Origin of the sequence: Paenibacillus sp. FSL E2-0177 (assembly GCF_037992975.1) — a bacterium.
Taxonomy (GTDB): domain Bacteria; phylum Bacillota; class Bacilli; order Paenibacillales; family Paenibacillaceae; genus Paenibacillus_AQ; species Paenibacillus_AQ odorifer.
In genome coordinates this window covers 3,460,292-3,517,962 of the sequence record NZ_CP150307.1, presented here as the reverse complement: position 1 = coordinate 3,517,962, position 57,671 = coordinate 3,460,292, and the positions used below count along the sequence as shown (strand labels likewise).

Sequence of the window (57,671 nt, the reverse complement as noted above, 5' to 3'; positions counted from 1 at the left end):
CGACAAGTTCGTGACCGTGGACGAAGAAATCCGCTTGGTGCAGAGTTTTGTGACAGTTGAGCAAATGAGGTTTCCGGATAAGTTCGAGATTGAATACGAGATTGAGGAATCGCTGCGCAAGGTTCGCATTCTGAAGCTGATTCTTCAGCCTATTGCAGAGAATGCGATCAAACACGGCATCAGCGAGAAACGCGGGATGGGCCGAATCTGGATTAAAGGCGAATTAGTGGCAGATGAGATTCGCTTCACAGTGACTGATGACGGGGTGGGATTTTCCAACGGTGCGACGCTTAGCCAAGCCAAGGAAGATGTGTTGTTTCAGAGCGGGTATGGACTAAGAAATGTGGACGAACGAATTAAACTGGAATATGGTCCTCAATATGGTTTAAGTATCTCCAGCACACCGGGGCAAGGCACCACAGTTACGATCAACTTGAAGAAGGAACTGCCCAATTAGCGAATTTAGTTTATAAATGCGGACATAACAAAGAAATCGATCCTTTTTGAGTGGGTAGGCGGGACTTCTACTTTGCTTAAAAAGACGATTTCTTGTTTTATTCTGAGTAGTGGCAAATTAAAGATACTTTCGAGAATTATAGGTGCTTTAGTTGTATTTAATACAGCTAAAGCACCCTTTTTTTGCAGCGAGCAGAAGTTTAAGTGTATTTGGTACATCTATACGTTCCAATTCTGTTGGCAGCAACTAACTTTCCGAATAATAAGTGTACTGAATACAACTATATCTTACTTCATCCGTTTATTGCCCACGCTAGATGTATGAAATACACTTCGGTTAGCGATTTTCATGATTCAGACTCCATCTTATCTTAGTCTTTCATTGTTGAATTAATCTTCAGGTACAACTGCTTCAGTGGATTACCTATACTGCCGCTAAGCACTGAGATCAGCAGCCAGAACACTATGAACACTACGATGTTCAGGGCGAGCATTAAATACTTAAACGTTCGCAGCTCTGCATTCATGCCATCTGCTGAGATATAGGTGACAATCCGCTCTGCCGATTCCGGTAGTGGATAGAGCAAAATCAGGCCGTCAGCCGTTTCCCGCTCCAGCAGATCTGCATCACCTCTGCCTGTACTATTTTGATCGATACCCTGTGTCACTGGCTCAGCCAAGGTAGCTTTTTCCGAAGTAACTAGTGCTGCTTTGATCTCCTGCAGTCGCTCCTTCGGGACATCGGCAGCACTCAATAGCTTCCCGTTTCCGGTCAGTAGGTAAACTTCATTTTCCCCGTAGATTGTATTCTCGCCAGATAGGTAGAAGCTGTAAAGCTTGTCAATCTCCACTTCGAGCGAGAGCAGACCGAGGACGTCTCCCATCGAACCCTTAATTTTTACTTCAAGCAACAGACGGTCGCGCAGATCCGAAGGTGCATTCATTAGATGCTCCCGGTTCAGCACCGTCCAGCGCAAAGCCTGCTCTCGGTTATTTAGAAATTGTTCCATCCCTGGTTCTTTTTTGATCTCTGCAAAGGGCAGCAACCCGGAAACATTGCTCGAGGAGTAAGTTCCCCCTGCTTCTCCCCAAATGTAAATGCCGAGAATGTCACTACTGGAAGAACGTATGCCCTCAAGTATCGGAGAGATTGCCCCGTCATATGTTGGTTTTTTCAGCGCATTCTGCACCACCTGGTTGTTGGATATAAGCTTCGAGGTCTCCTCCAGCCAGTTCATGAACAGAAGTGTGTTCTTATGCTGCTGGCCAGTGTACTGAACGGATAGCTGCCGCAGCATGTCAAGGCTTCTATGCTCCATAGTACGGTACAGAATGAAGCTCGAAGCGACAATATAGACAGTAATGAACAACACCAGGACTAGGCGGATATTGCGGCCGAACGATCTGAACATATGACTTCCCCATCCCCCTCCGGTGTATGAATCATGAAAACAAAATCAACTGAAATCAGACTAACAGCTAAGGTGACTAATGTCGATCTCCTTGTAAAAGGAACCCTCATCTGTCTCATGCACTTCATGATTAGGCAGAATTATTGTAATTGCCGATCCGGCTTGCCAAAAAGCTTTCATGTGGAAGATCTCCTGTCCTGTTACTGAACGGATCTCCCATTTGATGTTTATTGGGCCGATACTTGTACTTACGGTTCCGCTGGCCTGCCGCAGTTCTCCATAGTGGGGCTTTATAGTTATTCCCTCTATTCCTTGTTGGACACCCAATATCCCTCTGGTGAACTCAGTGATCGGCAGTGCGCTCCATGCGTGGCAGTCACTTCTGGTGCCGGTTGAATCTATTTCTGGAAGTGTAGTGAGATTAAGCTCCAACTGCTTCAACCACCGTGTCCATAGTCCGAACGAGCGGTCATACATTCCGCATTTCTCTAGCGCGCGGAATAGATAGTAGCTCATCGGCAACGAAAGCTTAGCCAGTGATGTGTCTGTTAACGTTGACTCCAGCAGTGCCGCCCCTTCTACAACATCCACTGTGCCCGCCAAAACCGCCCAGACCTGCGTGTGCTGGCTATGCTGCGTTCCCGCAGTTGCCTCCGGACTGTCGCGGAACAGCAGACTGTTCGTTAGCCGGCAGCAATCCATTACCGCAGCGTTGACCGCCGCTTTGCGTTGACGCAGTTCACCAGCAATCTGTGTCCAACCGCTGGCTGCAAGCAATTCAGCCGCTTGCTCCAGCGCGGCCGCATACATCAGGCTCAGTACGGTTGCGGGTGCATCATCCGTACAATCCGGTGCGCCGAGCGGCCATTCCTCCACCCAATCGAAGTAATTCCAATATTGGCGGGGCGTTCTGTCCACCAGACCCTCCGGAGTCAGATGTTGATCGAACCAGTCCAGCACAGATAACAGCGCTAACCGGTACTGATTCACCAAGGCCATATCCCCGAAGGATCTGTAGTGGTCATGAATCATTCCGATCCAATATAGGGAGAAGGAAGGAATGACCTGCGGCAGCACTGAGGGATAGCGACTTTGCAGCATCCCGTTTGGTAGCTGAGAGGCCTTATAATCTTCCATAGCTCTCCGCGCTAACCGGTCGTCCCCTGATAATAGGTACGTAAACTCCATCATCAGTTTGGTATCCATGGTATACTGCAGCTGTTCATAATACGGAGTATCCTCGTAGGTCTCATGCATGCAGCGCTGAAGTGTTCGTATACTGAGCTCCCATAGTTGGTTATATTGTTCATCGGAGCAGTGAAAGTTTCCTTCCGGCTGCAGTGGATATCCGGTCTCCCTATAGCTAAAGCTGGAAATCGTTAGAGGCTCGACACCAGCCTGCACTTCCAGCCGTACATAGCGGAAGGTACGGAACCAGAACGGTTCGTAGATTTCCATCCGCGCAGAGATGCCGTAACCTGCCGGGTGATAGCTGTCGTAACCGCCTCTTAATACATGTTCCTTCGTATTATCGCGGACAGCTTTGCGGCGAATCTCATCATCCCCCGTTTCTTCTTCATAACACTCAGCGCATAGTAGGGTAATCCGGCTACCTTTGCCTCCAAGAAGTCTAAGCTGCAAATACCCTGTGGTTAGCTCGCCAGCATCCAACTCCAACCAAAAATGTTGCCCTGCTTCTATTGTTATTCCAGCGGAAGGCAGTACTGCGTTGGGTGAAGCGCCGCCATCTCCATTTCGCAGCTCCAGACTATGCCCTTCCTCAAAAAAGGCATGCCCTTCCCCGCTGCTGCTGCGCATCAGCTTCAGAAAAAATTGCTCCCGCTCATACAACAGCGGAATCGGACGCCGGGCCAGCTGCCAAGGGGTTAATTGGCCATATTCATCCCGCACCGGTTGCACAATTCCGGTAGCAAGCCAGGCACTGTCATCATATTCGGGCAGTGTCCAATCCAGCAGCGCTTCGACACCCTCCACCTCTTCCAGTCCACCCATCCAGCGTATGATCGGAAACTGCTGGAGCTTATAGCTGCGATCCTTAATACTTTTCCATGAGCTATCCGTATTTAGCTCCTGTACTAGCTGCCCGCCTTGTGTAACTGCCGCTTCCACAAGCAGCCCGCCTTTTTGCGAGCGCCAGACGGACAAAGGTCCGTCTTCACCCAGTTCAAAGGGCGTAGTCCCTGCATAATGAACGACCATAACAGCAAGCACATTTAAACCTGGTTGTAGAACATTGTCCAGACTGAATTCTTCATAATACTGTATATGACCATGTCCTTTACAAGGACCGGCCCATAAACGCTGCCCATTGACGAACAGCCTGTAGCGGCTGTCTGCGGTAATGGCCACATCCAGGGTGCAGGTCTTTCCGATACCAGCTGGCAGTTCGAACACTCTGCGAAAGTACGCACGCTCGTGCTGCTGTTCCCTATCCGCTGATCCTTGCTCCTCCTGCGGCCAGATCCAGCGTGCTCCCCAGTGTCCCCATTCTTTTGCTGCCATGTTATGCATATCTCCTTTATCTCATTTAAGTAGTTAAGGCAATCTACGCAGAAACGGCATCGCCGCCCTTCAGAAGGACGACGTCGCCGTTGGTCTGCGTTTTATTTAACCTTATCGAGATAATCACGTTGGAATTCTTCGGCAGCCCTATCCAAGATCTGTTGCGGATCTGCGTTCTTGTCCGTCAGTACGGTTTGCAGTACGATATCCAGCTTTTGGTACAATTCCTGTGCGTTGACTGGTTCTTCCGCCCGCATGCCTTTGCTGCCATTGTCCATATAATCACGGAACAAATCCAGATTGACGTTGTTGTATTTGTCGAGAATCTTTTGTTCTTCTCCAATCCGTTTCTCATCAGTCCAAATCCGCAGCCCGTAAGGCCCTACGATCAGCCCTTGATCGCTCAGTGTCTTCTTCTCAATATCCCAACCGGTCAGTGCCTCTTCAGAGGACTCTGGTGTAAATCCGTAGGTTATTAGCCATTTGAATCCGGCATCAATCTGCTCAGGTGTTACATTAGGCGAGAACATATATAGGCCGCCACCGAGCAGGGTTACAGGTTTCCCGATTGGTCCTACTGGAAGCGCGGACATTGCCACATTGTCCTTGGACATCTTAGTCTGTTGCTGGATGACCGGTGACCAGTCATTCGTGCCGAAGCTCATAGCGACCTGATCGGTTCCGAACAAGCGGAACATATCGTTCGTAACATCGACCAGATTGTTGTCGGGCAGTACATCATATTTCCATTTTAAGTCCTTCACATATTGCAGGGCCGCTGCTGCTTCCGGCGAATTGAACACCGCCTGCCATTTCCCGTCTACCTGTTTTTCAAATTCTGCTCCGTATGCCCAGGCAATGTTCATGAACATCCAACCGCCTTGACCACTTTTTGTAGGCAAGAACATTCCGGCTTTACCGGTCTTTTGTTTAATAATCTGCGCAGTTTCTGCTAGCTCTTCATATGTTTTAGGAAATTTAGGAATCCCCTTGTCGTCCAGCAGTCCAGCCTCCTTGAAAAGATTCATATTGTAGAGCATACCGATGACGTATCCGTCCTTCGGAATCCCATAATACTTGTCGTCCTTGGTAACCATTTTCAGCAGATCTGGATTGATCGCCTTGTCGTAGCCATATTTTTTCATCGTATCCGTTATGTCAGCCGCGTAATTTGCCTTGATGATTTTGCTTGTTTCTGTAAAAAAGGTTTCGTATACCGTCGGAAGCTGGCCGCTGGCCGCTTTTGGCAGGAATGAGCTGACGTCATACCCCCATTCATCTTTGTCCACAATAATTTCCGGATAATTGGCTTTCATCTTCGCCATGACCTGCTCATACTGGGCGATTTTGGCTTCCTCATTCGGCTTTGGCCAGTTACTGACCTTGATCGTCACCTGTTGATTGCCCGCTGTCTCCGTCTTTCCTCCGGCATTCTTCTCATTGGAGCCGCCTCCGCAGCCAGCCAGTCCGGCAGAAAAAAGCAGCGTAAGTGCCAGTGTAGCTGTCAGGTTCTTGGTGTGTCCTTTTTTCAATGTAATTCCCCCTAGTCTTATTGTTAAAGCATTCTTCGCAACATGTAAAGCGCTTTCTTTTTGAATCTGAAATCATCTTAACATGCACCTTCTGCAGCACCCTACGGGGCAAAACTGTGAAATGGTTTGTGATCGGGTGATGTTACCCTTTAATACTGCCGCCGAAGGATTGCCCGTTCATAATGTACTTTTGGAAAAAAATAAACAGGATAATCGGCGGCAGAATCGCAAAAGTCAACGCAATAAACTGTATGTCCTGCGGCAATGTCGCCTTCAGATTGTAAATAGCCACAATGACCGACCAGGTCGATTTATCCTTCAGCACCATAAAGGGCCAGAAGAAGTCCTGCCAGACACTGTTCATCGTAAGGATTGTAATTGTAGCCATAACTGGTCCGCTGAGCGGGAGAATGACTCGAATAAAAATACCGATGGTGCTCGCTCCGTCAATTTTGGCTGCTTCCAGCAGCGCTTGTGGGATGGTATCGAAAAAGTTTTTGAAGATCAGAATTACCACCGGATTCACAGCAGCCATAAACCACATCGGCCAGTAAGTATTGGTCAGGTTCAAGTGCAACAGCGGAAAATCAATCAGATTCTTAAACAGCGGCACCATGCCCACTGTATTCGGCACCATCATGGTCCACACGATCAGGGCAAACAGCAGGGCACTGCCCCGCGGCTTTAGCTTGGAGAAGAAATATCCGGCCAGTCCGTTAAAAGTAAGGCAGAACAGTACAGAACCTGCGGCCAGATAAGCCGTATTCAGATAATAACTGAGGAAGTTAAACTCCTGCCAGGTCTCCCATAGCTTGCCAACATTGAACGAGCGGGGGATCAGGGTGGGCGGGATTGCATAAAACTCTTTGATGTCCTTCAGACTTGAGACCATAATCCAGACCGGAGGCAAAATACAGACAGCGGCCAGCACAATCATCAGAATGAACATGCACCAATACAGCAGGCGCACCCAAGGTGATCTGTATTCTATATTGCCGATAATGCCATATGCTTCTTTAGTTTTCATAGCTTCTACTCCCTGTTCAATTTCTTATCCAGCCGGAAATAAATAATGGTAAGCACCATCAGGACTAGAAAAGTAATAACCCCGAGCGCCATTGAATGGCCTGCTTCAAAACTCCGGAACGCATAATAATAGCTTTGCAGCATCAAGGTCATTGAGGCATTGTTCGGTCCACCCTCAGTCATTACCAGGGGTTCATTGAAGATCTGGAATACACCGCTGATCTGCAAAATCATCATCAGTCCGATCATGCTAGAGATTTGCGGAATGGTGATACTTTTGAATCTCCGCCATACATTCGCACCGTCAATCGAGGCTGCTTCGTACAGATCATGATTAATACTCTGTAGACTTGCCAGATAAAGCAGCACTGTTCCCCCGAAATTTCGCCAGGTAATCGTGAAGATAATCAGCATTATCGTCATTTGCGGATCCTGAAGCCATTGCTGCACCGGAAATCCCATGGCACTCAGCATAATATTCAGCACGCCACCCTTTCCGGGTTCAAACAAAAACATCCATAACATCGAAGCGGCAATGCCGGGAACCATACTCGGAAAAAAGACCGAAAAGCGAAAAAATGACTTCCCATGTCTCAATTCATTAATCACGACAGCGACAATAATGGGTACGGCAAAACCGATCAGTAGTGACCAGAACACATACACAAAAGAGTTGGTCAATGTCTGTTGAAACGCCGAGTTCTGTATAACATCCTTGTAATTCTGCATTCCGGCGAAGCTTACGGCATTATAACCCTCAGTATTGAAAAAAGAGAGCACAATGCCCTTCACGAGCGGCTGCCAGGAAAAAAAGAAAAAGGCAAACAGTGTGGGTACAATTAATATCCAGGATGACCAATCTTTGAATAAACGCCGTACAGGATAACCTTTCTTTTTCTCTGTCATTAAAGGATTTAGTTCACTGGTTTTTCCAATCATGCTCCTGTCCTTCCTTCCTCCCGGAATCAAGCTTTAATCCGGTCAGGCGTTGTATAGTTGTTATACCTAAATGATAGCGCTTCCTACTGAGCGCCGAAATCCGGTAACCCTGCGAAAGCGTTTGTAAAGCTACTTATTTGTTGGCAAAAAAAAGCAGTGCACGCACCGGAATGGCCGCACACCGCTTATGTTCATGTTATGGTGAATCGTTTAGGCCTCACTTAACCCTGCGCTGATGCAGAGGACGGCCGCTTCCGCCCGAAACGCTTCGCTCGCCGGATTGGGCTGCTCCTCCAAAATACGAAGCACCGACTGAGGCTCTACGCCGGGCTGTGGCACACGGGAGGGAGAAACTACGCTCCACTTCTGCTCACCCTTGAGCCTGTATGACAGCTCATAAAGATATAAGCCCGCATGTTGTCCGTCAGTGAGCTGGCTTACGCCATCCTGCCACGAGCAGAGTTCAAGCGGATGCTGTTTGTCCGGCAATACACCGGACGCCAGTGTGATGCGCTCATTTCGAACTACCTGCTGCTTCTGTTCCCAAGCCTGCTGATCTAGGATTCCTAGATCCAGGCGGTATTCCATTCCCGGCTCTCCATAAAGAGTCCAAGCCACAGGGCTACCCACCGCTACGAACTTAGGTGCTTCCAGAAAAACGGGTTGATGAGTTGGGACAAAACGTTCGGTCTGCTCCCACTCTCCCGCAGCCGGACTGCGTCTGCGATAATGCACCGTGCCCGTGAATTCGAGCTCCTGTTCCTGTAGCAGAGCTGTTAGACATAGAGTAGCTTGCTCGTAAAGATCCGTGCAGTTGTTATGGCCGAAGCGGTATCCGATCTCATGGCGAAGCGGTATCCCGCGACTCCGGAGCAAAGCCGCGAAGGAAAAGCTGAAGCGGCTGAGGGTAAAGGCATCATGCGTGCCATGGTTAATCAGCAGCTTTGTGCCACTCGCTTTAAGACCCTCCAGAAAAAATTCGGATTCCAGTCCGGTCGTTTCCTTTAGACTTGCAGAGTCAATAGTTCCCGTCAGAGTCTGTAGCAGAGTCTCGATTCCCGTGCTGCCGTTCTGTGGATGCTGCCAATCTTTCTTCCAGATTTCCCGGTAACCGGTGTCTACTTCCGCCACATGCCAGATCAGTGGGCAAGCTCCTTCGGCAAACTCACGGGTGAGCCCGTTCAGAATCAACGGCGGTGCATAACACAGTGTGTAGCGCACCCGATAGGGTAAGCAAAGCGGATTGCCTCCAGCCAGCAGCGCAGTTAAGCCGCCGCGCGAACCACCTACAGCCACTACCTGCTCTGCATCACCGCCATAACTTTCTTGACCTCTGGTAATTGCCGCCCCAATGCCAGCATAGATGGAGCCTTGCAAGGAACGGCTGCCGATATATCCTCCTCCGTTCCACAGAATGCCGACAACGCCTTTGCCGGTGCTGGCCAGAGTCTTGCCGATGATTTCCAGAAATGAGGGACCTACCGTGCTGAAGGTATTCTCATTGGCATCATAATAACCATTGAACAACAGTGGATATCCCTTAACATTTGCCGCACTCCAGAAGGGCGGCAGAATATAGGAAGCAAGGCTATGCTGGTCATTCTCTATAACTAGCAGACTGCCGCTGATGAGCTGAAATACAGGCGCATTGCTTAAAAGTGCAGCATTGTCTGTGGATGCATTGCGGAAAACCACCGGAAATCCGAAGGTCTTAAGGATGCGGTCGCTCAGGGAAACTGCAACTAGATCATCTACAGCATAGAGACTGTAGCGGTCACCGATATAATGCTCGAATTGCGGAGTTTTAAGATTCTTATTCCCCTCGTTGCCTCCGAAAAGCTGATGATCTTCCGTATTGTATACATAAGGGCTATCTGGGTCGCTATTGTAGAGCCGCGCATGCTCGGAAACAACCTTTTCCCCGGCTTCGTCCATCCGCAATGTCCCTATGCCATCTGTTCCGCCATAACGGAAGCCTCCTTTTCCCTCAGCAACGCTATTATCCCAGTGAGACACTACAGGAAGCATATTGGTCAGCAAAGGACTGACTAATACAAATACCCCCTCCCCTTTCTCGGAGATCTCTTCTGCTGCTTCAGCTTCAACAGTGTCTTCATGGAGGGTTGACCAATTCGCTTTCTGATAAGCTACTTCGCCGCCTCGCAAGCAAGCAAGCAGCAGTGGAGCGTTGTGCAGCCTTAAGTAATCAGCCACTGCTCTGCTAACAGGTATAGCGACAGGTGTAGATCCCTCGGCTTGAATAAACCGACTTAGCGGAACATATGCCTCCGGTACAAAACACAATGTTTTACTCACGATTTTTTTCTCCTCCAACCTGTATCATTCTGCTCTGTGCTGTTAGGAACGACATGAATCTAATTTCTGGCAAGCCATCTGTGATCCTATAATTTTCCCCAGACAGGAATCCTCCTGAGAGTTTAGGAGTGCAAGTAACCGTTACTGTTTTGGTCTCACCCGGAAAGAGGGTATGGAACTGCTCATCCGCTTCCATCCAGTAGCGGTCTCCCCTTTCCTCTGCATGTACATGCAGCAAAACTTCACTACCGGTATTTCGGACTGTAAAACGGGCCTGCTGGCTCTTCTCCTGAGGACCCGTCGGCTGCCATAAACTCTCCTGACGCACCTCAAGATTGCCTCCTATAAGTGCAAGCGCGGGAGCATATGGATGCTTTTTATTGGTAGAGAATACATATAAATTCTGCTGTGGTGCTTCATCGCCGTCCTGGTAGGACAATCTGACGAAATATAAAGCATCGTCATGCTCTGGCACGTTGAAATTCAGCACCCCAGCGCCGACAGCCTGATCTTTGTTTCCCTCTGCCTCAAATGATTGCTGATAGATGCACCGTCCGACTGCATCGAAGACTTCCGCGTCGACTTCTACCCTGTGTCCATTTCCTCCATGCACGTATACATCTCCCTGAAATCCGGTGCTTGGTGTAAGCAGTAGACTGCGGTAGTCCAGCGAAACATGTAGCGGACGGAAGGCAGATTTCACCCAATGGTAGGCCATCTTCGTTTCACCGTAATAATCGACAAGGTTAGTGCAGGACACATTCGGCCACGGCTCGTTGAATTGCCAGACAATGCTGCCGCTGTTTCGGAACTTACGGCGGCGGTTAGCCTCCAGCACGAACCGGATTCCTTCCGCCTGTATCCACTGGCTGCAGGCAGAGAACTGCTCCAAATCTGTCATGCTGCCGAACATTTCTTCTTCACGGCTCAGCGTATCCCACCACTCCCCGTGATGTCTCCATATCGCGTTGTTCTCCATAGAAACCGGTCGCCGGTTGGTCTCACTCAGAAATTTCTCCAGACTTTTGAGAGAACTCAGACCGTCCACCCCAAATTCGCTGTGCAGCAGATTATCGTTGCTGCCATATAACTCGTAGTGATAAGGGTTTCCCATATACTTCCAGTAACCGTGCACATCATGCCCCTGACCTTTTGCATCCGTAATATATTCTACCGGGCCGGAAGCTGAGGTCGGTAGGAAGAGTCGCTGCGGATCATACTGTTCTACCAGTTCTTTCAACATCGCCAGATTGGAATCGCTGCTGTCGGAAGGCTTATTTGGCTCACTCATTAATTCATTGCCGCCGCTCCATACCGTTAGCGATACATGATTGCGTTTGTCACAGAGCGCTGTGCAGGCAGTCTTGTGAAGCAGCTCCAAAAACTCCGGCTGCTTCGAAGGGATATTGTCAATACCTGAACTGGACTGAATGAACTCCTGCCAGACCATAATGCCGTTTACATCACATAAGTCGTAAAAAGCCTTTTTCTCAATGATTCCACCGCCCCATACCCGAACGAGATTAATATGAGCTGCTTTCATCAGACGAATCATCAGTTGATATTGTTCAACCGTTACATTACCGTAGAGATGGTCCAGAGGGGTCATATTTACCCCTTTCATATAGATCTTGCTTCCGTTAATCACCACTGTATATGGTAGGGCGTTGTCTGGACTATCTACATTGTGGATATAATCGAGCTTGCGAATGCCCGTTTGAAAGCTCTGGGTATCCAATTCCATTCCAGCTTCATCCAGTAGCTTTAGTTCAAGATTGTACAGTGGCTGCTTTCCATAACCGTTTGGGTACCATAGCTCAGGTTCGGGTATTTCCAGCTCCGCGTTCAGAAGCTCTCCAGCTCGAACTGGTCGCGATTGAACCAGCAGCAGATTCCCCTCCGGATCAGTACAGGTGATGCTCGCTGTCAGTGTCCCATCATCTTCAGAGCCAGCCATTCGCTTGATTCCTGCTTGAATGGTGATTCGACCAGACGAGATCTGATTTCTATCGTTCTCGCCAAACTCCGCATCTGTAGTGATCGACACATCATCCCAAGAGCACTGTTGATGTACCCTCAATACCACATCATCCCAGATTCCGACATTGACCAACCGGGTAGAGAAATCCCATTTATAATTAAAACGGCTCTTCTGCGTGAAGGTAGCCGAGGTTTTGCCGATTTGCCCCATTTCATCTGGCGCCTGCTTCAACAGCACTGAAATTTCAAGGCTTTCCCGCCCGGAGAGCAGGTCTGTAACATCAAATACAGCCGGCTCGAACATACCTTTATGTTCACCCAGCAGTAAATGATCAGCGTATACCGAGGCTTCATAGTCCAGTCCCTGAAAGACCAGTTCAACTCTGGCTGCTCTCAGCTCAGGCTGTTTCAAGGTCGTACGGTAAACCCACCAGCGGTTCTCCACCCATTCACAACTCAGGCTATTTAACTCTTGATAAGGGTTGGTAATCCAGCCCTGTCTGAAGAGATCATAGTGAACTCCACCCGGCACAGTGGCAGGCATCCAGTCCGTAACCCCCATCAATTCCTGTCCCAGCTCCATACTGGTGCCCTTTAGCGGAACCCAGGGCCAATACCCTTTGACTTCCCACTTCAAATCGTTCAATAGAATTTCATTCATGTCTTCTCCCGTTCCCCCAAACCCTGCTAAATTTGGCGCTGTTCCTGACGATGAGCGGCTCTGGCGCCATTCGTTAATGCGCTTACAACTTTAGGTGTGTAGCTTCATTACCAATGATAGCACCGGGTTAATGTTTTCAAAGGTCTCCAACCCTGTGAAATCGTTTGTAAAACTGCTCAGTTGCTGATAAACACAAACAACCCCTCTAGGCTGGAGTGAGGGTTATCAGCAATCATCTATAGAGGTGACTTTTTAAGGCTTGTTTTGTTTCGGAGCCTCTGACTCCCGTGCTTTACCAATACGTGTAATACGTCGAACGCGAAAAAAGGAGTTCCCTTCAGCCGCGAAAGGCTGCTTGGTGAACTCCTTTACTTTTTGTTCGATAGAAGTTTTAAGAACTATTGCAACAATGTAGCACCACCTATCGGACATAGATGACGCTAAAAGCAGTATTATTGTACTTTTGGTGGGCTAACGGTCCCCATAGCCACTATCTGTATGAAATACAACTCATATGGACCTCTTTTTAAGCAATAGCGTCACTGGAGTCCGAAATGTTGTTCAAAAGGCTGAAAATTAGCAAATAGTGTCATCTGGGTCCGAAACCCTCAGAGACTCAGATAACGATACACTGTTAAAGCTGGCGGCTACCAATAAACTAAAAGCAGCAAAAAACTAAGAGCAGCGAATCTCTCTTTATTATGAGAAACGCTGCTCTAGAGTTTTTACGATGAAACCTTCTGTCTTACTCAATGAAGAAAGTAGTTTTTAGTATAGCGCCCTTGGACTGTTCATTCATATGAAATGCGATAAGGAGCCTTAGTAATCGCCTGCCTCTGCCTATTGGATCAGCTCTAGTAGCTCCGCAACATTGGCCTTGTACTGTGGTTTGAAATCGTCTGATTTCATATAACCCGCAAGGCTGGATAAGAACTGTCTGCCTTCCGGCGTATCGCTAACCTTAACAGCATCCAATGCGCATATCAGCAGGTTGCCTGCTCTTACACTGCATTCCACTAGGAAACTCAGCTTATGATTGCGTTCAAAATTATCGATAGTCTGCACTACGGGATTCCAGTTGCGGTCAGCTGCATCCATGATGAGCGATTTCGAATTCTCAACAATACTCCACCAAGGATAAGTAGAATATTCCTCGCTCGGGAACTCACGCAGCGCCGGGTGGTTGTTATCAATCAACAGCCCCATAGTACCAATGGGTACTGGCCGGTTCATGCTCTCTGAGATCGAGCGGAACATTGGATAACACCAGAAATCTGTGCAGTAATAACCTTCAACAGCATTTTTGAGAGATTCCGGTTTCGGCATAAGCAGTACATTCTCACCTTGCTCCAGCAATGCAAGTGCATCATCAGATAGCTTGTCGAAGACATGGACACCCTCCAGCATGTTGCCACTCTTCACTGGATAAATCCACAGGTCATAGCTCTTACGGATATCTGTTCCCTGTATGGAGAGGGACAATACGATAGTACTCATCCGGTCAACTACAGGTAGTTTTATTGCCAGATCGCAGATATCGATATAATTCGTTCCTGCAGGTATGTCCACCTCGGTTGAACCTGAGGCGAGTATACCGTAATCCTCGGTAAGCTCCCAATGCAGTTCAAATGTACTCGGCATACCACTGCGGAAACAGCTCAGTTCGACATGGGCATCGAACGTTTCACCAGAGACATAGTTATACTTGGGAAATCTCGCCAACAGAACGGCATCATTACAAAAAGTTCTCCAGTCCTCAGCACTTATCATTCCTTTGGAATCCATAAAGGCGTTGAGGACACCCACCAGCGCCGTTCCCTGGCCACTGAAATCCTGCAAATCAAGCAGTTGGAAGCCCGCAAGCCGCCGGGAGCGGAATGCCGCCTCGAGTTCCTCTTTGTAGCAAGCTACTGCCAGTTGCCCCGAGGATTCAAAATATTTGGCGGCCAAATGACCCAGCCCTTTACTTTCCAGTCGTTCACGGAAAATTTTGAAATTCTCAGCTTTGAGCGGACCGTTGTATTTATCGATTTCCTCATAATTAGGATAGGTAGCATACTGTCCAATCTCATGCGAGATTACCGGAATGTGCGGTATCCATTCTGCGGAAGCGTCTCCAGCCTTCACCGTCTTGGCTTCCGTACCATACTGGATCTGGATCTCGCCGCCAGCGGCAGCTTCCATCCCCTCTTCGTTGAAGAAATCCTGAGGGACAATCTGATCGTCATAGTCTTTCATCGTGCCTGGCAGATCAATCTGGACATGACCTAATGGAGCATCACACATCGCATAGGAGCCTCTGAACAGCCGATCTCTGGAGAAGCGCACGCCGCTGAAGAAATCGTCATGTTCAAGAATTTCTGGCACCCATTGGTGGTTATTGGACCCCTGTGTATAGAGAATCCGGTTATCAAATGCTTTATAGTCCTTTAGGAAGGAATCAATCTTGGCTTTGCTGCCCCACAGCTCGTTGCCAAGCGACATCATCACGAAGGAGGGGTGATTGCCAAAAGCCTGAAGAATGGCATAGCCTTCGCTGATCAGATAGTCCTGCTCTGCCTGATTATGGCCCTCGTCGGTTTCTTCCGTGATTGTTCCCCAGAAGGGAAGCTCTGGTTGCATGTAGATACCGAGCATATCCGCTGCGGTGAAAGCAGCTTCCGGCGGACAGCAGGTATGAAAGCGATAATGATTGATGCCGTAAGACTTGGAGATGCCCAGGATTCTTACCCATTCCTCGACGTCAGTCGGGGCATAACCGGTAAGCGGGAAGATCAGGCCGTCATGTTTGCCGCGGAGGAAGGTTTTTTCTCCGTTGATTGTAAACTTATCGCCCTCTGCCCGGAATTCCTTCAATCCAAAAACGAGCTCCTGTCGGTCCGTTATATATCCATCGCTGTCTTTCAAAACAAGGTTTATGTTATAAAGATTGGGAGCGCCTTCACTCCAGAGCAGCGCGTCTTGACCTAGCTCATAGTTGACGGAAAAACTACCCGGTGAGACTGGGTACTCCCGCTCGTCCACAGCATGTGTATTGTCGCTGTTGAAGCTCTGAGCAGACACTGTAAGTATAGATTCATTCCTGCTGTCCAAGGTTGCCGTGATTCGGACTGAGCGGGCTGAGAGATCCGGATCGAGCCGGATGCCGCTGAGCCGTGACTCACCATAGAACTGAAGCTCCATACGTCCGGTAATCCCGTTCCAGTTGGTTTGGGTATCCTGCGACGTTAAATGTCCACCTTTGGTTGGGTAACCAGTATTGTCCACGCGGATGGTGAGCGTATGATTCCCAGGTTGAAGCTGCGGCAACTCATATATATGTGGGGTATTTAGACTGTTACGGCTGCCTATTTCCTGATTGTCCAGCCATAGAGTCGTCAGTCTCGTACGTTCCAAAAATAGGAAGCAGACTTTGCCGGCTAGTTCTTCCGGAATGACGACCTCTTTTGAATACCAGACTTGCCCTTCAAACAAATACTCATCCGTTAATGCGCTTACTAAAACATCCTCGTTCTTCGGACCTTTGCGTGCGTAGGACGTTGTTCCGGGCAGTGTGATAACATCTGTAAAAGGCAATGCCAGTCCTTGTTTTCCCTCATCCAATTGCAACTTCCATTCGCCTTCCAGGCTGATCTTTGTCTGCAAAATATCACTCCTAATAATGATAATCTCTGAACTCCTGAGGTGTAGTGCCGGTTGTTTTCTTAAAAAGGAAGGCAAAATAAGCCGCGGTCTGAAAGCCCACCTGCTCGGCAACCTCGTAAACCTTAATATTGGGGTCACGAAGCAGTTCCTTGGCTTTGTTCATACGCGCTTCCTGCACGAAGTCGGAAATCGTCCGGCCCATTTCTTTCTTGAAGAGAACACTTAAATAGCTGTGATTCAAGTGGAACTGCTCAGCAAGCTGCTTAACAGTCATGTTCTCATGCAGATGCTCCTCCAGTTGGCGGGCGACCCGCTGGATAAGGTTATGCTGCTGAGCGACCTGCTCTCTTTGATTAAGCTTAGCATATTGCGCCAAATATTCCAGTACGACCTTCCTGACTTCATCTACGCCTGTACAGTCGATCAGCCGCTGCCACATGAGGATGTTCATCTCTGTTTCCTTCTCATGTACACGCTTCAGTTTTCTGGCTAGCTCGCTAAGCAAACCCATTCCGAAAGCCTGCACATAGGAAAAGGATACAGGCTCTCGTGCAAGTAACACTTCGAAAGCATGATTGAAATAAGCGGAAGCTTTATCGCTCTCTCCTCTGTCCAGTAGCTTAACGATTTCCGGAATGTATTCTTCACGCAACCTGAAATCATGATATTCATTCATCAAGTTCCGGTCGAAATAGAGGATTTGTCCGTAGCCGGCCAGCCTGGCACCGCTCATCATATGCCTTACTTCCTTATACAGCAACGGTATTTCCGTCCAGAACAAACACTCTCTGCTGATTCCGACCGAGACGGAGGCTTTATACTGCTCTCTTAGGATATCTTGGATAAACGCAAGCTGCTTCTCAAGTCTTGCCCGCACCAATGGCGTTGCGTTCAGCACAATGACGGCCAGTTCATCCGCTCCTGTCTTCCCTATATAGGTACCGGAGAAACCAGATAGACCAGTCTTAACGCAGTTCAATAGCCCTTCGCTAAGCAGGATCCGATCCTTGGCATCATGCGGATTATCTAGGAACCTGCGGTCATATCCGAACAGGAATAATGTTGCCTGCCATTCCCCATTAGGCAGATCCAGCAGGCGCCGCCAGGATTCGAGCAGCTCTTCACTGTGGATCCAGCCTTCAACCATATCTTTGACGAAACGTTCCTGCAGCACCTCATAGCTCTCTGTAACTTTCTCCCTAAGTACAGTGGTTTCCTGTTCAATCTGTTTTTTCTTCTCAACTACTTCTCTGAACACAGCCAGTTTCATTTCGAGTTCTTCCGTCTTGATGGGCTTCAGAACGTAAGCTTTAGCTCCCAGATGTATAGCCTCCTGCACAAATTCAAACTCGTCATATCCACTGATCATCACAGTCTGTAAAGACTGGAGTGTCGGATAATCCGCTCTGCATCTGGCGAGCAGTTCGATCCCTGTCATACCGGGCATCGAGACGTCAGCGATCATCACATCCACAGGAGTTTCTCCTAGAATCGTTAGTGCTTCTTCACCAGATAATGCAGTTAACGGTTCCTCATACCCCAGAGCTTTCCAGCCAATATGACGAAGAAGCCCTTGAATCTGCATAGGCTCGTCGTCGACAATTAATGCCCGCATTAAGCTCCATCCCCCTTTTTTATCTCAGGACTTTCCTTGCAAACAGGGATATCAATGGTTACACAAGTCCATTCGTCTTCTACACTTTCAATCTCAAAGCGGCCCTCTGTGCCAAAATACAATGCAAGACGTTCACGGATATTGTTCATCCCGAATCCGTTTTGCGTACCCGTGTAGCTGCCGGCACGGATCTGTTCCAGCTTCTCACTGCCAATCCCTTTTCCATTATCAAAAATCTGAAACTGCACCGTATTCTCCACTCGTTTGATCGTAATTTGTATAAAAGCATGAGTTCTAGTTGTGATGCCCCCGTGCAGATAACAGTTCTCGACCGTTGGCTGTAGGATCAGCTTAATGCTGTACAGGTCAAGAACGTCCGGCTCTACCAGCCACTCTACGGATACCTGACCGGGATAACGCAGCTGCTGAATTTCGATATACGCTTTCAGATGCTCAATTTCGTCACGGATCAGCGTCACATTAACCCGGTTATTGAGTGCCAGCCGATAGAATGTCGTCAGCGCATCTATGGTTCGGATTTGCAATTCGTCCTGCTGATCTAATGCCCGCCAACGGATCAGGCTTAACGAATTATAAATAAAATGAGGGTTAATCTGTGCCTGCAACGCCCTGAATGATTGCTCCCGCTCTTTGAGCATGGCCTCTGTATGTTCTTCGACCAGTTTTCTCAAACGGCCAGACATGGAATTGAACAATACCTCAAGCTCCCCCAGCTCATCGTTGTCACGGTTTCTCACTGTAACTTCGAAATAGCCCTGTGAGATATCTGTCATCCTGGTGCCCAGCTTGCGGATCCGCCAAATCACATTTTTAAGTACAATCATGATTAGAAAGATGGACAGCAGCAGGAAAAAAGCAATACCTGCTCCGATATAGTACATAATCCGCGTAGACTGCTCCTCCAGTCGGTCAAGATGCACAAGTGCGGCAACCGTCCAGCCAGACTTAATCTCCTGAGTGATCAGCATCATCCCGCTTTTTGTCGCTGAGGTTTCCAACGAGTTGTTCCAGTACTGACCTAAGGAGGATGAGGATAACCGGCTGCCAATTTCAGAGGGCTCCGAGGATGCAATAATGCGTTCGTTGTCGTCAACGATATACAATTCTCCGGCCCCTTCAAAAGGATGTTCGAACGATTCCATGAAGACACCGTTATAGTTCAGTAACAGGTACACAATCCCGTAAACATCTCCATACGCGTTCAGAATTTTATGGGATACCACTAGCTTAGTCCTGTCGTCAGCTGCATTAGTCCATACCAGATTGTCTGTTGTGCGAAGCATTTTCGTATACCAATCCCGCTCTCGAATTCCCGAAAGGCTCCGTTCTTCCGGCTTCCACAGAAGCCCTCCATCTTGCACTAGTGTATCGTTGGTATGATAGATTCGGAAATTCTCAATCCCTGGCAAGTATTTACTGGTGAGCAGGAAGGAACGGTCCACATAATTGACCGTACCCAATTGTTCATCGATATCCGCATAGTCCCTGGCTAATCTAGAGATCAGCTCACCATCCGTAGCCGTTCGGGTAGCCAGCAGATCATAGCTTTGCTTCCTGAATTCAATACTCTGCGCACTTTGCCGAACGGCTTCCCTGATCGTAAGCATATAATTGGCCCGCACCGTATGAAGCATCATGTACCCTGCACCTGCAGCCAGCAGTACGGTGGGGAGAAATACAATGAGTCCGTAGAATAATACAATTTTACTCCTCAGGTTCATGGAACGGGTCATACGGATGATCCATTTCTCTATTTGTTGTTTAATCATAGATTCCCCCCATGAAGTGCAAAGGGAGCCCCCTCCAAGTGAGAGGTGCTCCATTAATTTTTTATCGTTTACGATCCGCGACTGAAAGAGCATCACGGTTGTCTATTGCAAGGCTGTTACTTCCTCCTTGTACGTATCCAGCCACTCCTGCTTGACTTCACTCCAGTGCCCACGCTTCTCTAGTGCTGCTTGGAAATCGCTCCAATTCTTTTCGAATTGCCCCTCGTCTTTGGCCATTAAAAGCTTGGCTCGATATTCCTTGCGGATATTTTCGATCTCCGGTGAATATTTCTCCCATGCGCCGCCCTGTTTCATCTGGAATAGATCATAAGGCTCTGCCACGCGGATCGTTCCCATTTTGCCGATAGCTTCAGTGAACTTAATGGTCTTAGCAGCTCCGGCTTTTCCTGCATCCTCTGTGTTCCACCATGGGTACCATTCATTGCTGTAAGAGGCAGTCATGTAAAGCTCAGGGGTGACTTTAGCTTTTTGTGCGGTGTCTCCGGAATTGCGGCTCGTCTTGTAGGTTTCGTCTGTGAATTTCCATTTGCCCAACGGTTGATCAATCCAATCCCAGTATAATCCCGCCGGTCCTTCATTAATGACCTGCTGCTGCTCGGGTTTTGGCTGCAAGGTATAATCGAAGAATTTCAGAATAGCTTCCAGATTTTTAGTTTTTTCACTAACATAGACATCATAGCCTGGATTCGGATTGGTAACCTGGTTAATTCCGACTTTCTCTACACCATCCACTTTAGGAAAAGGGATCGCTTCGTAAAACCACCCTGGCTCTGTTGGGCCGTCCAATGTCTCCCAGGCTGAGGCAGGAATGTTCCAGAAGCTGCCGACATTGAAGGCAATACGACCCGATTTGTTCTTTTCTGTATACTGTTCTCTTTTGCTGGTGACGACCTCTGGATCGATCAACTTCTCCTGGTACATCTTGTTCATCCATTGATAAGCTGCTTTATAATTGGGATCGTCGTAAGCGAATACAAAATCATCGCCGCGTTTGTCAACGCCATTACCTGCTGTAGTCACCCCGAATGCTGTCAAAATCGCGTTTTCATCGCTCCAGCCCAGATTATCACTAGTGTCCATCAGGAATGATAGAGGAATAAGCGATTTGCCGGAAGCATCCTTCTCTTCTGCAGCTTTCCGAAGGAAGATCTCAACTCCTTCTAACGTTGCTAAGTCCTCTTTGGTCATACCTGTTTTCTCCAGCACATCACTTCTGACAATCCAGGCTTGAGATGCCCAGCCTGGCCACGGATCTTCCGGGTTTTGGTCAAACCAGGTAGGAATGGACCAGATATGGCCCTCATTATCCTTCATAAGTTCCAGATACTGCTTTGGAATAGACGCCAGTCCTGGATATTTGTCAGGCATGTCGAAATACTGCTCTAGCGGCATAAGCTGTTTCGACCGGTTCATCGCGCTTTTGACCGTTTCGTTTCGGCTGAAGATAGCTGCATCTTCAAAGCCGCCTGTGTTTATCTTCAAATTAAGTGCAGTCATTGCGTCGCCTTGAGTGGTTTCCAGCTTCACATTTACTCCAGGCTCCTGTTCACGCCAATATTTCTGGACCAAACTATCATTATTGATGGTTGCCGTCCATCCAAGCCAGAGATTAAAAGAAGTCGAGCCACTGGCGGGCTGGTTACTTGACGTTTCATTGTCGCTTCCAGGCTTGTTCGCAGTATTCCCACCTGATCCGGAGCATCCGGCAATAGACATCAGTAAGGTTGCTGCAGCCAAAGCGGCTAGACCCGTTTTTTTGAATATCATTGATTTTTCCCCCTGTTCTATTATTGAAAATCAACCTTTTACTGACCCTACAAGAACTCCTTTCACAAAATATTTCTGCAGGAACGGATACACGCACAGGATGGGGATTGCACTCACCATAACGACTGCCATCTTAATCGACATCAGCGTAATGTTCTGCATTTGTGAGCTTCTCGCCAAAGCCTCCTGATTGGTATTCGAGCCAAGGACAGCGGATAAATCCTGTGCAGCGAGCAATTGCTGCAGGAAGGTCTGCACCGGAATCAGGTTCTGCTTCGTGACGAAGAAAGCACCGGCGAACCAGTCATTCCAGTGTCCCACTGCGGTAAACAATCCAAGTGCGGCAAGCATAGGTTGAGAGAGTGGAATAATAATCTGAATCAGAGTACGAACAGGACCGGCTCCATCTAGTTCAGCGGATTCTACCAGAGCTTCAGGGATTCCCTGTATAAACTTCAGCATGACAAACATGTTCCAGACCGAGAACAGCCCGGGGAAAATATACACCCAGAACGTGTTGATAAGCCCGAGATTATTAAGCTGAATATAGAAAGGAACCAGTCCTCCACTGAATAACATGGTTAAAAGAACATAGCCTAGTATCGTGCTTCTTAATGGAAGACCGCGGTAGGACAAGCCAAAGGCCACCAGAAGTGTGACGATAAGTCCTGCGAATGTGCCAATGACTGTCCTAGCGATTGTAATTAGATAAGACTGGCGGATAATCTCATTTCCTAATACAATCTCATAATTAATTAATGTGAAATTCTTGGGCCATAGATACACGCCACCTTTGGCCGCACTTGCACCGTCATTCAGTGAGATGGCCAGCATGTACAGGAATGGATATAGTACAGACAAGCACAGACCGGCCAGTACTATGACGATGACGTATTGAGCTATTTTTTCACCTCTGCTGAGCTTCATATACCATCACCATAATCCTTCACCATTTATTTTTCTGGATAACTGATTAGTCGAAACAACCAATATCAAACTGATCACTGAGGATAACAATCCCACTGCGGTCGCCATCCCAAAATATCCCTGCTGCAATCCGTTGCGGATGATATACGTATCCAGTACATCCGCGACCCCTTGATTAGCAGAATTCATCAGCGGATAAATCTGATCCATCCCTACTGAAATCAGGCTTGGGATACTCAGAATTAGCACAATCGATATTGTCGGTAGAGTACCCGGGAAGGTGATATGCCGAATCTGGGCTAGCTTTCCTGCACCCTCTACTTTGGCGGATTCATACAATTGCGGATCAATCGTTGTGATCGCAGCCAAATAGAGAATCGTGTTCCAGCCGGTCTCTTTCCACAAGCCGCTTAATATAACCATGGGCCGGAACCACTCCGTGGAACCTAGAAAAAATACAGGATCACCGCCTGCTTTCTCGATGAACTGATTGACCAGCCCACCATCCAATGTCAGAAAAGACTGCAGGATGTAAGCGACTACAATCCATGAGAAAAAATGTGGCAAATAGCTGACCGATTGCACGAATCGCTTAAATACAGGCCGGGTTACCTCGTTAATCACCAGTGCCAGTAGAATCGGTGCCGGGAATCCGAAGATGAACTTAAGCACAGATATATATAACGTATTTTTGACGACAGTTAAAAACTGGGGATCTTGCAGGAAAGAAAAGTTGTCTAATCCCACCCATGTGCTGTTCCAGATCGAGGTGCCAATCTGAAAGTCGCGGAAGGCGACCTGAATCCCTGCCATCGGAATATAGCTGAACAGAAATAGCAACAGCACTCCCGGAAGAATCATTAAATATTGCCATCGGTACTTGTAGAACTTAGCGTACAATTTACATCCCTCCTTGATATTTCTATCATAAGGTGCAGCGGGAACCCTGCCTATATAACAGTGATTGGTTATCTATTGCTCTGATTGGTTCTTTAAAGCGCTTACGTTGTTAGACAAGCTCCGCGCGCACGCAAATAAACGCAGCCTTAAACGGCTGCGTTACATTTTTTATGACGAAAGCTAATTATTCGATTCAAATTATTATTGTTAATGTACGGCTTTTTGCCCTACCGGTTGTGAAGCCTTGGAATAGCGGTTCTCTGGCAATGGAATACCGAGATTTCCACGCAGGGTGCTACTTTCGTATTCAGTGCGGAACAGGCCCCGCTCTTGCAGAATCGGCACTACCCGATCGACGAATTCCTCCAGTCCATTAGGAACAGCAGCTGCGATCATAAATCCGTCTGCTCCTCCACCCTCAAACCAGGTTTGAATCTGATCAGCCACTTGCTCAGGTGTGCCAATAAAGCTGCTGCGCGGGGTAGCGGATTGTAAGGCGACCTGTCTTAGTGTTAAGCCTCTCTCCTTCGCGTCCTTTTTGATTTTATCCGTGCCGCTCTGAAAACTATTGCGCCCCAACTCACCAAGCTCAGGGAACGGTTCATCCAGCGGATATTGCGAGAAATCATGATGCTCGAAGAATCTGCCCAAATAGTTCAGTGCATTCTCAATCGTCACGAGACCAGCAACCTCCTGATATTTGCGCTCTGCTTCCTCTGATGTGTCGCCAATGATTGGTGCAATACCAGGAAAGATCAGCACCTCATTCGGATCCCGGCCAAATGAAGCTACCCTTGTCTTAACATCGCTATAGAATGCCTGGGCATCTTCTAGCGTTTCGTGGCCAGTGAAGATAGCATCCGCTTCCTTTGAGGCGTAATTTTTACCAACTTCTGAGGAACCTGCCTGAAACACGACTGGCTGCCCCTGCTTCGAACGAGCAATATTGAGCGGTCCTTTCACGGAGAAGAACTCTCCTTGATGGTCCAGGGTATGCATTTTTTGCGGATCAAAGAATACACCTGTTTCTTTGTCTCGAACAAACGCATCATCCTCCCAGGAATCCCATAATCCGCGTGTCACCTGCAAATATTCGGTAGCAATACGGTAACGCTTGCCATGGTCAGGATGCTCTGTTTTGCTATAATTCGAGGCAGAGCCTTCCAGCGGTGAAGTCACCACATTCCAGCCGGCCCGGCCACCGCTGATTACATCCAGTGAGCCGAATTGACGCGCGACGGTAAACGGTTCACTGTAGGAGGTGGACAGGGTACCAACCAGACCGATGTTGGTGCTGACGGCGGCGAGTGCGCTAAGAATGGTCAGCGGTTCAAACCGGTTAAGGAAATGCGGAATGGACTTTTCATTAATGTACAAACCGTCTGCGATGAAGATCAGATCCAGCTTGCCTTCTTCTGCCTTCTGTACCCACGCTTTGTATAATTCAAAGTTTACACTTGCATCCGGCTTAGCATCAGGATGGCGCCACATCGACGTGCTGCCTCCTACTCCATGCAGCAGTGCGCCTAGCTTCAGTTGTTTTGGTTTGGTCATGTTCATTCCTCCTAAAAGTTTTGTGAGCATACGATTCCCAGGTTTTACTTCATGCAAAACTAACTATGAAAGTATTCATTGCACGAACGATGCATTAACTGCGCCCTGCTTGATTCGCTCAATCTGACCAAGATGTCTCTCTACATGTGCGGTGAAGCTATGGACGATATCGGAAATTTTAACGTTTTCCCCCTTGACGTTAACCCCGCTTTTCTCCCAATCCTCTGCGCTGAGCCGTTCAAACAATAGACTGTTATAATAAAGCAGGCTGCGGAACAACTCCAGACTATCGGAAGCACTACCACTATTGGCGTACTGGCCGCTGACCCAAGCGTCCTGATTGAAGACTGGCAGCTGCGCAGTTGTAGCAGCGAGAATATCACGTATACGGAACGAAACCACAATGCTGTGATCAGCTAGATGGGCTAAAACCTCAGTAATACTCCAACTCGTTGGTGCTGCCTTCCATTTCAGCTGTTCCTCTGATAACCCTGCGGTTGCATGCACCAGTTGGTTGTGCGTACTTAAAAAATTGCTAATTTGAACTTTGCTCATTAAATCCCCTCCAAAATAAGGCCTGCTTGCGAATGATCAGGTGTAAAACGTGATAACGCAAAAGGTTGAATGTTGTGGTTGGTAGCTCCACTTGTCGCCAAATCAGCAAGTATTTCACCTACAACACTAGAAAATTTAAAACCATGCCCTGAGAACCCTCCGGCTACCAGCACATTGGAGTGGAGCGGATGGCGGTCAATAATGAAATCTTCATCAGGTGTATGCTCATATTTGCATACAGAGCCTTTAAGTAATCGGCCAGCTGCACCCGGCATGTAAGTCTCCAGTACTCTTCGGAGGTCTTGCTCATCGCTGGTTTCACTGCCAAAGGGAGCAAGTAGTGTGCCTGGTTTCCATTCCAGCCCCGTATCGTGCCGGCCGATCTTCAGACCGGCTCCAGCAATGCTGGGAAAGCCATAATAGCCACCTTCCTCAACTCCTAGCGTGAAGCCAGGGAAGTTACCGGCTGCAAAAGCAGGTGAACTCTCAAACCAGCCCACAACTTTGCGGATCGCCTTGATTGGCAAATGCACAAAAGGCGCTAACGCACCAAACCAGGCTCCGGCACTAAGGATAGCTGACGCTCCGTGATAATCGCCGTTTGTTGTATGAACCGTTACACTGCTTTCGCGGGCGGTGATGTTTACTACCGAAGTGTTCGTCAACAGTTCCGCACCCTGTCCAAGGGCAAGCTGGCGGTAGGCGGTGATACAGCGCTCGCTGTACAAATACCCGGCATCCGGTTCATACATTGCTGCGAATGTTTCCGGAATGTTCAATCCCGGCCAGCGCCGCCGGATCTCTCCGGCATCCAGTTGCTGGACCGGCACCTTCCGTATCTTTGCTTCCGCGAGACGACCGCTAAAGGAATACACTGCACTATCTGCGAGATTCAATACACCCGAGCGGACAAGCAGTTCTATTCCGCTCAACTGCTCAGCTTCTTTCCATAAACGATCTGCCCGCAGAGCCAAATCAATGTAGGCGGGATCACCACTGTAAGCATGCCGGATCAGCCGCGTTTCCCCGTGATGGCTTCCCTGTGTATGTGGAGGATCAAAGGCATCAATTAGCAGCGTCTTCACTCCGCGCCTCGCAAGATAGTAACCGGCACTCATGCCCATCGAGCCTGCGCCGACGATAATTACATCGTAACTGTTATGTTCAGCTATAATTCTGCACCTCCATCGGGACTGTACTGCACTAGGGATCGTACAGCTACATCCGCAAGGAAACGTGCTGCCACAGGGAGTGCGCGTTCATCCAGATTGAAGGCCGGATGATGCCATTCCTGGCTTCCTTCAGTACCTACAAAAACGAACAGTCCGGGTACCACGCGCTGATAGAAGGCGAAATCCTCTCCAGCCAGAGAAAGCTCTGGCTGAATCGCTCGGTAGCCAAGAGCATCGACCGATTCACCTCCAAGCGCTGCTAGGGAGGGATCGTTGATAACCGGAGGTGGCCCTTCTATCCAGCGAACGGTAGCTTCTGCTCCAAGAGCCGCTGCTACACCGACCGCCACTTCCTGAAACCGGTCCAGCACTTTGCTGCGCACCGTTTCATCAAAGGTGCGGATCGTCCCTTCAAGCACCGCTTTTTCGGGGATAATGTTCCATGAATTGCCGCTGTGAATCTGCGTCACACTGACCACCGCACTCTGCAGCGGGCTGACATTGCGACTTACAATGGACTGGAATGCCGTCACAATATGCGAAGCCGCTACAATCGGGTCTATGCCAGCTTCCGGAACGGCAGCATGAGAACTGCCACCCTGCACTTCTATCACAAACCCGTCAGCTGCTGCCATTAAAGGACCACCCTTAATACCGATGGTTCCGACTGGCAGGTCTGGCTTGTTATGCAGCCCGATCACTGCCCGGACGTCTTCTAGTGCCCCGCTAGCAATGATTCGTTGTGCACCCTGCGCCTTCTCCTCGGCTGGTTGGAATAACAGGCGCACCGTTCCCTGTAATTGCTGCTCTCGCTGTTTCAATTGATAGGCGGCACCAATCAAGGCAGCCGTATGGAAATCATGCCCGCAGGCATGCATTTTGCCGGGATATAATGAAGCAAAGGATACTCCGCTTTCCTCCTGGATTGGTAAGGCATCAATATCTGCGCGCAGTGCGATGACCGAACCGGGCTTTTTGCCGCCAATCTCTGCGATCACGCCGGTAGACAGACCGTATTCTACGATCCTGACTCCTGCCCGCTCCAGCAGGGAAATAATATATTCTGTTGTGCCATATTCTTCATTGGACAGTTCCGGGTGCCGGTGCAGATGACGGCGTATCCCGATTAATTCTTCTTCAAGCGCTTCCGCACTCAACTCTTTAGCTTTACTTGTCATTTACAGTCACCCTCCTTTACACGATTTCCTGTGTGATACCGAGCCCGCCCGCTTTATGCCTCTGCAGCCACTTCAGCGATTGCTTCGCTCAGTAGCTCAAAGGATCGGAGCCGTTTGTCAAAGGGATGTACATTCGTCGTTATGATGAACTCCTCGACACCGGATGCCTCTGAAAGTTCCAACAACTGTTCACGGACAGATGATTTTGTTCCCTTGGTAATCTCCGGTTCCAGCTCTTCAATCGTGTAGGCTTCATTGCTCTGGCGGGCAAATTCCTCCGCCTGTTCCAAGGTCCCTACTGTCAGCTTCTTCCCGCTCGCCAGTTGAATCCGGATCAGCTTATGCGCACCTGCCAGTTCTTTCGCTCCCTCCTCAGTCTCAGCCACCACTAACGCTAAAGCGATAATCGCTTGCGGTTGTCTGCCCTGTGAAGAAGCGAAACCGCTGCGGTAAGCACGAATGGCATCCAGCGCTACCGCCTTATCGCTGTTAATAAACAGGGAGAATACGTACGGTAACCCCAGTTCAGCGGCAATTTCCGCGCTGCTTACACTCGCGCCAAGGACATACAACTCAGGAGGAATACCAGGAAGGGGACCTGCCTTCAACCCTGCCAGCGGATGGTTTTCTTCGAGGCGGTTATGTACATACTTTTCAAGCTCGATGATTTTGTCCGTCAGGTCTGGGGTTTCAGCTTTTCCCTGCTGTAGTGCCTGTGTGCTACGTGGGAGTCCACCGGGAGCACGTCCCACACCGAGATCCACTCGTCCAGGAGCCAGTGTAGACAGCACATTGAAGTTCTCCGCTACCTTATATGGGCTGTAATGCTGGAGCATGATGCCACCGGAGCCAATGCGGATTCGCTCTGTTTTAGCCAGAAGATGTGAGATAAGTACTTCCGGGGAAGAACCGGCTACCTGCTCGGAGTCATGATGCTCCGAAACCCAGAACCGGTGGAATCCAAGCTCTTCGGACAGTTGTGCCAGCTTGATCGTATGCTGGAATGCTTCCTCCGGCGTTTCTCCCGGATAGATCGGACTTTGATCAAGTACGCTGATTGTAATAGCCATTGTTTTGCCTCCTATATAGAATAGTTAAATTCAGGTGTAATCCGCTTCAGGAACTGCTTCGTTCTTTCTTCGCGCGGATGGTTAAACAGCTCTGCCGGAGTCCCTTCTTCAACAATGACGCCTCCGTCCATAAAAACCACATGATTCGCCACATCGCGAGCAAAGCCCATTTCATGAGTCACCACGATCATTGTGATGCCTTCCTTGGCAATTTTACGGATGACGGCCAGCACCTCACCCACTAACTCTGGGTCCAACGCCGATGTGGGTTCGTCGAACAATATAACCTCCGGCTCGAGCGCCAAGGCACGGGCAATGCCAACCCGCTGCTGCTGGCCTCCGGACAGCTGACTTGGATAGGCGTCCAGCTTGCTGCCAAGACCAACCTTTTCAAGTAAGGCGATACTCCGATTTTTCGCTTCGTCCTTCGGAAGCTTTTTGACAATCAGCAGTCCCTCCATCACGTTCTCCAGTGCGGTTTTATGGCGGAATAAATTGTACTGCTGGAACACCATTGCCGTTTTTTGCCGGAGCAGATGAATCTCCTTTTTGCGGGGATGTTTGCAGTTCACTTTGAAATCGCCGATGGCGATCTCTCCGCTGCTTGGCTTCTCCAGATAATTCACACAGCGTAAAAGTGTCGTTTTGCCTGAGCCGCTGGGACCGAGAATGACGACAACTTCACCCTTCGTCACCGTTAAATCTATATTGTTGAGCACCTGATTCCGACCAAATGACTTCGAAATTTGCGCAAGCTTGATCATGCTACTCCACCTCGATTGTACAGATTAATTCTTTTTTCAATCAGCGACGTCACGCGTTCGATTAGGAACGTAAGTCCCCAGAAAATCAGCGCTGCCGCCAGATAAGCCTCAAAAAACTTCCAGTTCGTTGAAGCTACAATTTGCGCCTTAGCATTGATATCCACCACCGAAACGGTAAAAGCAAGGGTAGATCCATGCAGCATACCGATTACCGAATTTGACAGATTAGGCAGACTCGCCGCCAGCGCCTGAGGAAAAACAATCCGCCGCAGTGCCTGGGGTGTGGTCATTCCGATAGAATGGGCCGCTTCCAGCTGACCGCGATCCACAGCAAGCAGACCGGAACGGACGACCTCGGACATATAGGCTCCCGCTGTAATCGAGAATGAAATATAGGCAAAACCGATCATCGGAATGGCTACCGACCTGAAGCTCCAGCCGAACTGCACTGCCAGACCATCGATTAACACGGGAAGCCCAAAATAGATAAGCAAAAGATGCGTCAGCATCGGTGTCCCGCGGATGAACGTAACATAACCGACAGCCAGCGGATACAGCAGTGGAATTCTGTATATCCGGATCAACGCTACAGCCACACCAATCACAAATCCAATGAGTACTGAGACAGCAGTAATAGATAAGGTCACAGGAATTGCACTTAAAATTTGCACCAGAGCAGTCCAGATAAAAGATGGATCCAGCTTCATAATCCGCTACCTCCTTTACCCGGTCCAAGTTCAGCAATGATGCGGCGGTAGGACCAGCTTTTGTTGATTTTGAACGATTTTTTCTCCGGTGTATTCCGTTTCTCATGCCGCAGCAGCCGGCGTTCTGCTATAAGCAGCAGTTTCTCAATTGTAAAGCTGATGACCAGATAGATTAGCGCAAGCGCGATATACGTTTCAATAAAATGCTGAGTTAAGCTGCCTAGCGTCTGTGCTTTACCTGACATTTCCATCACCCCAAGAGTAAAGGCCAATGACGTATCTTTCAGTAGAGCAATCACCAGATTGGAGAATACCGGAACTGCGATTCCGAGCGCCTGCGGCAGCACGATTCGCGTAAAGGCTTGAAACCCCGTCATCCCTGTAGCATAAGCAGCCTCTACCTGCCCCTTATCCACCGCCATTACAGAAGCCCGGATCATTTCGGACATGTATGCTCCCGTATGCAGCCCGTAAGTAAGAATCACAAAAACAAGCACCGGAGTCCGGGTCATATCGACATGAACCAGCTTCATAATTTCGGGCAGACCATAATAAAACAAGAAGAGCTGGATAAGAATCGGAGTTCCCCGAAAAAAAGAAATATAGATTTCGGAGATGGTTTTTAACACAGGCACTTTATAAAGTCTTGGCAGAGCTACGAGAAAGCCGACAAGAATTCCTGTCAGTAGAGAACAGGCGACAATCAGAAGCGTGGTGCTTAAAGTCCCTAGTAACTTAGGCAAAAACGAAAATACAAAGCTGATATCAAACTGTGCGCCCATATATTCCCCCCCTTCCCGTGCTCACCGGCTCAATCATTTCACCGAATCCGCTGTAACATCCGCACCCAACCATTCCGTACTAAGCTTGCCTAGTGTGCCGTCTGTCTTCAGCTCTTTAATCGCACTGTCAATCGCATCTGACAGCTTTTGTGAATCGGCATCATCCTTACGGAAAACATAGAGAATATCCGCGGATGACAGCTCGTCACCCGTAGCTTTTAGCTGACTCTGCGGATCAATGATCGGCAGGACAAAATCTGCAGCCAGCGTAGCGTCCACACGCCCAGTACTAATCTGTGCGACGGTATCATTCGCTGCACCATTCTGATACACGATATCAATCGCATTGTCATTCTCTTTATTGTAGTTCTCGAGTATTTGTGCTTGTGCACTCGTTGCACCTACAAGTACCTTTTTCCCTTTGAGATCATCAAGCGATTGGATTGAATTATTATCCTTTGCCACTACAATGCGGTTTCTCCAGTGGGCATAGGCTTCTTTGTTAAAAGAGTACTTCAGCTCCCGTTCCGGATTTTTCTCCATGACATGGGCGACCAAATCGATTTTTTTGGTTTCCAGGCTCAGCAGCAGATTGCTGAAATCCATGGTTTGAAATTCGAATTCATATTCTGGCAGCTGCTTATCGATTTCTTTGAGCAGTTCCACATCAAATCCGGTGAGTTTGCCGTTCTCATCTATGAAGCAGACTTTCGGAAAAGCAGTACCCGTGCCCACAATGATCTTAGTTACCTTTGCCGAATCCTTTGCCGGTGCCGCAGCTTCTGCTGCATTTCCATTCTGATTGCTGCTAGCGCTGTTACTGTTGTTTCCGCAGCCGGCAATCGCCAGTGTCAATACCGATGCAAATACTAGTGAAATGGACTTTTTCATTGTTTTATCCCCTTTGAATGAACTGTGGTTTGTCTGTAAGTGTTTTTTTCATCAGATACATAATGCCGTCACCGTTCTGCTGATCCAGTTCTAAAAACCGTTCGTACCCCCGGCGTTCATACATTTGAACCAACCACGGATGTTTCTTCGCCGTTGCCAGCGTGACTGCAGCCGAACGTAACTGTCCAGCAATAATGTTCTCTTCAACCCAATCCAAAAGTTTTCCACCATAACCTTTGTTACTGTAATCTGGATGAGCAGCAAACCATTTGATAAAAGGCAGTGGGCTAATCTTCTTAATCTCTTCTTCCTTTGAAAGGGTTATGGTTGCAACTATCGTTCCGTCAACTTCAAGCACATAACACTCATTCGTAGCTATATTGTCTTCAATAAGCGCCAAGTCGGCTGTGGCCGCCGGCCAATGCAGCCCGAGTTCACGAATCAGCTGATAGGCACGATATGTAACATCTAGCAATTGCTCCGCATCCTTCAGTTCTGCTAGCCTGAATACCTCACTCATCACATGCCCTCCAGCCTTTCGGAAATTAATTTAATAATCCCTATCGAAATAGTCGTGATTATATGCAATTAACTTTATCACTGCATGTGTCCACGCGCTAATAGAGTTTTTTAATACATCTATACAATTAGTCGATCTCCCACTTTACCAATCCCCAGTTCAAGCAAGGTTTCGATGAATTCTGCGTTCTCTCCATTCAGTGAAATCAGGCTGGTTCGCAAGGAGATGCCTTCCGTCTCCGCAATATCCACCCGGATCAGCGACCCCGTCGCCACTTCCTCTTGCACACTGAGGGCGGGAAGGAAACAGATGCCTGCTTTTTTCAATACCAGCTTTTTGGCTGTCTCCAGGTTATCTACCTGATATTCAATCTTCGGTGGCTGTTCCATACTCTCAAATACACGATGCAGCCGCATCCAATCCAAAGATCCGCATTCAAAAAAAACCAACGTCTCCTGGCGGATATCCTCCAGTGAAGCCCGCTGTGCTTTAGCAAAGCGGTGTCCCTCATGTACATACAGTGAGATGGGGTCCTCGCAGAATGGAAAGGTTTGAATTGCCGGATTTACGACCTTACGGATAAAAGCCAAATCAAGCTCTTTCGATTTTAACTTTTCAGTCAATACTTCCGTAGAAGCTGTCATAAGCTTGATTGTGATATGAGGATATCTGCGCTTTAAATGAAGCATCAGATGGGGCATTAAATAATTGGAAACCGAGACCGTACTGCCGATTCTCAGTTCATTTGGAATGTGCCCCTTAGCCTGAACCTGATATTTACCGTTCTGATAAATCTGAAGAATCTGCTGCGCATAGGGTAGAAACTGTTTACCTTTATCCGTCAGGTTAATCTGCTTCCCCAACCGATCAAACACTTTGCAATCCAGTTCCCTTTCTAGCGATTGGATCCGGGCCGTTACTGTCGGCTGTGAGATATATAGGACTTCGGCCGCTTTATTGAAGCTTCCATAATGATTGATGTAGACAAAGGCCTCAATATTTTCAATGTTCATCCCTAATCCCCCTATGCTTTTATTAATTTTACTATTCCGATGAAAAAACAATGAATTATAGCGATGCTTTCCTATAGATTTTGTTTATATCTTAGTCATCGCCCTATTTTTTGTCAACAATTAATTCCGTGTAAATCAATCGGATTTTGAATCAAACGTTATGTTTATTTCATATAGAACTTTTCTATTCCTATATCAGAATTATAAAACACCTCTTATTCCACTGGGAATTATCATATATAATAATTTCATTCGAATGAACATTACATTTGTCTGAAAGGGGATAGCGAAAACATGTCACAAAAGATCATTATCCGTGAAGCTGAGAATAAAGATCGTAATGCTATCGCCGAAGTGCTGTTAGATGCATACCACCAATATTCGGAGATCATGCCTGAGCCGTTGTGGCTGGAGTATCGGAAATCGCTTCTTGATTCCGTTCATGGTGATACCCCGCTCGTACGGATCATCGCTGAAATCGACAAGAAAATCGTTGGTAGCGCACTCTTGTTCAGCTCCTCGGAAACGGCTTACGGGAAACCGGAGCTCGGGATTCACTCCCCGATCCTACGTCTGCTAGCCGTATCTCCATCCGCTCGTGGTCTTGGCGTTGCAACCCTTCTGATTCGCGATGCTGCACGGAGATCACTACAGTTGGGTGCCACCACCTTGAACCTGCACACCTCGGAAATGATGTCTTCAGCCATCAAACTGTACCAGCGCTTAGGCTTTAATCGTGCATATGAGACCGATCTTATGAACGGTGACACTCTAGTACAAGGCTTCCGGCTAGACCTGCTGTCCTCCGTCCGTTCTACAGCGGGACAAATATAGAATTCGAGAATTCTTAAATATTTGTCTTTTAAATATAAAAAGAAGCCTCGGAAAGCTTCCCCAATGATCTTGTGTGATCGTTACGGTGAACTCCCGAGGCTTATTTATTTTTCTTTTTTATAAGTGATTTCTTTAAAACTCACAGTGATTTCCCCCGTATTATCGGCATCGCCCATTCGAAGATCTGTAGTAACGATAGCACGGGAAGGGATGGACGAAAAGCTTGCCCCCTTCTGCTTCTTTTTTACATCATAGAGATAATAAGAAACATCCTTAACATTAAGCCCTACATTATCCTTGTGTATAAGTTCTACAGTATAGGATTTTATCACGGCTACATTAGCGTCCATCCACCCCACAACTTCAATAGCTGTATCTTCATGGTTGCCTTCAGTCTTAATGGAGCCGATGGAATGACCATCCTGATTATAAAAATTAATTTTTTGTGCAGCTATTTTCAGATAATCGATATCGATGTCAAGAATTCGGTTTTCGTTGATCTCTGCTGAATCCATCCAGGCAATCGTGCCCGCGGGGTTCCACTTTATTTTCTCAGAAGGTACATATTGCTCTTGTGGTAACGGAACAGTACGAAGAGAAACTCCTTTATTATCGTAAAAGGTTAATTCGCCGCTCTCATCATCATGTACAAATCTTTTAAAAGTTGGTGAGAGGAACAGGGATGGCGCCCCGGTCGTCGAATGTGGGATTACGCGATATTTCAGAAGATGGACATCGTCCTTTCCCGTTTTCAGATCAAAGATCCATACATTGCCGAGATAACTCTGCATAAACAATTTTTGCTCATCAGCTTTCCATTGAAATTTATAAATGTAATCATAATCATCAGAAAGCGGCCAGAAGTTTTCCCGAAGTCGTTCAATCTTTCCTGTAAGAACATTATATGAGGACAAATGATATTGCCCAGCTTTTTTCGTCACATCCGATTCCAGAAATAATAGATGATCCTCATCCAGCGGGATTAGCATATTATAGTTGCTCATAAAAGCATTATTCCATAGATTATTGGAATCGTTGAGCTCGTCACTCCATTTCACCTTTACCTCATCCGTAGCAGGATCATGGGCTAATAAAGCGTTGACAGCATTATGGTCGCCATAGAAAAGATGAATGGTATGATAAGAGATCCCTTGCAGTTCAACTACTGCTCCACCGTTTAACAGATAGTTATTTTCGGATAGGCCAACCGGTTTGGCCACCAGATCTCCAATAGAGTTCCGTTCTGTATTAAACTCCAAACCATTAAATTTTGCTTCCGAGAACAGAATCTTCTTTAACTCGGCAGTTGATTCCTTAGTAAGTGTGTAGCCTGTATCCGTTTTGTTCACATTCATTAACATGCCTTGCTCGCTTGTCTCGTTAATCCATAAATGAAAGGCATATTTATTATTATCTGAAATTAGAACGATATCGTAGTTAGGCGTTGCGGTATTTAAATTCCCTGGTATTTGTTCAGCAGTACGGATGGCTCGGACGAAAGTATCTATGGTTTCATGATCTGTGTATTCATCCTTTATGTTAGCATTCACTGAACCATGTGCTAGAGCGTTTGCTAATGTGATTCGCTTGATGGTCTCATCTAATTTTAGATTATCTGATTCTACTTGTTGTTCAGTTGATTGAAATAAGGTAAGCAAAGCAGCCTTATCCGTTTCAGATAACTTGTAATGCCCATTTACTCCTGATTTGGTGAAAAGACCATTATTATTGCCCATAATCCAGAATGAGAATTTTTCGTTTTCTTTACTCTTCAATTCAACAGTAACCTCATAATCAGGTGCTGCAATATCAAGCTTCGCGTTGTCATACTCAGCAGTATGTATAGCTTTATTGAAACGTTCTATTAGCTTTTGGTCCGTTATGGTTATTAATCCGCCGCTATCATTATGGATTGTAATGGAGTCCACAGAACTCAGATCGATTAGCTTTTTATTCGCTTTATCTTTACTCCCTGTATTGGCACATCCAACAAAGATTATTGAAATAACTGCTAAAAGGGCTAGTAGATTTAACTTTTTCATATAGGCTCCCCCTTCTTATTCTCTCTTCTTTGACGCCGGATAGAGGATAAAGTTGCAAAAAATGAGATTTTACACCTATTTAAAAAGATCTAATTAAGCCAAATCTAGCCTGTAACCATTGGATCTGATTCTTGGCCTGAACAAAAGTACAGTGTTTGTAGCGATAAAAAAAGCCACCGCACAGGCCTGTTCTCCTGTAAGGCAGCTTCTTCTTTATCTCATTATATCTTTTACAGCACCCGTCAGTACACCAATAACTTCTTGCTCGGAGGCCAGCGGAGAGTCTCCTTCTACTGTGTGGGCTAGCATTCCGGCCGCGGCCGCAAAGGCTACAGTATGCTGAGGATCAAAACCTTCCAGCTCACCATGAATTATACCACTGGCATAAGCATCTCCAGCCCCGACTCTATCAAGCACCGGAAAGCTTAAGGTCTCGGAATATGCGAAGCGACCGGATTTGAAGATATAACCGCGCAATGAATGGCGGTTATCATCATGGATGGACCGATGCGTTCCTGCTACCGTACTTAGACTGTAGCGTGAAGCTACTGTGGGAATCAGCTCCTGAAGTTGTTCTTCTCTTGAAGTTCCTTCGGGCTTCATACCAAGGATTAGCATTGCGTCTTTTTCATTCATCAGCACGATGTCGGCCAAATGCAGCATGTCTTCGTAATGGGAGCGCGCCAGCTCATAGCCTCTCTCCCCCCAGAGCGATGGGCGGTAATTGCAGTCAAAAACGACTAGACCACCGTGTTGCTTAACCGTTTTTGCATAAGTTTTCATCGCTTTTCGCACATCATCGTTCATTGCCAGTGTTATCCCGCAGAAATGAACAGCATCCGCGAGGTCTGCCAGCTCTGCGAATGGATAAGTACCCGGAGGAGCAGTATTGAAGCTGCTCTCCGGGCGACCGGAATAAGTCACTCGGGAGGGGCGAGCCCCGAATCCGTTTTCAAGAAAGTACATCCCTATACTTGAGCCCCCGCGTTGGATATGCTCCGGCTGGATGCCCAGTCGCCGAAGATAGGCTGTTGCTGCGTCACCAATAGGATTCGCAGGCAGTCTGGACACCAAAGTCCCCCGATGTCCGTATCGGGACAATGCGGACAGTACATTGACTCCGGTGCCGGAGAACGAATACTTCAGCAGGTTACCCTGAGATAACAGTTCAAAGCCCGGTACCTGTAGCCGCATCATTATTTCACCAAAAGCGGCGATATGTTTAGGCATATTGATCTGCCAGCTTTTTCATCGTCCGATACAGCTGTTGTATGTCCGCCACTCTCGTTCTTCCGCTCTGCGGATCGATGATCGATGTATAGACATGGGGAATCACCTGCGGCACTCCCGCTTCCAATATAATAGACAAGATCTCTTCAAAGTTGTCCAGATCGATACCGCCGGTCGGCTCCAGCGCAAAACCCTCTTCCGCACAGGCTTTGGCCACAGCGATTAGCTCCGCTTTACGGCTCAGCCCCTGCATCGGAAAATACTTTAAAGCATTTCCGCCCATATCCCGAACCAATGCAATCGCCGCATTTACGGGAATTACAGCGGGTACAGATTGTGCCGCACTGGCCGGGCCGGTGGAGATATTCACAAAACCAGGTTGTCCCGTTGGTGCGATCATGCTGTTAATCCAACTATCTTTCGCTCCAAGGTTAGCACGGGTCGCACCAACTGCTGGGAATACCTGATTAATGTGGCTGCCAGCATAGGATTTGACAATCTCTGCAACAACAGCAGCTTGCCGATTATCACCCGCACCTAGTCCTATTGATACCGCACCGTCAATTTCCCGCCCATATGCCTCCATCGCCTGCACGGCTTCTTCTACCGTTGCATAGTCTTTGGACAATACACCGACCAGTACATAACCTTCGGCAGCAGCAAACACCTCTTTGGCATTTTCTATATCCTTAGCCAATACGTTTAAGGCCACCCGACCTTTATAGAACCGCTTGTTAATTTCAGACATTGCTTGCCCCTCCTGTCAATTCCCTTATCCTCGCTGTAATCATTTCTATGTCATCACCCATTAGCGGACGCGGGTCAATATCAAAATAACCTTGCCTTACCCCATAGTCTCTAGTGTAAATAGCCACTTCACCTTGTTGAAGCTGCTGGGACAGCTCAAGTGCTGTTATTGCGCACTGATTCGGGTCCACATGGATGCGTCCACGGTAAATCGCCCGGCCTGCTTCATCCTGCACGATAGTTACCCGAATTCCGGGAAGCCCATCGAGCGGCATCAGCAATTGGAGCGTAGCTTTTTCCTTTTCGCTTGTATCCTGTTTGTGAGCATATTCATCCAACGCTTGCATCAGGCCGAAGGATGTTTCCTTACCAACCTTCATGCTGCGTCCAATGCCGTGAAGCTGCACTTTTAGCCATTCAATATAAAGACGTTTTCCCGCCACAAGTCCGGATGTTGGACCTTCTATGGCTTTGGAGCCACTATAAATGACCAGATCGGATATTTGCACGTATTTCTGCAGATCCTCTTCCGCTGCAGCATCTACAATAAGCGGGACGTTATGAGTTTGAGCCACAGCCCAAGCTTCCTCTACAGAGATCATATTCTTCTGAACGGCATGATGAGATTTGACATACAAGATAGCCGCAGTCTGATCCGAGATCGCAGCAGCCAAATGCTCCGCCCGTCCTTCATTGGCATAACCTGCTTCCACCACTTTACCGCCGCCGAGATAAACCATGGTTTCCACTGGTGCACCGTATTGTACGTTATGACCTTTTAACATCACAATTTCATTTCTAAAAATGCTATCCTGATGGAGCCGTAGACTTGTACGAATATTACCGCGGGTTACCAGCGCCGCCACGGATAAAGCAATTCCACTGGAAGCCGAGTTCACGATCACCGCTGCTTCAGAACCTGTATGACGTGCAACATAATCCCCCGCTTTATCCACCAAATCGGCGATTTCCACATAACTCTGTCCGCCTTGACGCATAGCTTCCATCACCGTATCGGTCGGTGCCGATACCCCGAGGATGCTCATCCGGCCGCTTGCATTAATAACTCTTTTCAGGCCGTATTTCGCATTCCATGTATTTGTCACCTATGATCACTCCTATTGCTTGAATGGTTTGCTGTGCTACCCGGCGTTCCCCCTCAGAATCTACCAGTTCAATCTTCTTATCCGTCACACGAAAAAGGGTCAGATTCGCCTTGTTATTGATCCGAATCTCCCCAAGTTCCGGGCGTCCCAGCCACTGGGCTGCTCTGCTTGTCACCCGTGCAATTGTATCTTCAAGGGAATATCCCAGTGCAAGGAATTTGTTCAACAGATTCGCCATGGAGTAGACGGGACCATTGATACGGTTGCCTCTGTATATGTCTGTGCTGATCGTATCCGGATCAATACCGTTTTGTTTGGCCGCCTCGGCCACAGCGAACGAGAAGCTAGCCGTACCATGTCCCACATCCAAGTGAACTCCACGCTCAATAGCATCTCTCAGCACTTGGAGCGGTCGATTCTCCTTATCGAACAAATTGTTGCTTTTACCATTTAGATAATGGGTTATCACGTCGTTGCGTTGAAGTAGCGGTAAAACCTCACGGATATCCGGCGGTGCGGAGCCTATATGTACCATCAGCGGCAGCCCGGTCTTTTCCGAAAGCTCCAGTGCATGTTGAAGCGGTTGAATGCCATTGTCACCCACTACGCTTTTGCTGATTCTGGCCTTCAAGCCTACGATAAATTCAGGATAAGCAACTACCGCCTGAAGCACCTTTTCATGATCAATCCACTCTAGTTGGGACAACTCGTCAATTCGCATCAGGCCAATCTTTGAAATGTTAAGAAAAGCAAGCAGTTGCGTTGCCGACTTTTTCCCCGCCTCTGCCAGCTCACCAATACGCTCCGCTCCGCAGCTACCTGCGTCCACGAGCGTAGTCACGCCACATTTGATTCCGATTTCATCGATCTCGTCTCCATACGGATTCAATTCTGCAAACGCATGTACATGCAAGTCGATCCAGCCGCTAGAGACATACGCCCCATTGGCTTCCACGACCTTGAAACCATGGTCTTCGGCGGTGCCTCGGGGAACAATCTGGACTACGTTGCCATCAGCTATGACAATGTCCACTTCCGCTCCATTCAGGACTTTCGCCCGGCGGAGGAGCAAACGTTCTGCTGTCATCGTCACACCTTCTTTCCAAATTCAGAACATTACCGTCCTAGGTCTTTCCCGCACAATCTATAACACAAACAGTCCCAATGGATGTAGGATCTTTTTTCACAGGGACTGTTTGGATGAACTATTTATTCTTTATCACTACCGTGTTCAGACCCGAAAACCCTTTAAAAAATTCACAGCCTGGCGGATATCTTCCTCCGGATTAGTGCCAACTTCCCGTTCTATGGTCAGGAATCCTGTATAACCGATGTCGTTCAGTGCTTGCAGATAGTTGTTCCAATCAACAGAACCCGCTCCGAGCGGAACTTCACGGAATGCCGAGCCGGTCTCGGCCATTTCAGCGATTTTCTCATGGTCTAATGCTGGTGCTTCATAACCATATTGACCGTAAACATCGCGTGGATCGATATCGGCAAGCTTGAGACCATCTTTAGCATGGGTGTGTACAATGTAGTCTTTTAGAGTATGAACACCTTGCACCGGATCATCACCAGTCACCATGACCATATTGGCCGGATCAAAATTAACGGAAACCCCTCTGGAACCCAGACCGTCGAGGAACGTCTTCAGACGTGCAGCGGGTTCTGGCCCAGTCTCAATCGCAAAATAAGAATTCATCTCATGTGCATATCTGCTAAGTTCCTCACAGGCAATGTGCATGGTTTCATAGATTTTACTGGCAGGGTTAGAAGGAACAATACCGATATGTGTAGTTACGATATCTGTACCTAGCTCCTTGGCCAGCTCCATAATGCGCTTGGACTTTTCAATTTTGGCACGGTTCTGGGCAGGGTCCTGAAAGCCATGTCCGCCTAAATCTCCAACGATGGCAGAGATTTCTAAACCTAGCGAAGCAATGTAATCCTTCCATTCACGGCGTGCTGACTGAGAGAGAGTAGCGGGATCAAATTCGCCTTGTACCGCATAAATCTGAACTCCATCTGCCCCAGCTTCTTTTGCCTTGCGCAATCCCTCTTTCACTCCCACCTGAAAGCTGTCTACGATAACACCGATTTTATTAGTGATAATTGGTTTAACCATGGCATAATCCTCCAGTATAATGAATTAGATTTGGTTCCAAACCCGCTTGATGTATTCCAGCCCCAGTCTTGTTCCCTTACGGCACTCTTCCATTCCCTCAAATTCTACAGAGATATATCCATCGTAACCGCTTTCCTTAACGATTCGAATTACACTCGGCATATCGATGTCTCCTTGACCAACGATGGCACCTCTCAACCAGTTCCCACCGGAGGATTGGAACCAACCTTCGCCAGGCTGGCGGTCTTGCGGACGAATATAGAAATCTTTGAAATGCACCATTGAAGCAAGCTTGATGTTGTTAGGTACAGCTATTAGCGGGTTCTCATCTGCGCACAGGAAGTTCCCAATGTCGAGTGTTGTACGGAAGTTGTCTCTACCCACCGCATGAACCAGCGCCTGTACACGATCGCTGTGCTGAATAAAGTATCCATGATTCTCCACACTGGTCGTAATGCCTAAACCTGCGGCATAATCAGCAATTTCTCGGCAGGCTTCAGCCAAACGTGGAAGCTCTTCCAAAAAATGCGTGATGGATAGATCGTTTGAGGAGGCTACATCATGCCGCATCCGCTGAATGCCTAATGCCGCGCACACGTCTACTTCCCGCTTTACCCGCTCGACTTCCCGCTGCATTTCCGCTGTCTCCAGCCCGGCAAAGTTCGCCCCGATAGCATAATTGGATAACTCTAGTCCACGACCCGCTGCTGTTCGTACAATCTGATCAATTAGCTCAGGATTTTCAACCAAATTGATACCCAAAGGTACAATCTCCGCATGTTCTGCGCCCAGATCGGCGATCGTCTCAATGACTCCTTCAAGCGTGAGCTCACCCGTTGAAAAAGCCGAATGCAGACTGTAAGTGCTAATTCCTAACTTCATAGTTTCACCTCTTCACCTTTGGCTGCGGATTCATAGATCGCGCCGAGTATCTTCATGATTGTAACGCCGTCTTGCACAGGACTAATTGGTGTAGAGCCGGTACTGATGTTGCTAGCAAAATGATTAATTTCATTCTGGAATGCACTGTTGAACTCAAACCCCTTATTATCGGTCTGCGGATAGGTATTGACGATCGTATCCGCCTGTTCTTTAACAATGACTATCTCAGGATCAATTTCAAAACCACCCTTGTCACCATACAGGCGTACCGAACGCTCGTCTTCTTTGGCATGCAGTGTAAAGCTGACATCGACCATTAGCGAAGCTCCATTCTCAAAGCGAATCAGTGCATTCGCTAAATCTTCCACCGTATTGTTCGCTGCGTCGTAATCGGCGGCTTTATAGAATGAGAGATTCTTAATATTAGAACGATTGCCGAGCTTCCGGTAGGTATTAGCACTTACCGATACTGGATTCGGACGGCCCATCAAATACCAGCATAGATCAATCACATGGACACCAATATCGATCAGCGGTCCGCCGCCGGAGCGTTCAATATCACTGAACCAGCCGCCGGGATTGCCTAGTCTCCGGAACGTCGTTGCTTTTGCATAATAGATTTCGCCGAATTCTCCTTGTTCCACCAACGTCTGAAGGAGCTGGGCATTGGAGTCATAACGTCGTACAAAGCCTACTTGCAAAATCTTGCCGCTCTTTTCCACTGCTTGCTGTACCTGAAGCGCTTCTTCAACCGTACGGCAAAGCGGCTTTTCCACAAGCACATGCTTGCCTGCCTCAAGCGCCGCGATACTGATCTCGGCATGAGAGTTGTTCCATGTGCAGATGCTGACTGCATCTATTTCAGAATTGGCCAGTAATTCACGATAATCCGTGTATACCTTCTCGACGTTATATTCTGTAGCAACTTCGCGTGCACGCTCTTCATTCAGATCACATACCGCATATATGGTTGTCTGCGGATTATTCCGATAAGCACTTAAGTGCATGCCGGAGATAGAGCCCGTACCTATTACGCCAATTTTGATCTTATCCATTAACACTCTCTCCTTTATTTTGCATAGGTTATGATTCGTATTATAATGATTTCAACCCTAAACACCATGCAGAGCCTTGCGGTTTCATTTGTACAATTGTGCTATAGGAGGTGCAGTCTATAAATGTTGGACTATGATAAACATCTACAGGAACCCATGGACATGCCGGATCCCGAGTTTCCGATTAAAGTACATACCCAGCGTTTCCACCAAGAAGGAGTTATGTTGTTCCCACATCATTGGCATGAGCATCTTGAGTTTATATTTATTGAAAGTGGTGAGGCTGTTTTTGAGTGCGGACGAACACCGATCAACGTTCGGGCTGGCGATTTAGTTGCTGTGAACAGCAACGAGCTGCATTATGGGGTAAGCGCTTCTTCTGATTTATTGTATTATGCGATTATTGCAGATACTTCTTTGCTGCATAGTGCGGTAAGCGACGCTGCCGAAACCAAGTTCATCGCCCCGATTCAGCGGAACCAGCTGCTGTTACGTAACCATATCCGGGGGGATCAGCATATTACTGACTGTGCTTTGGCGATTATTCGGGAACTGGAACGTCGCGAATTTGGTTACGAGCTGGCCGTCAAGTCCGAGCTATACCGCCTGTTAACGCTGTTGTTGCGCAGACATATCGTCACCGTACTCTCACAAGCTGAGCAAGAGAGGCGTATTCAGACCGTTGAACGCTTCGCACCTGTTTTGCGATATATCGATACCCATTACCAAGAACCGATTCAAGTTGACGAACTTGCGGCGCTAACGGGGCTAAGCCGCTTCCATTTCAGCCGTCTCTTTAAGGAACTAACTGGGCATACGATATCTGAATATGTAAATGCTGTCCGTTTAGACCGTGCAGATTATTTGCTCCGCCATACCCAGCTAACGATTTCTGAAATCGCTACCACTACTGGCTTCAGCGATATCTACTATTTCAGCCGCACCTTCAAAAAGCATAAAAAAGTAACCCCTAGCAGTGTGAGGGGATTCTAGTTAGAGTGAACAAAGGACTGCCTCTTGGCAGTCCTTTGTTAGTGTATACAGCGTTCCTCTAGTTAAACTATTATTGCCATACAAGCTGTCCCTTTCTTATTTTTGCTGCATAGATGATTTGGCCTGTATGATAATGGACTTCTCTCACCATCGCTATCATGAGATTAAGAGCAGTGGTCTCGTTATTTACTTGGCTATATGTAAGGGGTGGCAAATTAAGAAAGGGTTGTGACATCAATAACTCCGGGTTAGATTGGAGCCGTTCAAGGTATTGGATAATAATATCAAAAGCATCCCTGGTCATGGTTATAGCTTGTTCTTTTGTCATTTCTAGACCTCTTTCAAACTCCCTCTCTCTATCTCTTGTATCAGGAATATCTAAAAGAATGGTTTCAATTCGTGAGTGTACTGCCCCGCTAATATGAGCAACTAAATTTGCAATACTGTTACTTTCCACGGTTGGGGACCATGTAATATCCTCTTGGGTACATTGCTCGATTGCTTGGAGCGTCCATTTCTTTTCCGATCTAAATTTAACCAACATACTTTCAATTAACTCAATGGCGATATCCATTGCTAACCTCCTATTGATATAACCTATGTAAATTTTACCAAACTCATCTCTACTGTCAAATGAAATCCAGTACCAATGCTATTTTTATGCCACAATGTTTTGTTACATTCTTATCCGAGCTCCTGAGTAGAGTTAATTGATAACGTTTGTTGGCCTTAAAAGAAGGAGTTGGTATATGACACTGGATCATTCAGATTAGTACAAAAGAGACTGATGAGATTATCTACTATTTTTAGAAAAAGGAGATACGAAATGAAACTTAAAAAATGGATTGCCCCTATCCTCACATGTTCTCTGATGAGCCTCTCTTTCGCTACAGGATCTGCAAGTGCAGCAACTAACAGCGAGTATAGCTTGAAATTCAATGCGACTAACTATACTACAAAGACCATAACGGTGGATGGTCAATCCGTCACTTATCGGGCATATGAGAATATCGTTTATGTAAAGAACCCTGTAGATATTAATTATGAAACTATGAACGTCTATGTCCCTGAGGAATACTTCCAGGGTAAGTCGATCGGTAGTTACACCGCCGATACCGCACCTATCTTCTTCCCAAACCAGGTTGGCGGGTATATGCCTGCTCAGCCAGGTAGTACTGAAACAGGTAAAGGAATGGGTATGGGGGCAGGTCCACAGAACGGCGCTCCGAAAACAGACAAGGAATCCGCAACAGCCCCAGGCGCCGATACAGGAACGGAATTGAATAAACCCGCTGCGGGTAAAGACGAAAACGCAGGAACACCTTCATCTGAATCTCCCAGTGCTATCGCAGTTGCCCTGTCCAAAGGTTATGTGGTCGCATCTCCAGGCGCTCGCGGTAGAACTACAAAGGACGAAAAAGGTGTTTACACTGGTAAGGCACCCGCAGCTATCGTAGATCTGAAGGCGGCTGTCCGCTACCTTCGCTTTAACGACGACATTATGCCTGGTGACGCCGAGAAGATCATCTCTAACGGCACAAGTGCTGGCGGCGCGCTCTCCGCATTACTGGGTGCTACCGGCAACAATGCGGAATATGAGCCTTATTTGGAAGCGATCGGAGCAGCTGATGAGCGTGACGACGTTTTTGCCGTTTCGGCCTACACGCCGATTACGAATCTAGATAACGCAGATGCAGCTTATGAGTGGCAATTCAACGGAATTAACACTTATGAAAAACTTGATTTCTCCGGAAATACGGATTTTAACATGGAAAGAAAGTTGGTAGAAGGAACATTGACGGAGGATCAGATTCAGGTATCTAACGAACTGGAAGCTATGTTCCCTGAATACGTCAATAGTCTAGGACTTACGAATACTGACGGAACAGCTTTGAAGATGGATGCGGACGGCAATGGCACCTTTAAAGATTACATCAAAGCTTTTGTGATCGCTTCAGCGCAAAAAGCGTTAAAATCGGGTACAGATCTGTCCGACAAAACCTGGATCACCATTGAAAATGGCACTGTTACGGATATCGACTATGATCAATATCTTGCATACTTGGGCAGAATGAAACTGCCTGGAGCCTTTGACGGTTTAGACCTGAGCAATGGTGAAAACGATCTATTCGGCACAGCGAATGTCGCTGCACAGCATTTTACTCAGTTCGGTTTGGAGCATGATACAGCGGGGGGAACACTTGCTGACCAGAATCTAGTGAAAATGATGAATCCAATGAACTATATCAGCACTGAGGGAACAACCACTACAAATAATTGGCGGATTCGGATGGGAACCAAGGATAGTGATACTTCCCTCGCTGTTTCTACTATATTGGCAACAGAGCTTGAGAACAAAGGTTCAAACGTTGACTTTGCAATGGCTTGGGATATTCCACACAGCGGAGATTACGATCTGGATGAGCTTTTTGCTTGGGCGGACAAGGTTAGTGCTACTTCACCAAAAGCATCCGCAGCTGCCATTCCTTCCAAATCATCATTGTTGGTGAATGGTAACAAGATATCTGTTAACGCGTACAATATCGACGGCAGCAACTATTTTAAATTACGGGACATTGCTATGGCTGTAAACAACACTACACAACAGTTTGAAGTGACATCGGATGAAAATACGAATACTTTAAACATTACATCTGACAAAACGTACACTCCGACGGGCATTGAACTTTCAGCATCTGTAAATACTAGTTCAAAGACCGGTGTTATGACAGCCACTAAGATAACTTTGAACGGACAAGAGATTTCAGTAACGGGCTATAATATCGGCGGTAGTGAGTATTTTAAGCTGAGGGATATTGCAAAATCACTTGATTTTAATTTGGAATGGGATGCTGGAACGCACACCATAAGTATAGATACTTCTAACATCTATAAGGACAGTAATAAATAATAGAACAGTAACTTATTCTGGTTACAAGAGGCCGATCCTTCAATCGGTCTCTTTCCATTCCATTTAGAATGCGATTATTTCCCTCACGAACATGCAGTCTTCCTTGCTCCTTTTAGACAATTTACATACAATAAGGTCCAAGATATCGGAATAAAGGTGGTAGCTATGCAGGGTAAAGTGAACATACTAATTTGTGATGACAATATAGCTGTACATGAGAGCATATCTGCTTATTTACAGGCGGAAAATATGGAATATGAATCCGTATACAATGGTGAGGAAGTTCTTTACAAATTGGAAGATCAGCATTTTGATCTCATAATTCTAGATATTATGCTGCCTGGACTTTTTGGGACAGAGGTCTGCCGTAAGATTCGCTTGACTAGTAACGTCCCGATTATAATGCTGAGCGCAAAAGGTGAGGAAACTGACCGCATATTAGGCTTGGAAATTGGTGCAGATGACTATATTACAAAACCGTTCTCCCCCCGGGAGGTCGTCACAAGAGTAAAAACCATTTTAAAACGCACTCATTACACCTTTCCAAGTGAAGACGCCATCCTGACGCTGGGAGAAATGAAGATTGACCGAAATGCTTTTAATATCAAAATTAATGGATCACGAATGGAATTTACACCTAAAGAGATCGAATTGCTTATCTATTTTACAATTAATAAAAACAAGGTGCTTTCAAGAGAACAAATCTTAAATAAGGTCTGGGGTTATGATTATTTCGGTGATACTAGAGCCGTTGATAATCTCATAAAAAGAATGAGGAAAAAACTGCCTGAAAAGAATTTGGGATTTGAAATCAAGTCTGTTTATGGGATGGGCTACAAAATGGAGACTTCCACATGAAAAAAGTAACTTCCAACAAAAAAGTGATTTATCTGGCCATCCTCTTTTGTTTCATTTTAGGACAACTTGGAGGAACCTTGATTATTAAACAGCTTTTTTTGAATTATAAATTAAAAGATATGCTGCCTCAGGCCTCTGCTATAGCTGCTGAAATGGCACAAAATGAGATGAGCATTCGAGGTTTTAAACCGTATCTTATGAAGGTGTATGATTTAGAGGGGAATGACCTTTCACCTGGTGACGAAAATAAGCATCTTTTTTTCAATGTTACATCGGAAGAATTCAAGGATGCCCTTATAGATTATATTCCCGAAGTAATTAAGTACAATAAATTCGCTGCGATTAAAAATATTAATGGGTTTCCGAGTAAATCCATTGTCGTAGGTGCACCTATTATTCAGGATAAACAAGCGGTCGGAGTCGTCTTTTTATTAGAACCTGGTAGTGAATTTCAGGCGGTATTGAATGGCTTCTATTACGTTTTTACAGGTACCCTTCTGTTAGGCACACTAATAATCAGCTTCTTTATATCCTCCTATCTAAAGGAGATGAAGCAGCTTGAAAAGACTCGTCGGGATTATATAGCGAATATTAGCCATGAGCTGAAATCTCCCATTGCCTCTATCAGAGCTTTAACGGAGACGCTGGCAGATGGAATGATTCAAGATGAAGAAAAAACAAATAAATACTATGGAATTATTTTATCCGAATGTGCGCGCTTGCAACGATTGATTTATGATGTACTGGAATTATCAAGAATGCAAAATAAAAAAGAAACTTGGAATAAAGAAAAAATAGATACTCAGGAATTAGTCATGCTTATTGAGTCTAAATACTCTTTCTTGTCCGATGAAATGGGCATTGTATTTGAGATTACAGATAACGCCAGAAACCTTCCAGATGTTTTTTCTAATAAAGATAAAGTGTTGCAATTAGTCAATATTTTGATGGATAACGCCATGAAATACGTTCAGGAGGATGGGAAAATAACTTTTGATGCTATTGTGCATTCGAGGGTTGTAACTGTGCAGATATCAGACAATGGACCCGGCATTGCAAAAGAGCACCTCCCTTATATCTTTGAAAGATTTTACAAAAGTGAACAGTCCCATAATGAAAAAGGAAGTGGTCTTGGGCTTGCTATCGCCGAGGAAATTGTAAATGGTCTGGGAGAAAAAATATTGGTTACAAGCAAACCGGGAAAAGGAACGGCTTTTCAATTTACCATTAGACGGTTCAAATAATAACTCTCTCATTTAACACCAAGAAGGTCAGGTAAGGGTATTTCCCTCTACTGACCTTCTTATATTTTATTAATTGTGTAAAAGAAACTATCTTCCATCTTATGGGTATAATTAACATAAAGCTCTATAGGAGGGAAAATCATTGAGAAAAATTAGGAAGCTGATTCTTTTAGGATTTTGCATCATGATTTTACCGGGAACCGTGATTTATGCTGCAGCTGGCTCATCTGAAGTTTCATTATATTTGAATAATGTGCTTCAAAAACAGCCCGCAATATTTTCCGAAGGTTCGATTTCCTTGACGACTGAACAGTTGTCTAAAGATTTATTTGCACTATTCGCCTTGGATGAATCAGGTAAAACCGTTCGAATCTACAAGCCTAATATAAACATGGTTATGCTCGATAATAACGGAGAGATTTTTGGTAAAGTAAAAAGCCCGTCACGTTTTGCATTTTCGACTCTATTACAGGTGGATCATTTAAAAACAGAAATTTCAGATATTAAGGTTGTGATCACCGATCCTGCGGATAAAACAGAAACCATTGATGCTCAACAAATTAAGAACAGCGAAGAAAACTTTTGGTTCAAAACCAATGAGTATACATATTCCTTTACTACAAAGGGCACCTACACTATTCAAGTATTTTTTAAAGATGTGGCTTCGAAAAAGTGGTTTCCTGTCTCCGAAATTGATATATTTGGCATTTGAATTCCAGTTATAAGGGACTCCGCTCATTCTATTCTTATCGCGATATTACCAAATTGTTCTCCCTGCTGCATTCGGTGAAAGGCTTGAACTGTGTCTTGTAAAGGATACACTCGATCAATGATAGGTCGAATCGAATGGTGTTCCATAAACTGAAGCATATCCGCAAACTCTTCACTACTTCCCATTGAGCTACCTATGATACTAATTTGCGGGAAAAATATGGCTCGCGTCGGGATTTCGATTCGATCTCCTGAGCTTGCACCAAACGTAACAATACGTCCATTGGGTTTAATAATATCAAAGTAATGTGGGAACGTCGCAGGCCCAATGCTGTCGAGGATGAGATGAACGGTGTCTCCTTTCATTCTTTCCTTCCAGTTGCTATGACTGTCAAACGCATGATCAGCTCCATGAGCGAGTGCAGCTTGTCTTTTCGTTTCACTGCGTGAAGTGACACTGATACGTGCACCCACCGCTGAAGCCATCATCATGGCATAAGTCGCAACCCCACCACCAATGCCAGGTATAAGAACATGTTCACCTTTCTTTAAGCGGCCTCTAGTGAATAGCGCCCGATAGGCTGTTAAGGCAGATAAGGGCAGCACGCCGGCTTCTTCCCATGACAGGTAAGCTGGCTTGCTGATGGCATTTTGCGCAGGAATGATGATTGACTCAGCGAATGTGCCTTCTGAAGGTCCCCCTACAATGGCTGGAACGTTTGGAATATTGTCGCTATATTCCCATCCGATGCACGGATTAATGATGACATCTTCACCTACATTATGATCCAGCACACCTTCACCTATTGCTTCAATTCTCCCCGCGCCATCAGAGCCGATAATCAAAGGAACATCCTGTTTTGTTCGGTCATCCATGATAAACAAGTCCCTGTGGTTCAGCCCTGCAGCCATTAACCTAACCTTCACTTCTCCAATCCCCGGTTTTTTATCCATAATCTCTTTATAGTTCAAGCCCTTCAGGCCACCTTCTCCAGCATGTACAATGGCTTTCATCATCCAAGCCCCTTCCTCAAGTTGTTATTAATGAATCTATAATAAATTTTACATAGTGGGTGTAATCCAGTAAAATGATCAAAACTGAAGGTGACTATCATAAATCATCATACCAAGAAGGTGCAAAGGAAATGGAAAGTGGAGATTTGAGAATATTTCAAGCGGTTGCTCGCGAGGGTAGCATAACGAAGGCTGCTCAAGTCTTGAATTATGTCCAGTCAAATGTGACGAACCGGATTCAGTATCTAGAAGCTCAGCTGAAAATCCCCCTATTTCGTCGATCCAATCGAGGGATGACGTTAACGCCGGCAGGTGAGAACTTACTGGTATATACAGACAAAATATTATTACTAATGGACGAGGCTGTGATAACCACACAATACTCTGAGCACCCTGCTGGTCCGCTCCGTTTAGGTTCCATCGAAACAACAGCGGCTACTCATCTGACACCTCTGCTAACCGAATATCACTTACGATATCCCGGGGTTAATCTATCGCTTATAACGGGAGAAACGCATAACCTCTTACAAAAGGTGCTTGATTACCAACTAGATGGAGCCTTTGTTTATGGACCCATTGACCAGCCTGATATAGAACATGTTGTTGCTTTCGAAGAGGAGCTGGTGCTTATCTCACAACCAGGTAAGAGCGAAATGCGCGAATTGCTTACAAAGCCAATGTTGTTTTTCGACGTCGGATGTACACATCGTGCCAAAGCTGAGAGTTTCCTAAATGAAAGCGGGATGAGCTCTTATAAGATTATGGAATACGGAACGTTAGATGTAATTCTAAGTGGGGTTTCAGCTGGACTCGGCGTGTCAATGCTGCCCCAATCTTCGATTTCCAAGGCCGAAGAGGCGGGAGTAATTACTTCCCACCGTCTGCCTGAAGGATATCGAGATTTGCAGGTATTGTTTGTGTATCGCCGGAACGCGGTTTTTTCTAGTGCGTTGTCAAAATTAATCCAAATGATCGAAGAAATATAGCAAACATACATATTGGGGATTGATTATATTCGAGCGCAAAGCTTGTTTATTAATCAAACCCTTTTCAGCTTTTTACGATTATACTTGGTATGTCTTGTTCCCATTTACTCACCACGAATCACTCGAAAACCTTGATCAGGGCCCATACCATTCGCTTCGAACTTTCCCCGAAATGAAATCTCGTTGTTGCTAATGCCGCCGATCCACCCGCCACCCTTTACAACCCGAAAAGAACCGCTCTTACTATCTATATCTCCGTACCAGTTCCAACACCATTCCCTAACATTCCCTGACATATCGTAAAGACCTAGCTCATTAGGTTTTTTGCCACCAATAGATTTTGTTTTGTTATGGTTGTTTTCTATGATCGGCCAGTTCCAATCTCCTGATAAGTATTTGTCTCCAGCGTTTTGCCAATACCATGCTACTTCATCTGCTTTATTGCTTCCACTGTAGGTGTAACTTTTGCTTAACTGTCCTCCACTTGCAGCATATTCCCACTCTGCTTCAGTAGGCAATCGGTAACCATTAGCTCCTGCATTGAGCGTTACTGTCCATTTTAAATTATCATTATCACTCTTATTATTCGGATCTTTTTTATTTTTATCTATATTGTAATAGGGTTTGAACCCCTCTTTTATACTTCTTTTATTACAGTAATCTATTACGTCATACCAGTTAACCATTTCTACTGGCAAGTTGTCGCCTTTGAATGCTGAAGGGTTGCTTCCCATTATTTCAACCCACTCTTTCTGAGTAACTTCATATTGCCCGATATAAAAATTTGATATAGTTGTACTTTTGTAGTTGGAATTTGTGTTAATGAAAGCCCCGCCTTTGACTAATACATAAGTATCCTTCTGTTCAGGCTTTTCTTGCGAACAAGCGCTGATAACAACTACTATTAAAAGAGAAATTAATAGTTTTCTCATGGATATATCTCCTTTCCAACCACTGGTATGTAGTTAAGTATCATTTGTTGAATGATCTAGAATGATCTAAGGCTGCCGGCTGTGGACCGACAACCTTAGCAATGACAGTGATTAATAGTTATTTTAATCATCTGGAGATGCCTGAGCTGGTCCGATGCTCAAGTTACCATACTGTTACGTTTGAGCTCCCGCTACTTTGATATCCTTCTGTCGCTAACACCTGATAAGACCAACTGCTGCCCAGATTCATTCCGTAACTTTTCCAAGCATTAACGTGGTTGGCAAAAGTGATCGCGACATTGCTTCCCGTTGCTCGTTTGGATTGTCTTACACTCCAAAACTGTGTGAAGGTTGCCGTACCATCAATAGAAGGGGCGTTCGTTCTCGTAGTCGTATATATATCATATGTGCCTCCATCACTGGTCACGGTACCTTTATAAGTTCCAGTAGGTCTATAAGTGCCCCAGCTATCAACGACGTAATATTCTATGAGGGAGTTTCTCGTCCACCCATAAAGAGTTAAATACCCATTGCCGGATGGTGCCCAGACGCCTGCATTGTAGTTTATTGTTCTAGATGGGGATCCAGTATTCCAACCTTTACCAACAACAAAGTTACCAGTATTTGACCATGTAACACTGTAATTCCCACCAGATCCATTAGTAGCACTTACTGTCCCGCCACCATCGGTCCAATTTTGCCAATAGTCTGTCGCTGCACTTGAGGTTGCTGCAAACAAGCTGAAACTCATTGAGGCTGCCATAATTACAGTCACGATTTTCTTGTTAAATTTAAACATAATCTACCTCCTGAAATTTTTTGTCACTACATACCTACATACTGCTTGTCTGTATTTCTAGTAGTCGAAGCAATTCCTTGTTGGGGCAGATTCGCAACACCACTTCCTTCCATATATATTAATGTAAGCGATTACATATGGAATTTTATCATAGATCGTTTACTATTTAATCTCTTCAAATTAAAGCTTTTACCCTAAAAAGTATTGTTCTTTTGGGATACCTTATTCACTGGATTTTTGTATCTGCCACAATTACAATCCAGTATTTTTTAGTAACACGTTCATAAACCAAGGCTTAATCAGTGGTAAGGCTACTGCTGGTTGCATAGCTTTTGTATGGTCCATCTGGGCTCCCGAAAGGATTTCAACATCCCAGCCTAAATCCGCCAACTGCTCCTTATTCTTTTTTAACAACCCGACGATGTCAACGGTAACGCTCCCGAAATTTTCACCGTAAACAATCGTATCATTTCCACCTGCAAAAGCTAGTTTAGGGAGACTAAGCAAATGTTGAATACTGCGATCATCAAAGGCTGTGAGGCTCTGGTATAGAGAGACAAATTGTGCTGTAACACGGGTATCTATGGTAACCTTTATATTGTCCCAATCCATTTCGTTTGGATTCTCCGATCCTGTTGGGCTTTCTACAGATTCATTTTGGTTACTCAAAGCTTGTGTATGTGTTTTATGGGTCACAACCCTCATTTCTTGATAGGGGCCATTATAGGGTGGAAAACCTCCCATTACCAAACTCTCCAAGCGATCTGTTCTTATAGCCATTTGCAATCCAATCAACGCAAGCCAGGAATAACCGTAGTAACTAAAGCTTGTAACATTCATTTCATCCGCAATGTGGAGAAGATCCTTCACAATATGATCTGCTGTTAGATTTTCCTCTGGATATTGAAATAGATGACCTTCATAATCGAAATAAAGCACTTGAAACGTATCCGCTAATCCTTCAACAAAATGTTTGCCTAATTCGGGATCTACTCTCCATAGCTTTAAGTTTTCTGCTTCCTGATTGTACACAGATTTTTTAGCGATGGGTAACATGAGGGTTGGACAATCTGGAAGTCCTGCCATACCTACTTCTATTTCTGATTGGTTTGCTAATTGTATTATCTTTTTCAATGAACTCACTCCTTTGTGTTCTATAAAAGTATCATATAACATTCATGCAATCTTTCGGTTTATCCCTCTACCTCCCTTGATATATCTACCTAAATTCGATTTAATATTGTTGTAGCACTTGAAGGTTCAACTTTAATGTTTTGGGGTGATGATGTTTATGGAAGAGATATATACACCTACACTGATAGCTAAGCAATTAAATGTGAGTACCACTACTTTAAGGAGATACGAAGATCAAGGCTTAATTCCAGATGTATCAAGGACCGCCAGCAACCGCAGATGTTACACTTCCATCCATGTGCAAGCTTTTATTACCATTCGAGCATTATTGCAGGGATATGAAATTCCGGTTGTGTACGATGTGATGAGGAAGATAAAAGGCCAGCAGATGGAGTCTGCTCTTTGGGCAATCAATCAAGAGCAACATAAGACCCAAGTGGAAAAAGAAAGGTTAGAGGAAGTCTTACGCATGTTTCGGGATGTTGATTTATCTAAATACAAAGATTTAACTGTATCAGATTCAATGACGATTGGTGAAGTTGCACAAATGGCAGGAGTTAATCCATCAGCTATTCGGCATTGGGAACAAGAAGGGCTAATCTCTTCGAATAGGAACAAAGATAATGGCTACAGAGTCTTCACTTTAACGGAATTAAGAAAAATTATTCTTATCAGCAGTTTAAGGAAAACTGTTTATTATATCGAGAATATGAAACAGCTTTTGAATGAAATAGAAACACATAACTACAAAAAAGTGGAGGTATCCTTTCAGCTTGCCTTACAAAAATTGAATTCTCAATTAATGAAGCAGTTTATCGGGATAGCTGAACTTACAAACTATGTGAAATTGTATAAAAGTAATGCCAAGTAACATAATGATCATAGAAAAAGGGCTACCTTGCGGTAGCCCTTTTGTGCCTATTTGAACTTGATGTCAACAATCTTCCCTCTTTCCACAAAACCAATATTTCGATAAACCTTATTCGAGTCAGGATTCTTTAAATCAGCATAAAGCATGGGCACTAAATCCTCCGATAAAAGAACAGAACATAACTCTGCTACTAGTGCACTTGCATAACCTTTTTTCCGGCAAGACGGAGGTGTGTATACCGCATTTAATCTGGAATATCTTGCCGACCTATGTGCAATGTACGCCATCGATACAGGTTTATCGTCTACAAACCATAAATACAAGTTCCCTGTCTCAATCATCCTCTTGGCATCTAGAATTTTAGCTTCTGGGTTCACCCAAACCCCATAAGCCCCCTCTGAGAAACCCGCCAAAAATTCTGCTACAATGGCCACGTTTTTTCTCGTTGCTTGCTGCATTGTACCTTTTACGTTCAAAGGTTTCTTTGGATCTGTACAGAAATAAGATTCTATAGTCATCGTGGACTCATATTGAAGATGATTTGCCTGAGAATACAGCTGTGCAAAACGTTCTGTTGTTTTTGGTTCTCCAGATACTCCCGGTAATGTAGTCTCTTTAAGAAATTCTATAAGTTCTTCGTAGAGAACGGCCTTCTTATCCTCGACAATATCCTTAGAACTCCAAAGCCATGCGTTATGTCCCGTTGACTGGGCATAAATCATTGTTTCATCAGAATCTTTTAAGCAAGTAGAACTCTTCGACTCGCAAATAAGGTGAATCAGGTTGTATTGAACCTCATCAGCAATAAACATATCCTGGCTAAGTATTCGATCGGAGACATTGATTTTTTGAAACATTGTTACTCCTCCTTATTTATTTATAAGAACGCAAAAAACTCCGTCCCATTAGGGACGGAGTAGATTCCGCGTTACCACCCTGATTGGTGTATTTATGAATACACCCTCTCTGCTGCCATCGTCCAACAACGATGCTTCTTTGTAACGGCAGAATCCCGGGCCCGCCTACTATGATTTCGGGAGCCAGCTCTGAGGCGATTGTTCGATTCGGGTGTCCTCTGCCTCGCACCAACCGGCAGTTCTCTGATCGACATATCCGGATTTACTTGTCCTCTTCGTCGCATTTGATTGCAATGTAATTAGATACAATATAAAGTAATAGGGATTTTATGTCAATAAAAAATATGTAAGTTGGCGACGTTAAACAATTATTATTCACTGCGAAAAAATACTAAACACCAAATTGTCTTAAATGATGGTCTAGATGTTTATAAATCCCTTTACCCCATTGCTCCGGAGTGAATTTTCCGAAAAAAGGATGTGGATGGGATGAACAATTCTCCGGACCGTTACTTTGAAAAGTTATAATTTTTTGTTTCAGTATTTCTTTTTCTTTTCCAAAATCTCTATCATCTAAAATAAGTATGGTCGGAATTGTTGACATATTATGTGGTACTGGCTTGT

General features: G+C 46.2%; 48 protein-coding genes and 1 other annotated feature (2 of these 49 running past the window's edge). Of the genes, 9 read left to right on the top strand and 39 right to left on the bottom strand.

What is annotated here, in order from left to right; genetic code table 11:
• Positions 1-457, top strand: the final stretch of a protein-coding gene (locus MHI25_RS15785) for a sensor histidine kinase (protein ID WP_340393512.1). The gene continues 1,271 nt to the left of window position 1, outside the view; the window shows 457 of its 1,728 coding nt (coding positions 1,272-1,728); its start codon lies beyond the left edge, outside the window; it ends in the stop codon at positions 455-457.
• Positions 458-827: 370 nt separating this feature from the next.
• On the opposite strand, the gene MHI25_RS15780 is transcribed toward MHI25_RS15785, so the two are convergent.
• The 24 genes from MHI25_RS15780 to MHI25_RS15665 form a co-directional block, all read right to left on the bottom strand.
• Positions 828-1,868 (bottom strand): hypothetical protein, encoded by a 1,041-nt coding sequence (locus MHI25_RS15780; protein WP_340393510.1) that lies wholly within the window; start codon positions 1,866-1,868, stop codon positions 828-830.
• A gap of 60 nt (positions 1,869-1,928) precedes the next feature.
• Positions 1,929-4,391: a hypothetical protein gene (locus tag MHI25_RS15775; RefSeq protein WP_340393508.1), complete on the bottom strand. Its 2,463-nt coding sequence runs from the start codon at positions 4,389-4,391 to the stop codon at positions 1,929-1,931.
• A 101-nt stretch (positions 4,392-4,492) separates the two neighbouring features.
• A complete protein-coding gene (locus tag MHI25_RS15770; RefSeq protein WP_339248739.1) occupies positions 4,493-5,923 on the bottom strand; it encodes a hypothetical protein in 1,431 nt (476 codons plus the stop codon).
• 142 nt (positions 5,924-6,065) lie between these two features.
• Positions 6,066-6,950: a carbohydrate ABC transporter permease gene (locus MHI25_RS15765; protein WP_051490964.1), complete on the bottom strand. Its 885-nt coding sequence runs from the start codon at positions 6,948-6,950 to the stop codon at positions 6,066-6,068.
• A 5-nt stretch (positions 6,951-6,955) separates the two neighbouring features.
• Entirely contained in the window at positions 6,956-7,888 is a 933-nt protein-coding gene (locus tag MHI25_RS15760; RefSeq protein ID WP_081386316.1) for a sugar ABC transporter permease, read from the bottom strand.
• Between the two features lie 210 nt (positions 7,889-8,098).
• The gene (locus MHI25_RS15755; RefSeq protein ID WP_340393506.1) at positions 8,099-10,204 is read right to left on the bottom strand and encodes a hypothetical protein; all 2,106 of its coding nucleotides are present in this window, start codon (positions 10,202-10,204) and stop codon (positions 8,099-8,101) included.
• Positions 10,197-12,845 (bottom strand): glycoside hydrolase family 2 TIM barrel-domain containing protein, encoded by a 2,649-nt coding sequence (locus tag MHI25_RS15750; RefSeq protein WP_340393504.1) that lies wholly within the window; start codon positions 12,843-12,845, stop codon positions 10,197-10,199. The genes MHI25_RS15755 and MHI25_RS15750 overlap by 8 nt, the downstream gene beginning before the upstream one ends.
• A gap of 840 nt (positions 12,846-13,685) precedes the next feature.
• On the bottom strand, positions 13,686-16,490 hold the full coding sequence (locus MHI25_RS15745) for a glycoside hydrolase family 2 TIM barrel-domain containing protein (RefSeq protein WP_340393502.1): 2,805 nt from the start codon (positions 16,488-16,490) through the stop codon (positions 13,686-13,688).
• A gap of 10 nt (positions 16,491-16,500) precedes the next feature.
• Positions 16,501-18,105 (bottom strand): helix-turn-helix domain-containing protein, encoded by a 1,605-nt coding sequence (locus tag MHI25_RS15740; RefSeq protein WP_340393500.1) that lies wholly within the window; start codon positions 18,103-18,105, stop codon positions 16,501-16,503.
• Complete coding sequence (locus tag MHI25_RS15735) at positions 18,105-19,895, bottom strand: sensor histidine kinase (RefSeq protein WP_076184638.1); 1,791 nt, start codon at positions 19,893-19,895, stop codon at positions 18,105-18,107. Before MHI25_RS15735 ends, MHI25_RS15740 begins: the two co-directional genes overlap by 1 nt.
• A 102-nt stretch (positions 19,896-19,997) precedes the next feature.
• Positions 19,998-21,683: a hypothetical protein gene (locus MHI25_RS15730; RefSeq protein WP_340393498.1), complete on the bottom strand. Its 1,686-nt coding sequence runs from the start codon at positions 21,681-21,683 to the stop codon at positions 19,998-20,000.
• A 30-nt stretch (positions 21,684-21,713) separates the two neighbouring features.
• Positions 21,714-22,610: a carbohydrate ABC transporter permease gene (locus MHI25_RS15725; RefSeq protein ID WP_076218970.1), complete on the bottom strand. Its 897-nt coding sequence runs from the start codon at positions 22,608-22,610 to the stop codon at positions 21,714-21,716.
• Between the two features lie 6 nt (positions 22,611-22,616).
• Entirely contained in the window at positions 22,617-23,510 is an 894-nt protein-coding gene (locus MHI25_RS15720; RefSeq protein ID WP_340393496.1) for an ABC transporter permease subunit, read from the bottom strand.
• 207 nt (positions 23,511-23,717) lie between these two features.
• Positions 23,718-25,064: an LLM class flavin-dependent oxidoreductase gene (locus tag MHI25_RS15715; protein ID WP_076125544.1), complete on the bottom strand. Its 1,347-nt coding sequence runs from the start codon at positions 25,062-25,064 to the stop codon at positions 23,718-23,720.
• Between the two features lie 75 nt (positions 25,065-25,139).
• Positions 25,140-25,619, bottom strand: a complete 480-nt coding sequence (locus MHI25_RS15710; protein WP_340393495.1) for a DinB family protein — start codon at positions 25,617-25,619, stop codon at positions 25,140-25,142.
• Complete coding sequence (gene solA / locus MHI25_RS15705) at positions 25,619-26,791, bottom strand: N-methyl-L-tryptophan oxidase (protein ID WP_340395683.1); 1,173 nt, start codon at positions 26,789-26,791, stop codon at positions 25,619-25,621. The genes MHI25_RS15710 and solA overlap by 1 nt, the downstream gene beginning before the upstream one ends.
• Positions 26,788-27,969 (bottom strand): amidohydrolase, encoded by a 1,182-nt coding sequence (locus tag MHI25_RS15700; RefSeq protein WP_076218973.1) that lies wholly within the window; start codon positions 27,967-27,969, stop codon positions 26,788-26,790. The genes solA and MHI25_RS15700 overlap by 4 nt, the downstream gene beginning before the upstream one ends.
• Before the next feature lie 53 nt (positions 27,970-28,022).
• A complete protein-coding gene (locus tag MHI25_RS15695; RefSeq protein WP_340393492.1) occupies positions 28,023-29,039 on the bottom strand; it encodes an LLM class flavin-dependent oxidoreductase in 1,017 nt (338 codons plus the stop codon).
• 11 nt (positions 29,040-29,050) lie between these two features.
• Positions 29,051-29,803 (bottom strand): amino acid ABC transporter ATP-binding protein, encoded by a 753-nt coding sequence (locus MHI25_RS15690; protein ID WP_076125552.1) that lies wholly within the window; start codon positions 29,801-29,803, stop codon positions 29,051-29,053.
• The gene (locus MHI25_RS15685; RefSeq protein WP_076125553.1) at positions 29,800-30,510 is read right to left on the bottom strand and encodes an amino acid ABC transporter permease; all 711 of its coding nucleotides are present in this window, start codon (positions 30,508-30,510) and stop codon (positions 29,800-29,802) included. Before MHI25_RS15685 ends, MHI25_RS15690 begins: the two co-directional genes overlap by 4 nt.
• Entirely contained in the window at positions 30,507-31,292 is a 786-nt protein-coding gene (locus MHI25_RS15680) for an amino acid ABC transporter permease (RefSeq protein ID WP_076125555.1), read from the bottom strand. Before MHI25_RS15680 ends, MHI25_RS15685 begins: the two co-directional genes overlap by 4 nt.
• Before the next feature lie 33 nt (positions 31,293-31,325).
• A complete protein-coding gene (locus tag MHI25_RS15675; protein ID WP_076125557.1) occupies positions 31,326-32,183 on the bottom strand; it encodes a transporter substrate-binding domain-containing protein in 858 nt (285 codons plus the stop codon).
• 4 nt (positions 32,184-32,187) lie between these two features.
• Positions 32,188-32,703: a GNAT family N-acetyltransferase gene (locus MHI25_RS15670; RefSeq protein ID WP_076125558.1), complete on the bottom strand. Its 516-nt coding sequence runs from the start codon at positions 32,701-32,703 to the stop codon at positions 32,188-32,190.
• Between the two features lie 119 nt (positions 32,704-32,822).
• Positions 32,823-33,716, bottom strand: a complete 894-nt coding sequence (locus tag MHI25_RS15665) for a LysR family transcriptional regulator (RefSeq protein ID WP_076309429.1) — start codon at positions 33,714-33,716, stop codon at positions 32,823-32,825.
• A 294-nt stretch (positions 33,717-34,010) separates the two neighbouring features.
• On the opposite strand from MHI25_RS15665, the gene MHI25_RS15660 reads away from it, so the two are divergent.
• Positions 34,011-34,550 carry a GNAT family N-acetyltransferase gene (locus MHI25_RS15660; RefSeq protein WP_076309428.1) on the top strand — a complete coding sequence of 180 codons (540 nt, stop codon included), beginning with the start codon at positions 34,011-34,013 and terminating at the stop codon, positions 34,548-34,550.
• Positions 34,551-34,654: 104 nt separating this feature from the next.
• Here MHI25_RS15660 and MHI25_RS15655 read toward each other — a convergent pair whose 3' ends face one another.
• The 8 genes from MHI25_RS15655 to MHI25_RS15620 all read right to left on the bottom strand — a co-directional run bounded on the left by MHI25_RS15655 (position 34,655) and on the right by MHI25_RS15620 (position 43,737).
• A complete protein-coding gene (locus tag MHI25_RS15655; protein WP_076184628.1) occupies positions 34,655-36,592 on the bottom strand; it encodes a hypothetical protein in 1,938 nt (645 codons plus the stop codon).
• 213 nt (positions 36,593-36,805) lie between these two features.
• Complete coding sequence (locus MHI25_RS15650; protein WP_076309427.1) at positions 36,806-37,822, bottom strand: sugar kinase; 1,017 nt, start codon at positions 37,820-37,822, stop codon at positions 36,806-36,808.
• Positions 37,815-38,570, bottom strand: coding sequence for a KDGP aldolase family protein (locus tag MHI25_RS15645; RefSeq protein WP_076184626.1), 756 nt, complete (start codon positions 38,568-38,570; stop codon positions 37,815-37,817). Before MHI25_RS15645 ends, MHI25_RS15650 begins: the two co-directional genes overlap by 8 nt.
• On the bottom strand, positions 38,563-39,675 hold the full coding sequence (locus tag MHI25_RS15640) for a DgaE family pyridoxal phosphate-dependent ammonia lyase (protein WP_076125569.1): 1,113 nt from the start codon (positions 39,673-39,675) through the stop codon (positions 38,563-38,565). Before MHI25_RS15640 ends, MHI25_RS15645 begins: the two co-directional genes overlap by 8 nt.
• On the bottom strand, positions 39,629-40,762 hold the full coding sequence (locus MHI25_RS15635; RefSeq protein ID WP_076317046.1) for an amidohydrolase/deacetylase family metallohydrolase: 1,134 nt from the start codon (positions 40,760-40,762) through the stop codon (positions 39,629-39,631). The genes MHI25_RS15640 and MHI25_RS15635 overlap by 47 nt, the downstream gene beginning before the upstream one ends.
• Positions 40,763-40,906: 144 nt before the next feature.
• Positions 40,907-41,800 carry a sugar phosphate isomerase/epimerase family protein gene (locus tag MHI25_RS15630; RefSeq protein WP_076317047.1) on the bottom strand — a complete coding sequence of 298 codons (894 nt, stop codon included), beginning with the start codon at positions 41,798-41,800 and terminating at the stop codon, positions 40,907-40,909.
• Between the two features lie 24 nt (positions 41,801-41,824).
• The gene (locus MHI25_RS15625) at positions 41,825-42,682 is read right to left on the bottom strand and encodes a sugar phosphate isomerase/epimerase family protein (RefSeq protein ID WP_076125572.1); all 858 of its coding nucleotides are present in this window, start codon (positions 42,680-42,682) and stop codon (positions 41,825-41,827) included.
• The gene (locus MHI25_RS15620; protein WP_076125574.1) at positions 42,679-43,737 is read right to left on the bottom strand and encodes a Gfo/Idh/MocA family oxidoreductase; all 1,059 of its coding nucleotides are present in this window, start codon (positions 43,735-43,737) and stop codon (positions 42,679-42,681) included. Before MHI25_RS15620 ends, MHI25_RS15625 begins: the two co-directional genes overlap by 4 nt.
• A gap of 123 nt (positions 43,738-43,860) precedes the next feature.
• Between MHI25_RS15620 and MHI25_RS15615 the strand changes: the two genes are divergently transcribed.
• A complete protein-coding gene (locus tag MHI25_RS15615; RefSeq protein ID WP_076125575.1) occupies positions 43,861-44,730 on the top strand; it encodes an AraC family transcriptional regulator in 870 nt (289 codons plus the stop codon).
• A 70-nt stretch (positions 44,731-44,800) separates the two neighbouring features.
• Here MHI25_RS15615 and MHI25_RS15610 read toward each other — a convergent pair whose 3' ends face one another.
• Positions 44,801-45,304, bottom strand: a complete 504-nt coding sequence (locus MHI25_RS15610) for a DUF1572 family protein (protein WP_036677310.1) — start codon at positions 45,302-45,304, stop codon at positions 44,801-44,803.
• A 252-nt stretch (positions 45,305-45,556) separates the two neighbouring features.
• Here MHI25_RS15610 and MHI25_RS15605 point away from each other — a divergent pair, with 252 nt between their 5' ends.
• The 4 genes from MHI25_RS15605 (at position 45,557) to MHI25_RS15590 (ending at position 50,455) form a co-directional block, all read left to right on the top strand.
• Entirely contained in the window at positions 45,557-47,641 is a 2,085-nt protein-coding gene (locus tag MHI25_RS15605) for a subtype B tannase (RefSeq protein ID WP_340393488.1), read from the top strand.
• 165 nt (positions 47,642-47,806) lie between these two features.
• Entirely contained in the window at positions 47,807-48,499 is a 693-nt protein-coding gene (locus tag MHI25_RS15600; RefSeq protein WP_076184620.1) for a response regulator transcription factor, read from the top strand.
• Complete coding sequence (locus tag MHI25_RS15595) at positions 48,496-49,743, top strand: ATP-binding protein (protein ID WP_076280616.1); 1,248 nt, start codon at positions 48,496-48,498, stop codon at positions 49,741-49,743. The genes MHI25_RS15600 and MHI25_RS15595 overlap by 4 nt, the downstream gene beginning before the upstream one ends.
• A 142-nt stretch (positions 49,744-49,885) precedes the next feature.
• A complete protein-coding gene (locus MHI25_RS15590) occupies positions 49,886-50,455 on the top strand; it encodes a hypothetical protein (protein WP_076280617.1) in 570 nt (189 codons plus the stop codon).
• A 23-nt stretch (positions 50,456-50,478) separates the two neighbouring features.
• Here MHI25_RS15590 and MHI25_RS15585 read toward each other — a convergent pair whose 3' ends face one another.
• Positions 50,479-51,468 carry a zinc-binding dehydrogenase gene (locus MHI25_RS15585; protein WP_076281123.1) on the bottom strand — a complete coding sequence of 330 codons (990 nt, stop codon included), beginning with the start codon at positions 51,466-51,468 and terminating at the stop codon, positions 50,479-50,481.
• A 131-nt stretch (positions 51,469-51,599) separates the two neighbouring features.
• Here MHI25_RS15585 and MHI25_RS15580 point away from each other — a divergent pair, with 131 nt between their 5' ends.
• Positions 51,600-52,454, top strand: a complete 855-nt coding sequence (locus MHI25_RS15580; protein ID WP_340395682.1) for a LysR family transcriptional regulator — start codon at positions 51,600-51,602, stop codon at positions 52,452-52,454.
• Positions 52,455-52,558: 104 nt separating this feature from the next.
• Here the strand turns inward: MHI25_RS15580 and MHI25_RS15575 are convergent, their stop codons facing one another.
• The 3 genes from MHI25_RS15575 to MHI25_RS15565 all read right to left on the bottom strand — a co-directional run bounded on the left by MHI25_RS15575 (position 52,559) and on the right by MHI25_RS15565 (position 55,319).
• A complete protein-coding gene (locus tag MHI25_RS15575) occupies positions 52,559-53,386 on the bottom strand; it encodes an SUMF1/EgtB/PvdO family nonheme iron enzyme (protein ID WP_076280618.1) in 828 nt (275 codons plus the stop codon).
• 163 nt (positions 53,387-53,549) lie between these two features.
• Positions 53,550-54,185 (bottom strand): glycoside hydrolase family 11 protein, encoded by a 636-nt coding sequence (locus tag MHI25_RS15570; protein ID WP_076280619.1) that lies wholly within the window; start codon positions 54,183-54,185, stop codon positions 53,550-53,552.
• Positions 54,186-54,437: 252 nt separating this feature from the next.
• Complete coding sequence (locus MHI25_RS15565; protein WP_076281125.1) at positions 54,438-55,319, bottom strand: alpha/beta hydrolase; 882 nt, start codon at positions 55,317-55,319, stop codon at positions 54,438-54,440.
• Between the two features lie 157 nt (positions 55,320-55,476).
• On the opposite strand from MHI25_RS15565, the gene MHI25_RS15560 reads away from it, so the two are divergent.
• Positions 55,477-56,190 carry a MerR family DNA-binding transcriptional regulator gene (locus tag MHI25_RS15560; RefSeq protein ID WP_076302082.1) on the top strand — a complete coding sequence of 238 codons (714 nt, stop codon included), beginning with the start codon at positions 55,477-55,479 and terminating at the stop codon, positions 56,188-56,190.
• A 47-nt stretch (positions 56,191-56,237) separates the two neighbouring features.
• Here MHI25_RS15560 and MHI25_RS15555 read toward each other — a convergent pair whose 3' ends face one another.
• Positions 56,238-57,047 (bottom strand): GNAT family N-acetyltransferase, encoded by an 810-nt coding sequence (locus MHI25_RS15555; RefSeq protein WP_076302081.1) that lies wholly within the window; start codon positions 57,045-57,047, stop codon positions 56,238-56,240.
• Positions 57,048-57,094: 47 nt separating this feature from the next.
• Positions 57,095-57,335 (bottom strand) — a binding site (T-box leader).
• 103 nt (positions 57,336-57,438) lie between these two features.
• Positions 57,439-57,671: the 3' portion of a DUF1569 domain-containing protein gene (locus MHI25_RS15550; RefSeq protein WP_076125859.1), read on the bottom strand. 217 nt of this gene lie beyond the right edge of the window; only the last 233 of its 450 coding nucleotides appear in the window; its start codon lies off the right edge, out of view — the gene reads right to left on this strand; it ends in the stop codon at positions 57,439-57,441.

Excerpts from the sequence above, each read along its gene's own strand:
- MHI25_RS15780 (WP_340393510.1), bottom strand. The coding sequence starts at position 1,868 with ATGTTCAGATCGTTCGGCCGCAATATCCGCCTAGTCCTGGTGTTGTTC.
- MHI25_RS15775 (WP_340393508.1), bottom strand. The coding sequence starts at position 4,391 with ATGGCAGCAAAAGAATGGGGACACTGGGGAGCACGCTGGATCTGGCCG.
- MHI25_RS15765 (WP_051490964.1), bottom strand. The coding sequence starts at position 6,950 with ATGAAAACTAAAGAAGCATATGGCATTATCGGCAATATAGAATACAGA.
- MHI25_RS15760 (WP_081386316.1), bottom strand. The coding sequence starts at position 7,888 with ATGATTGGAAAAACCAGTGAACTAAATCCTTTAATGACAGAGAAAAAG.
- MHI25_RS15750 (WP_340393504.1), bottom strand. The coding sequence starts at position 12,845 with ATGAATGAAATTCTATTGAACGATTTGAAGTGGGAAGTCAAAGGGTAT.
- MHI25_RS15740 (WP_340393500.1), bottom strand. The coding sequence starts at position 18,105 with ATGCGGGCATTAATTGTCGACGACGAGCCTATGCAGATTCAAGGGCTT.
- MHI25_RS15735 (WP_076184638.1), bottom strand. The coding sequence starts at position 19,895 with ATGATTAAACAACAAATAGAGAAATGGATCATCCGTATGACCCGTTCC.
- MHI25_RS15730 (WP_340393498.1), bottom strand. The coding sequence starts at position 21,683 with ATGATATTCAAAAAAACGGGTCTAGCCGCTTTGGCTGCAGCAACCTTA.
- MHI25_RS15725 (WP_076218970.1), bottom strand. The coding sequence starts at position 22,610 with ATGAAGCTCAGCAGAGGTGAAAAAATAGCTCAATACGTCATCGTCATA.
- MHI25_RS15715 (WP_076125544.1), bottom strand. The coding sequence starts at position 25,064 with ATGACCAAACCAAAACAACTGAAGCTAGGCGCACTGCTGCATGGAGTA.
- MHI25_RS15710 (WP_340393495.1), bottom strand. The coding sequence starts at position 25,619 with ATGAGCAAAGTTCAAATTAGCAATTTTTTAAGTACGCACAACCAACTG.
- MHI25_RS15700 (WP_076218973.1), bottom strand. The coding sequence starts at position 27,969 with ATGACAAGTAAAGCTAAAGAGTTGAGTGCGGAAGCGCTTGAAGAAGAA.
- MHI25_RS15695 (WP_340393492.1), bottom strand. The coding sequence starts at position 29,039 with ATGGCTATTACAATCAGCGTACTTGATCAAAGTCCGATCTATCCGGGA.
- MHI25_RS15690 (WP_076125552.1), bottom strand. The coding sequence starts at position 29,803 with ATGATCAAGCTTGCGCAAATTTCGAAGTCATTTGGTCGGAATCAGGTG.
- MHI25_RS15685 (WP_076125553.1), bottom strand. The coding sequence starts at position 30,510 with ATGAAGCTGGATCCATCTTTTATCTGGACTGCTCTGGTGCAAATTTTA.
- MHI25_RS15680 (WP_076125555.1), bottom strand. The coding sequence starts at position 31,292 with ATGGGCGCACAGTTTGATATCAGCTTTGTATTTTCGTTTTTGCCTAAG.
- MHI25_RS15675 (WP_076125557.1), bottom strand. The coding sequence starts at position 32,183 with ATGAAAAAGTCCATTTCACTAGTATTTGCATCGGTATTGACACTGGCG.
- MHI25_RS15670 (WP_076125558.1), bottom strand. The coding sequence starts at position 32,703 with ATGAGTGAGGTATTCAGGCTAGCAGAACTGAAGGATGCGGAGCAATTG.
- MHI25_RS15665 (WP_076309429.1), bottom strand. The coding sequence starts at position 33,716 with ATGAACATTGAAAATATTGAGGCCTTTGTCTACATCAATCATTATGGA.
- MHI25_RS15660 (WP_076309428.1), top strand. The coding sequence starts at position 34,011 with ATGTCACAAAAGATCATTATCCGTGAAGCTGAGAATAAAGATCGTAAT.
- MHI25_RS15655 (WP_076184628.1), bottom strand. The coding sequence starts at position 36,592 with ATGAAAAAGTTAAATCTACTAGCCCTTTTAGCAGTTATTTCAATAATC.
- MHI25_RS15650 (WP_076309427.1), bottom strand. The coding sequence starts at position 37,822 with ATGCCTAAACATATCGCCGCTTTTGGTGAAATAATGATGCGGCTACAG.
- MHI25_RS15645 (WP_076184626.1), bottom strand. The coding sequence starts at position 38,570 with ATGTCTGAAATTAACAAGCGGTTCTATAAAGGTCGGGTGGCCTTAAAC.
- MHI25_RS15635 (WP_076317046.1), bottom strand. The coding sequence starts at position 40,762 with ATGACAGCAGAACGTTTGCTCCTCCGCCGGGCGAAAGTCCTGAATGGA.
- MHI25_RS15630 (WP_076317047.1), bottom strand. The coding sequence starts at position 41,800 with ATGGTTAAACCAATTATCACTAATAAAATCGGTGTTATCGTAGACAGC.
- MHI25_RS15625 (WP_076125572.1), bottom strand. The coding sequence starts at position 42,682 with ATGAAGTTAGGAATTAGCACTTACAGTCTGCATTCGGCTTTTTCAACG.
- MHI25_RS15620 (WP_076125574.1), bottom strand. The coding sequence starts at position 43,737 with ATGGATAAGATCAAAATTGGCGTAATAGGTACGGGCTCTATCTCCGGC.
- MHI25_RS15615 (WP_076125575.1), top strand. The coding sequence starts at position 43,861 with ATGTTGGACTATGATAAACATCTACAGGAACCCATGGACATGCCGGAT.
- MHI25_RS15610 (WP_036677310.1), bottom strand. The coding sequence starts at position 45,304 with ATGGATATCGCCATTGAGTTAATTGAAAGTATGTTGGTTAAATTTAGA.
- MHI25_RS15605 (WP_340393488.1), top strand. The coding sequence starts at position 45,557 with ATGAAACTTAAAAAATGGATTGCCCCTATCCTCACATGTTCTCTGATG.
- MHI25_RS15600 (WP_076184620.1), top strand. The coding sequence starts at position 47,807 with ATGCAGGGTAAAGTGAACATACTAATTTGTGATGACAATATAGCTGTA.
- MHI25_RS15595 (WP_076280616.1), top strand. The coding sequence starts at position 48,496 with ATGAAAAAAGTAACTTCCAACAAAAAAGTGATTTATCTGGCCATCCTC.
- MHI25_RS15585 (WP_076281123.1), bottom strand. The coding sequence starts at position 51,468 with ATGAAAGCCATTGTACATGCTGGAGAAGGTGGCCTGAAGGGCTTGAAC.
- MHI25_RS15580 (WP_340395682.1), top strand. The coding sequence starts at position 51,600 with ATGGAAAGTGGAGATTTGAGAATATTTCAAGCGGTTGCTCGCGAGGGT.
- MHI25_RS15575 (WP_076280618.1), bottom strand. The coding sequence starts at position 53,386 with ATGAGAAAACTATTAATTTCTCTTTTAATAGTAGTTGTTATCAGCGCT.
- MHI25_RS15570 (WP_076280619.1), bottom strand. The coding sequence starts at position 54,185 with ATGTTTAAATTTAACAAGAAAATCGTGACTGTAATTATGGCAGCCTCA.
- MHI25_RS15560 (WP_076302082.1), top strand. The coding sequence starts at position 55,477 with ATGGAAGAGATATATACACCTACACTGATAGCTAAGCAATTAAATGTG.
- MHI25_RS15555 (WP_076302081.1), bottom strand. The coding sequence starts at position 57,047 with ATGTTTCAAAAAATCAATGTCTCCGATCGAATACTTAGCCAGGATATG.